Below are 56,783 nucleotides of genomic sequence, written 5' to 3' on the forward strand. Positions count from 1 at the left end.
CGCATCCCCAAGCGCAGAGGTGATATCCCGCGCCGTGGTGCCCGCCAGCAAGGCCCCGGCCTGCGCCAGCAATTCGATATCCTGCAAGCGCCCCGGCCCGTTCTTGGCATCCCAGATGCCGCCGGCCACCTTGGCCGTTGCCAGACGTGCGCGCATCGCCGCCACCTCGTGCAGGGTATCGGCACTGTCGCGCGACCGGGCGAGCACCTTGTCGCACAGGCGCGCAACATCCCGCATCAAATCATCGGGGCCGGTCACACAATCGGCGCGGGTCAGGGCCAGATGCTCCCATACCCAGGCCTGCCCCATCTGATAGCTTTCAAAACTCGCTAAACTCGTCGCCACCGGCCCCTGCGTCCCCGACGGGCGCAAGCGCATGTCCACTTCGTAGAGCTTGCCTTGGGCCATCGGCGCGGTCATCGCGGTGATCATCGCCTGCGTCAACCGCGCATAATAGAGCCGTGAGGCCAGCGGGCGCTTGCCGTCAGAGCTTTCGACGCCAGCGGAATCGTAGACCACAATCATATCCAGATCAGAGGCAGCGGTCAGGCGGCGCGCACCAAGTGACCCCATCCCGACCAGCACCGCACCGCGCCCGGGCGGCGGCCCGTGGCGGCGCGAAAATTCGTCGATCACCACCGGCCAGAGCCCGCGCAACACCGCCCGCGCCAGATCGGCATATTGCGCCCCCACCGTCGCGGCATCAATCAGCCCACGCAGGTGATGCACCCCGATCCGGAAATGCCATTCCTTGGCCCATCGACGACAGGTATCCAGCCGCGCCTCATAATCCTCTTCGGCCTCCAGCACCTCTGTCAGACTGTCGACCAAAGCGTCCTCTGCCGGCCATTCGCTGAAGAAATCCCCACCTATCACCGCGTCGAACACCTGCGCATTGCGCGACAGATAAGCGGCGAGCGCAGGTGACGCGCTGACGATATCAACAAGCAAATCAGAGAGTTGCGGGTTGATCTTCAACAAAGAGAATAACTGCACCCCCGCGGGCAGACCGCCAAGAAAGCCGTCAAAGGCCAGCAATGCCTCATCCGGTTTCGTGGCCCGTGCGAGACGCGCCAGCAATCCGGGTTTCAGCTCTGCAAAAAGCTCCGCCCCCCGGGCGCTGCGCAAGGCGGGGTAGTTCAGCCAACGGTCCACGATCGCAGCGTCAAAGACATGTTCCTCGGGCGCGGCAGCCGCTTCAGGGCGCGAGGTCGAGCCCGCAAAGAACCCTTCGGTCAGTTGGTGAACCTCTTCCAGCCGCCGTTCAAGGTCACTGCGCAGCGCGGGGACATCCATATCCATCATCGCGGCCAGCCGGTCGAACCCCTCTTCTGTTTGGGGCAACGTATGGGTCTGGGCATCACGGATCATCTGGACGCGGTGTTCCACGGTGCGATGCGCGCGGTAGTGATCGCACAGCGTCTCGGCCACTTCTGAGGGGATCCATTCCTTCTCCGCCAGCACGGCCATGCCTTCGCAGGTGCCGCGCACGCGCAGATCTGCGTCGCGCCCGCCGGCGATCAGCTGACGGGTCTGGGTGAAAAATTCGATCTCGCGGATACCGCCGCGCCCCAGCTTCATATTGTGCCCCGAAAGCGAGACACTGCCCCCCAACCCTTTGTGCTCACGGATCGCAAGGCGCATGTCATGGGCGTCCTGTATCGCGGCAAAATCCAGATGCTTGCGCCAGACGAAGGGGCGCAGCACCGAAAGAAACTGATCACCCGCCGCCAGATCGCCCGCCGCAGGGCGTGCCTTGATATAGGCGGCACGCTCCCATGTGCGGCCCAGACTTTCGTAATACCGTTCTGCCGCTTCCATCGCGATGCACACGGGCGTCACACCGGAATCAGGCCGCAACCGCAGGTCTGTGCGAAAGACATAGCCCTCGCCCGTCAAGTCGTTGAGCGTCCCGCTCATCGCGCGGGTGGCGCGGACAAAGGCGGTGCGGGCGTCGTGAAAATCGCTGGCGTCAAAGCGTGTTTCGTCGAACAGGCAGATCAGATCGATATCGGACGAATAATTCAGCTCGCGCGCGCCCATCTTGCCCATAGCCAGCACGACCATGCCTGCGCCGCTGTCGGCGTCCTCTTCCGTCATGCCGGGCAGCTTGCCGCGTTTGATCTGCGCTTTCAGCCCTGCGGTCAGCGCGGCTTGGGCGGCGGCGTCGGCGAAATCGGTCAGCGCGCCGGTCACCTCCTCCAGCGACCAAGCCCCCGCCAGATCAGCCAGCCCCGTCATCAGCGCCACGCGCCGCTTGCCCTGCCGTAGATGACTGGACAACTGGTCCGGGGGCACTGCGCCCGCGCTGTCGATCACCTGCTGCACCGCCCCTGCGGGATCATCGAAAGCCGCATGACACCAGTCGGTTTCCTTTTGCATCAACCCCAGAAGATAGGGCGACGTCGATCCCGCCCCCGCCACAAGCGCGGCAATTTCGGGCAGCGCATCGGGAAAGAGCGCGCGCGCATCCTGCGCCTGATCGGCCGTAAAGATGCGGGGACAGCGGGTGATCTGACTGGCAAGTGTTCTCATACGCCAAGCATTCGCTGGTTCTATGCCGGTCGTCAATGGCGCCGTGACACCTGCTAACCCCCACCAAACACGTGCAAATCCAAATAATGTAAAAAAGATTTACATTATCCCTTGCAAACCACAGGGCGCACCCCGATCTAATGTAATGTGAAAGGCATTTACATTGCCCGCCACCGCACCGGCCCGCAGCGTTCAGGGCCACCACACTCTGACCGAAAGGGAACTTGATGACACAGACCTATGCACCCACCTACACCGCACAACGCAGTTGGCTGGGCCGTACCGAGGACTTTCTTGACGACAAGGGCAAAGGGGCCTGGATCGCCGCCATGGTTGTCGGTTTCATTCTTTTCTGGCCGCTTGGCCTTGCCCTTCTTGCCTATATGATCTGGAGCAAACGCATGTTTAAATCTTCGTCTTGCAGCAAACGCGCCCGCCGTGGGTCTATCACCGGACGTTCAACCGGAAACGCCGCCTTTGATGCCTATAAGGCCGACACCCTGGCCCGTCTGGAGGAAGAGCAAACCAATTTTGAAGCCTTCCTGAGCCGTCTGCGCGAAGCCAAGGACAAGGCAGAGTTCGACCAGTTCATGGCCGAAGGCTCCAAAAACGACGATGATGCGCAAAAGGCCTAAAGCCTGCGCGTTCAATCAACATCCCCTCCGCCACGGCGGGGGGGCCGATTTTCTCAAGGGACAGGACATGATGACCCCCACCACCCCCGATCCATTCGACCAGCCTCAATTCTATAGCGGTATTCCGACCAAGCGGTTCATGGCTTGGGTTGTTGACGCCCTGCTGGTGTTGATCGCCAGCGTGTTGATCCTGCCGTTCACCGCCTTCACCGGCCTGTTCTTTTTCCCGCTGCTGATGCTGATGGTGGGCTTTACCTACCGTGTCGCGACGCTTGCCAGCGGGTCGGCCACCTGGGGCATGCGCCTGTTCGGCATGGAATTGCGCACGGCGCGCGATGAACCGCTGGATCTGGCCTCGGCGTTCTTGCATACTTCGGGCTATACGGTCAGCGTTGCCATGATGCCTTTGCAGGTGATTTCGATCATTCTGATCTGCGCCACCTCGCGCCATCAGAGCCTGAGCGACGTGATCCTCGGCACAGTCCCGCTGAACCGTCGTGTCGAAAGCGTGAACTGACCCAAACTTGTGCTTGGCGCGCTTTGGACCAGTTGTTAGAATTTCCTCCGAACAACAACGGATTTTCATGCGCCATACACTTCCCATCGCTCCGCAGTTCTATGTGACTGCGCCCCAGCCCTGCCCGTATCTGAACGGCCGGATGGAACGTAAACTGTTCACCGCGCTGCAGGGCGACTCCGCGACCAAGCTGAATAACAGCCTGTCGGGGCAAGGCTTCCGGCGGTCGCAGAATGTACTGTATCGCCCGTCTTGCACGGATTGCGCGGCCTGTCTGTCAGCGCGCATCAACGTCGCCGACTTCACCCCCAGCAAAAGCCAGAAGCGCACGATCAAGCGCAACGCGGGGCTGACGCGGCGGGCGACGTCGCCTTGGGCCACGGAAGAGCAATATGACCTCTTCCGCACCTATCTTGACAGCCGCCATGCAGACGGTGGCATGGCCGATATGGATGTCTTCGAATTCGCCGCGATGATCGAGGAAACCCCGATCCGCAGCCGTGTGATTGAATATACCGATACCCAAACCCGCGAGCTGATTGGCGTCTGCCTGACCGATGTGCTCGATGACGGGGTGAGCATGGTCTATTCGTTCTACAGCCCTGACCGCCCCCGTGACGGGTTGGGCAATTACATTATCCTTGACCACATCGAAATCGCCCGTGCGGCGGGTCTGCCTTATGTATATCTGGGTTATTGGGTGCCCGGCAGCCCCAAGATGGGCTATAAGGCCAAGTTCTCGGGGCTTGAGGTCTATATGGGCGGCGCGTGGCAGAAGATGCGCAACCCCGATGATTTCGAACCCGAACAGCATCCGCTGAACACCGACCCGATTGCCGAACAGGTGGCCAATATCGCCCTCCCCGATCTGAGCCCGACCAAAGGCTAAATCGTACCGCTGCGGCACATTCGACCGCTGTCACCCGCTGAAACGAAAAAGGCACCCCGCAGGGTGCCTTTTGTTTTTGTGGCGGCCTGACCCCAGATCAGTTGGGGATCAGGTCAGGCACGATGGTCACGATGACCGGGAACATCCACAACAGCGCCAGTGCCCCGACCTGGATCAAGACGAAAGGAATGATCCCGCGATAGATATGCGAGGTGGTAACGCTCGCCGGGGCCACGCCGCGCAGGTAGAAGAGCGCGAAGCCGAAGGGCGGTGTCAGGAACGAGGTTTGCAGGTTCACCGCAATCATGATCGTCACCCACTTCGGGTCGAAGGTGCCGCCGTAGATCACCGGCCCGACAATCGGGATCACGATGTAGATGATCTCGAGGAAGTCGAGCACGAAGCCCAGCACAAAGAGCACCAGCATCACGATCAGGAAGACCGTCAGCTCGTTGTCGAAGCTTTTCAGCCACTGCTGGATGTAGTGTTCGCCACCAAAGGAGATCACCACAAGGTTCAGCAACTGCGACCCGATCAGGATGGTAAACACCATCGAGGTCACCTTGGCCGTCTCGCGGACCACGGGGCTTAGTACGCCCGAGGTATAGAGGATCCAGCACGAGAACAGCAGACCGAACACCGCGTATAGATACGCGCCATAGGCGACAAAGAAGGCAAACCAGCTTTCGACGCTCACGCCCTCTTGGTTGATGCGCAGGTCAAAGTTCACGCCGACAAGGATCGCGATCAGGATGGCCAGAGTGGACCAGATGATCACCTTGGGCGACCGGTCCATATCCTTGAGCTTGCGATAAGCGGCCAGCATGATCGCGCCACCTGCCCCCAAGGCCGCAGCGGGCGTCGGGTTGGTGATCCCGCCAAGGATCGACCCCAGTACCGCAACGATCAGGACCAGCGGCGGGAAGACCACGCGGATCAGCTCGTTACCCGCGCAAAGCTTCAGCGCATAGACCACGCCATACATGACAGCCACGAAAGGCAGCGCCATCAGCAGCACCATCGTGCCCGAGGACGTGGCCGGACCGACCAGCAGGATATCGACCAGCAGTGTCAGCACCAGACCGATGCCACCGATGATCAGCGGCCGTTTGTCCGCCGATGGGGCGACACCGCGACCGGTGGTCATCACCAGCGCCAGCAGGATCAGGATGATCGCAACACCGGTCCCGATGGGGGCGGCATTGGCGATCTTTTCAGCCTGCTTGGCGGCCAGCGCTTCTTCGGTCAGCTTTTCGCTGGCCTGTTGACCGCCCGCCGCCTCGATCGCGGCTTGCTCGGTTACCGCTTGATCCCATGCGCTTTGCCCGTGCAGTTCGATCATCGCGGCCTGACAGGCCTCGCCGACGTTGGTGCGCAGGCTGGCACCCTGCCCGATGTCGCTAAAGCTGGACACGACAGTCGACTGGCTGCCCACGATGCCAAGGTTGCCCAGAACAATCGTGCCCACGATCAGCAGGGCTGGCATGCCAAGGAACCAGGTAAAGCCTTCGCCCCGCGTGATGGGTTCGGCATTGGTCGCCCCCATCGGCACGGCGGGCGCCTTTTCAGGGTTCAGCAGCGCATAGACAAAGGCGTAAAGCGCATAAAGCAGCGCCAGCATGATCCCCGGCAGCAACGCGGCCTGAAACAGCGTCCCCACAGACACAACCGCGGGCTGGCCCAAGTAGGTCAGCGCATCGGTACAGCCTACGGCGGTTGCGCGCGCTTCCTGGGCGGCGGAGTATAGATCGCCCGCCAATGTGCCCAGAAGGACGATAACGATAGACGGCGGAATGATCTGGCCCAAAGTACCGGAGGCTGCGATGACACCTGTCGCGATTTCAGGCGAATAGTTGTTGCGCAACATGGTCGGCAGCGCCAGCAGCCCCATGGTGACAACCGTCGCGCCCACGATCCCGGTGGAGGCCGCAAGAAACGCGCCCACAACCACAATCGATACTGCCAAACCGCCGGGCAGCGGGCCAAAGACCCGCGCCATCGTGGTCAACAGGTCGTTCGCGATCTTCGACCGTTCCAGCGTGATGCCCATCAGAACGAACATCAGAACCGCCAGCAAGGTCTCGATCGACTGCCCCGCCAGAACGCGTTCGTTCATACGGTTCACGATAAAGCTGACGTTCCGGTCCAGCGCGACTTCCCAGCCTTGGGGGAAGACCGATTCACCGATCAGCGGCAAATCCGGATAGCGGAATTTCGATACCGCGTCATTGGGAACGCCCGAGTTCACCAGATCGCGATAGGCTTGCGACGATTGGTCAATCGCCTGATGCACCATCAGACCCGCACTATCGAGTGCGGCGATGATACCGAAAGAGATGATGCCAGCACCGCCGATGGCAAAGGCCACCGGGAAACCGGACAGGATGCCGCCAAAGAGGCAGGCAAAAACAATGATCAGGCCAATTTCGACCCCGTCGAGACCAAATAGCATGGGACGCCCCTTGAATTAATGTGTGCCCTCATAGGCTTCTTCGCCCTCGCCCAACGTATCGCGGTCGAGATATTTATCTTCGCTTTCAGGCCCTTCACGGAACTCTAACAAAGCGCGATAAAACACTGATATTGCTTGCAAGATCACCATTGCGCAGAAGGCACACAGCAGGATCTTGAACAAGAAGTAGCCGTTGAACCCGTTGGGCGAAAAGCCGATGGTTTCCACGTTCCACTTGAGCAAGCGCGCCTTGCGCAGCAGCAGCTCCAACCGGTCAGAGGCCGATGGGTTCGGTGTCACCAGATGGCGCCACAGGAAGAACCAGCCATAAAGCCATGTGACAATCGCAAAGGGGATCATGAAGAACAGCGCGCCGAACATGTCGATCACGCGCTTGGTACGGAATTTTGCGCCGGCATAGAAGAGGTCAACGCGCACATGCCCGCCTTGTACAAAGGTGTAGGACACACAAAGACATACGACCAACGCATTGAAAAGCTTCAACTCTTCCGCGAACCAGCTGATGTCGAACTGCAGCGGAATACCAAAGCCGATAGAGATATCAGGCCGGGTGAAAATACGTTGCATGAAGACGATGATGATCTGTTGCAACACCATCAAAAGCCCGGCCCAGGCAAAGAAACGCCCGGTGACATTGGCGAAGCCTTCAAGCCCGCGCACACAGCCCCACATAAAGCTGCGTTTCCAGATGCCGACAGCCGTGACAATCAGCAGTCCGACGAGCAAAACAAAGAACAGCTCTACCGAGGCACCGTAATAGATGAACCGCATCAAGGCTTCGCTGTTGGACCAGTCCAGCCACATGGACGGGTTCAGCACCGCTGCAAAGAAATTGTAGAACGCTTCAAGTATGTTGCCCAGAATGAAGCTGATCAGGTTGCCGTCTTGGAATTGGTCCAAGCAGCTGATCTTGGCCCCTTCCGCCGCGCGGAAAAATCCAGCGCATACTGCATCTTCTGCCATTGATATCCCCCCTTCGCCCGCCCGGTTTCAGTGTGGGCTTGGTGCGAAAATTATCCTCGCTTTGCGCGCCCGTGTTCCGGATCGCAAAGTCGCGTGTGGGGCCGCCCTAAGGCAGCCCCCCTGTCATCCCGTGGGGATGGCTTACATTTTGCCCAGAACGCGCTGGCGCTGTTCGACATAATAGGCGTCGGATTTGGACAGCCATTCAGCCGATGCGGACAGCGAGGATTCAAAGCTGTTGCGGATGTCGGCGAACAGGGAGTCGTCCATGTTCTCGTCCATAACCTCTTTGGAGGCCGCACCGAATGCATCCCAGACATCATCGGGGAACTGCATGGTTTTCACGCCCTGCTGCTGCAGACGTGCCAATGCGGCACCGTTGTTGGCCAGTGTTTCGGCCAGACCGGTGTGCGTGGTCGCCATCGATGCATATTCGATGATCTTCTGCTGCGCCGGTGTCAGGTCGTTGAAGACATCAAGGTTGACCGATGCAGTAAGGCCCGATCCTGGCTCGTGGAAACCAGCGGTATAGTAGATCTTGGCGACTTCCTGGAAGCCGGCGCGCTCATCCGCGAAGGGGCCAACCCACTCGAGCCCGTCAAGCGCGCCCGAGGACAGCGCCTGATACAGTTCGCCACCGGGGATGTTCTGAACAGACGCGCCCAGTTTACCCAGCACCTTGCCACCCAGACCGGGCATACGGAATTTCAGGCCGTTGAAGTCCGCGGCAGAGTTGATTTCCTTGCGGAACCAGCCACCGGACTGCGAACCGGAGTTACCGGCGAGGAACATCTTCATGTTGAAGATTTCACCGATCTGGTTGTGCAGGTCATGGCCGCCACCGTGCAGATACCAGTTGGTGAGCTCTTGTGCTGTTGCACCGAAAGGCACGGCGGTGAAATACGCCAGACCGGGGTGCTGGCCGATGAAGTAGTAGTCAGCCGCGTGATACATATCCGCCTGACCGGAGGAAACGGCGTCAAAGACCTCGAACGCGCCGACCAGCTCGCCCGGGGCTTTCTTTTCGATGGTCAACGTGCCGTCAGACATCTCGTTAACCATGTTGTTGAGGTAGGTCGCGGCGTCATCAAGCACGGCAAAGCCACGGGGCCATGCGGTGACCATGGTCAGTGTGCGTTTGCCTTGGGCGTACAGCGGTGCGGCCAGTGTCGATGCAGCGGCGGCAGACCCGCCAAGCGCGGATGTCTTCAGAAATGAACGACGGTCCATATTGGATACTCCTCCCGAGTTATATGAGGGTGCCCGCGCTTCATTATATGCGCGCGGGTCATTTCAAGTGTCGTTCACTCTACGCAAAAGCGAATGGTTGAAAATACCAACTACTGCGTAGAGGGCGCATATTTACCGCCCAAATATGCGGCAAATGTCCCGCCGCACCTGCCATATGTTGTGCATACACGCGTATAGCGGGTGATTTGTGACTGCATCTAGCACTTTGATTCGCGTGGATTTCCCAGTATCAGCGCTGCATGCGCCGCCCGTCTTTCATGATCGCCCCCACCTACGCCCAAAAGCTGACGCTCATCGCCTCTGTGCCGCTGGTGCTGGCGGTGACGGCGATTGCCTTTGTCGTGGCACTGCAGGCGCGCGCGGTGGCCGACCGCGAGATTTCAACGCTCGAGCAGCAGTTGCTGGACGCCAAGAAAGTCGAGCTGCGCAATTATGTGACACAGGCGCGCAACGGCTTTTACTTTGTCTACGGGTCCGCCTCTCCTGATGACGGGGCGGCGAAATCGCAGGTGGCGCAGATCCTCGCAGCGATGATCTATGGCGAGGAAGGTCAGTTCTTTGTCTATGACTACGACGGCACCGCCCTTGTCAGCCCGCGCCAGACCGACCGGATCAACCGCAACTTTGCCGGCGAAACGGACAGCGACGGCACGCCCGTGGTGGACGAGCTGATCCGCATCGCACGCAGTGGCGGCGGGTATCACACCTATATGTGGCCCAAACCCTCTAGCGGAGAGGATGCGCAGATGATCACCTATGTCACCTCTTTCCCGAGCTGGCAGTGGGCCGTGGGGACGGGTGTGTTCATCGACGATGTGCTTGCCAGCGGGGCCGCGGCGCGATCCGATGTGCAGGCGCGGGTGCAGCGTACGTTCTTCTATATCGGCGTTATTACGGTGACCGCCCTGCTGTTGGTTTTTGGCACGGGCATGCTGGTCAACCTGCGTGAACGGCGGCTTGCGGATGCGAAGCTCAAAAAGCTGACGCAGCGGGTATTTGACGCCCAAGAGGAAGAGCGCGGCCGCGTGGCGCGCGAACTGCATGACGGCATCAGCCAGATTCTGGTGGGGGTGCGCTATGCGCTCGACAACGCGCGACGCCGGCTGGAAAGGGGCGACGCCCGCGCGGCAGAGCCTTTGGCAAAGGGGATCGACAGCCTTGCACAGTCCATCGCCGAAGTGCGCCGCATCAGCCGCGACCTGCGCCCCAGTATTCTGGATGATCTGGGCCTTGGTCCCGCGCTGAAAACGCTGGTCGAACAATTCGCCCTGCGCACCGGAATTCAGTGCCGCTTCGATACCGTGGTCTTCCGCAACCGCTTGGACGACGAGGCCAAGATCGCGCTTTACCGGATCGCGCAAGAGGCGCTGACCAATATCGAACGTCACGCCCGCGCTACCGAAGTCATCGTCGATCTGCGCGGTCACCGACAGGGCGCGACGCTGTCGATCTCTGACAACGGGCTGGGGCTGGCCAAGACACGCTCCACCGCCGGAGGGTTGGGCCTGCGCAATATGCAAGAGCGGATCGAGCAGCTAGACGGCACGCTGACCATGCAAACCTCTGCCCAAGGCGGCACCGAGATTACCGCCACCGTCCCGCTAACCCATATGCTGCGCCCGCCGCCAACCGCCCTGCCCTAAGCCCTGATATGCCCCTTCCCGAAAGCTGCCCCATGACCCTTTCAGACACCCAGCCGCCCGAGTTGATCAAAGTGATGATCGTGGACGATCACCCGATGGTCGCCGAAGGCATCCAGTCCATTCTTGAAAGCTATGACGATATCAATGTGGTCGGCTGTCTGCCCAATGGCCGCGCCGCGATTGAGAGCGTCGCGGAACTGGACCCCGATGTGATCCTCATGGACCTCAACATGCCAGAGATCGGCGGGCTGTCCGCGACCGAGATCTTGCTCGAACGCCAGCCCGACACCCGCATCGTGATCCTGTCGATGCATGATAACCCCGAATATATCTCTTCGGCGCTGAGCCACGGCGCCATGGGGTATATCCTCAAGGATGTGCCGACGGACGAGATCAAGCTGGCGATCGATACGGTGATGCGCGGCGAACGGTATCTATGCACCGGCGCGCAAGGGTCGCTTGAACCCAAGGATGCCGCGCGTGAATCCCTGACCGAACGCGAACAGACGATCCTGTTGCAGCTGGCACAGGGGAAATCCAACAAAGAGGTCGCGCTGACCTTGGATATCTCTGTCCGCACCGTCGAAACCCACCGCAAGAATATCAAGCGCAAGCTTGGCATCTCTTCCACCGCAGGGCTGACGCGCTATGCGATGGAACACGGCGTGCTGCAAGGGACCGGAGTGCGACTCTAGCTGAAATCGGCCCGAGAAATGCCCCCAATTTTGCAAAAATTAGAAAATTCAGGATTTCGCGCAATAAATGAAAAGATTTTTTGCACCCAGCGACACTTTTATCGACAATAGAGCATTGACGCCCCTTTGTGGCGCTCATAATGTCCATGCACGCAATGAGGGGCCTTTGGCTATGACAGATCTAGCTTTGACAGATATCGTCGTCATTCTAAGACACACGCGCATGGGCCGGTAACGGCAGACCATAATAGTCACCATGCGCCCCCGTCAAAATCGGGGGCTTTTTTTTGCGCAACGTATTTTTTGATAAACCACCGCCTGACGGAGCACCAAGATGACACGTAAAATGACCGGAGCGAAAATGATCGTTCAAGCCCTGATTGATCAGGGTGTCGATACCGTATTTGGCTATCCCGGCGGCGCTGTCCTACCGATCTATGACGAGGTGTTCCAACAAAACAGCATCAAACACGTGTTGGTGCGTCACGAACAAGGGGCGGTCCATGCTGCCGAAGGCTATGCGCGCTCGACCGGAAAACCGGGCGTTGTTCTTGTAACCTCGGGCCCGGGTGCCACCAATGCGGTGACCGGCCTGACGGATGCCTTGCTCGATTCCATTCCGCTGGTGGTCCTGACAGGTCAGGTGCCGACCTTCATGATCGGCTCTGACGCGTTTCAAGAGGCCGATACCGTGGGCATCACCCGCCCCTGCACCAAGCACAACTGGCTGGTGAAAGAGACCGACAAGCTGGGCGGCGTCCTGCACGAGGCGTTCCACGTGGCCACCAGCGGGCGCCCCGGCCCCGTTCTGGTCGACATCCCGAAAGACGTGCAATTCGCCACGGGGGAATACACGCCCAAGAAGCCGTCCACCTCGCATTACCAGCCGCCCGTCAAAGGCGACATGACCGAGATCACCGAACTGGTGGCCGCAATCGAAACCGCCAAGCGCCCGATATTCTATACCGGCGGCGGCGTCATCAACTCCGGCCCTGCGGCGTCGCAATTGCTGCGCGAATTGGTCGAGGCGACAGGCTTTCCCATCACCTCTACCTTGATGGGGCTTGGCAGCTATCCGGCGTCGGGTGACAAATGGTTGGGGATGCTCGGCATGCATGGTCTTTACGAGGCCAATATGGCGATGCACGACTGCGATCTGATGATCAACATCGGCGCGCGCTTCGACGACCGGATCACCGGCGTCGTCGACATGTTCAGCCCGAAATCCAAGAAAGCGCATATCGACATCGACCCCTCGTCGATCAACAAGATCATCCGCGTGGACATCCCTATCGTCGGCGACGTGGGCCATGTGCTGGAAGACCTGCTGAAGGTCTGGAAATCGCGCGGCCGCAAGACAAACACCGAAGCCGTTGGCAAATGGTGGAAGAAGATCGAGGAATGGCGCAACGTTGACTGCCTCAAATTCGAGCAAAAAGGCAAGATCATCAAACCGCAATACGCGCTCTCGCGACTTGAGGCGCTGACCAAGGGGCGTGACCGCTATGTCACCACCGAAGTGGGTCAGCACCAGATGTGGGCCGCTCAATACCTTGGTTTCGAGGATCCGAACCGCTGGATGACCTCTGGCGGGTTGGGGACGATGGGCTATGGTTTCCCTGCCTCCATCGGCGTGCAGATGGCGCATCCTGACGCGTTGGTCATCAACGTCGCCGGCGAAGCGTCTTGGCTGATGAACATGCAGGAAATGGGCACCGCGATGCAATACGGTCTGCCGGTGAAACAGTTCATCCTGAACAACGAACGCTTAGGGATGGTCCGCCAGTGGCAAGAGCTGCTGCACGGCGAGCGCTATTCCCAAAGCTGGTCTGAATCCCTGCCCGATTTCGTCAAGCTGGCCGAAGCTTTCGGGGCCAAGGGGATCATCTGTTCGGACCCCGACGATCTGGACGACGCGATCATGGAGATGCTCGATTATGACGGCCCGGTGATCTTTGACTGTCTGGTGGAAAAACACGAAAACTGTTTCCCGATGATCCCGTCGGGCAAAGCGCATAACGACATGATGCTGGCCGGTGTCGATACGCAAGGTGTGATCGACGCCAAAGGATCGGTCTTGGTCTAAGCCGCCAACGGCACAAGGAAACACATCGGCGCGGGGTCGCGCGCCGAGATTGAACAAATCTTAGAAGGACAGTGTCATGTCAGCCCTAAAGATCAAAAAAGGCTCCAACAGCCATTCCGCCTATAACCTACGTCCCAATTTCTCGGATGTGATCGAACGCCACACGCTCGCCGTACTGGTCGAGAACGAACCCGGTGTGCTGGCGCGCGTGATCGGTCTGTTTTCGGGCCGTGGCTATAATATCGATAGCCTCACCGTGGCAGAGGTCGACCACACAGGCCACCTTAGCCGCATCACAATCGTCACCTCGGGCACGCCGCAGGTGATCGAGCAGATCAAGGCGCAGCTGGGGCGGATTGTGCCGGTACACGAGGTGCATGACCTGACCGTCGAAGGCCCCGTGGTCGAGCGTGAGCTTGCAATGTTCAAGGTGAATGGCACCGGCGACAAACGTGTCGAAGCCCTGCGTCTGGCGGATATCTTCCGCGCCAACGTTGTCGATAGCACCTTGGAAACATTCGTGTTCGAGATCACCGGCGCGCCCGAGAAGATTGACGCATTTGCCGAATTGATGCGCCCCTTGGGGCTGGTGTCCGTGGCACGGACGGGTGTGGCAGCCCTGTCGCGCGGCGACTGATACGCTAAGGTGGCAGGTTGACGTCTGGCCGGCTTCGGCCGGACTAGGCCTGACCGCGGTGGCGGAACTCTACCGGCGGGGCGGCTTTTGGGCGGAATGGAAGCACCTCGCCGCCTGTTTGCTTTCGGGTAATGCCCGCGGAATGGCGCAGCAGTTTGTTCGGCAAATCAGCGTCCGCCTTGGATCGCACGACCTTGGGGTTAAGCGCCTTGCGCAACTTGGCCTCGTGGTAGACCTCGAACTGGACCAGATCACCGGCATCGAAACAGCTTGTCGTCTGGTTCACTGTCGCTGGGTCACCCTGGAAATATGCAAGGTCGCCGTGATCCTCGCACCAGAACACAGCTTTGTTGGCTCGGGCATCGCTCCAAAGTACCACACCGTACATTTAACTGTTCCTTCCAGATGCTTGCAGACATGAGAGATAATCATGTCATTTTTACAAATTGTCGATTTTTTTACGAAATCATTTTGTGTCGCGCGCACCGAAATTTGACGCTGATTAGCGTCATTACACAGCCCTATATTGCAAATCTCCTTGCAAATTCGTTCAAAGGTTGTGAGATTTAGTTCAATTAATTTTAGTGGACTGATTTCATGACGAACCCCGCCGATATCAGGACAATTTTCGGGTCAAATTTAAAAAAACTTTCAGTAGGTTACCCCTCCATCACCTACCTCGCGCAGGAACTGGGGATCAATCGCACGCAGTTCAATCGCTATCTATCGGGGGAAAGCTTTCCGCGCCCCGATATTCTGGACCGGATGTGCAAGTTTTTCGACGTTGATGCGCGTGTCCTTCTGGAGCCCTTGGAAGAGATCAAGAAGATCGACCCCTCCCCCCCGGATTTCATGGGCGACTTCATCGTTTCGGGCGCGCTGGACCTGCCCGAAGCCACATTTCCCAGTGGTTTCTACCGCTTCTCGCGCCGTAGTTTTCTTTACCCCGAGAAATTCGCCTTGGGATTGGTTATGGTGTTTCGCAGTGGCCGGCATACCTATCTGCGCGGCTACGAGGCCCCTCACGCCATGCGCATCCAAAGCCTGCCCACCCATTCGGAATTGCGCGAATATCGCGGCGTGGTGCTGCAGCAGGAAGAAGGCATCGCCATTATCGCCTCGCGGCGCGGCGCGATGACCTCTTCGTTCAACTATCTGGGGCGGATCGCGTCGTTCAACAATAATTTCTGGGTCGGATATATCACCCGGACCGTGCCGGAAAATTCGATCGGGTTGCGGGCGACGCGGCTGGTCTATGAATACCTGCCGCAAACCCCGGCGGCCGTGTTGCAGGCCGCCCGCTTGAAGGGGCTGTGCGAGGCAAACGATCTTGAACCCTTTCACCGCCACCTTCTGCGCACCGAATTCGCCTTTGAATGACCGCTACGCCAATTGCGGCGGGCGCATCTGGGGCCACTGCGTTGCCGCGTGCCACTGTTGCGCCAGTTGAAGCAGCGCCGTATCGCTGCCCCGCGGTCCGATCATCTGTAGCCCCGTAGGCAGCCCCTCTGCCCCGAAACCGGCGGGGATGTTGACAACCGGCAGCCCCACCAGACCGGCGGGCACCACGACCTGCATCCAGCGGTGATAGGTATCCATGTCCCGTCCGGCGATCTGTGTCGGATGCACCTGATCCACGTCAAAGGGCCAAAGCTGCGCCGAAGGCAGCACCAGCACGTCAACCTCGTCAAACAGCGCGGTGACACGGCGATACCAGTCCGACCGCGTCAGGCTGGCGCGCTGCACCTCCTGCCCCGTGAAGCCGAGCCCGCGCTCGATCTCCCATTGGGCGGCGGGCTTGAGCTTGTCGCGGGTTTCCGGATCGCGGTAGAGCGTGCCCAAACCAGCAGCAACGGCAAAAGACCGCAGCGTGGTCCAGCTGTCCCACATCGCGTCTGCGTCAAAGGGGGCTGGCACATGGGTCACCCGATGCCCCAAGGCGACCAGTTGATCCAGGGCCGCTTTGCTCACGTCCTCGATCCCGTCTGCATAGGCAAAGGCCCCGCCCCAGTCGCCCAGCCACCCGATGCGGCGCGTGGGCGACGGGGTGTCCATCTCCGGCAAGCTTGGGCCGGGTGACAGGCCGAGGGGTTGTTTGGGGTCCTCTCCGGTCATTGTGTCCAGCAAGGCCGCCAGATCGCGGGGGCAGCGCGCCATCGGGCCGGCCATGCTCAGCTGATGCAGGAACATATCGCCCTCTGGCTCTGCCGGTACTGTGCCCCAGCTGGGGCGCATGCCGTAGACGTTGTTCCAGCCCGCGGGGTTGCGCAGGCTGCCCATCATGTCGGACCCGTCCGCGATGCTCACCATCCCCGTCGCCAAAGCAGCCGCCGCCCCGCCCGAAGACCCGCCAGCCGAACGTGTGTGGTCATAAGGGTTCCGCGTCGGGCCATAGACGGGGTTGAACGTGTGGCTGCCCAACCCGAATTCAGGCGTGTTCGTCTTGCCAATGATGATCGCCCCCGCCGCGCGGATGCGGGCGACAAAGACGCTGTCCTTCTGGGCAATCGCACCGGCGAACAGCGGTGATCCCTTGGCGGTTGGCAAGCCTTCGGCATCGGATAAATCCTTGATCGCAATGGGAATACCGTGCAGCCATCCGACCCGAGGCGTGGCATCGGCCCGATCGGCTTCGGCCAGAAGCTCGGCCCGCGGGCGCAGCGCGACGATGGCGTTGACCGCGCCGTTCACGGCGTCGATCCGCTCTAGCGTGGCCTCCATCAAAGCACGCGCCGTCAGGCTGCCGTTCGCCAAAGCCTCCGATTGGGCCAAGGCCCCGATGTCTAGTATGTTCATGGCCGAGCCCTCCGTTCGGGATCATAGAACGGAAGGCCTCAGCGGGATGCAAGGGGCGCCGGCAAAACTGCTGCACGAGACAAGGCCGCCCGCGCGCAGTTGCCTGATATTTGGCCTTAGCCTTCTTGCGCCTCGGCGCGGGTCTTGCCCGACACGGCAAGCGCCAGCGCGGCCCCCATCAACCCGTCAAGGTCACCATCCAGCACCCCTTTGGTATCCGAGGTTTCAAAGTTGGTGCGCAGGTCTTTGACCATCTGGTACGGCTGCAAGACGTACGACCGGATCTGGTTGCCCCAGCCCGCATCGCCCTTGTTTTCATGGGCTTCGTTGATGGCCGCGTTGCGGCGGTCCAGCTCCATCTGATACAGCCGCGATTTCAGCGCCTTCATCGCGATGTCGCGGTTCTGGTGCTGCGATTTCTCAGAGCTGGTCACGACGATGCCGGTGGGGTGGTGCGTGATCCGCACGGCCGAGTCGGTGGTGTTTACGTGCTGACCACCGGCCCCCGAGGACCGATAGGTGTCGATGCGGATGTCGCTGGGGTTGATATCGATTTCGATGTTGTCGTCCACCACCGGATACACCCAGATAGAGGTAAAGGACGTGTGCCGTTTGGCGGCGCTGTCAAAGGGGCTGATCCGCACCAGACGGTGCACACCGGATTCCGACTTGAGCCAGCCATAGGCATTCGGACCGCTGATCTTGTAGGTCGCCGATTTGATCCCCGCCTCTTCGCCGGGGCTTTCGGATTGCAGCTCGACCTTATAGCCCTTTTTCTCGGCCCAACGGACATACATGCGCGACAGGATATTGGCCCAGTCACAGCTTTCGGTGCCGCCTGCCCCCGCGTTGATTTCAAGGAAGGTGTCATTCCCGTCGGCCTCGCCGTTCAACAGCGCTTCCAGCTCTTTCTGGGCGGCTGTCTCGGCCAGCTTTTTCAACGCGGTCTCGGCCTCTGCGATAACCTCGTCGTCGCCTTCCATCTCGCCCAATTCGATCAGCTCGATGTTATCGGCCAGCTCTTGTTTGATGCCCTCGTAGGTGGCGATGGAATCGACCAGCGCCTGACGGTCGCGCATCAGTTTTTGCGCCGCATCGGGATCATCCCACAGATTGGGGTCTTCGACACGGGCGTTGAATTCTTCCAGACGGTATGGCGCGGTTTCGACGTCCAGACGCTGTGCCAACAGCTCCAGCGATTTGCTGATCTTATCCGCTGTGTTTTGTGCATCTGCGCGCATGGTATCCTGCCTTTAAATAGATCGCGGCCCCGAATAGCCGGGGCCGCGTTTCAAATAGACCAGCGCCGCAACTTGGGCAAGCGCTGTAGAATGGGGCCGGGTCTAGTACAACCCGCCGGAGCTGATGCTGCCAAAGCTTGCCTTGGGCCCGACACGCGCCTTCTTACCGGTAGAGGTCGTGACCTCGCGCGCGCCGCCGCCGGCTTCTTCGACCAGCGGCAGATCCGCACCCATCGCAAAGCCACCATCAAAGGTGATCCCGAACAGCGGCTCTTCGCCGTCACGGAAGTATTCGGCCACAACGTTATTACCTGCGGCGCTGTCAGACAGACGTGCACCGGTGAAGCGGTCGATCTTGATGAAGTGACCGCCGGGGGGCACTTCGAAGGGGCCGCCGCCGTATTTCTTGATCGCTTCGCTCATGAACCGCTGGAATACAGGGCCACACATCCCCGCCCCATAGGCACGACGCCCCAGCGAGCGCGGATTGTCGAAACCGATATAGCAGCCCGCCACGATATTGCTTGAGAAGCCGACGAACCAGACGTCTTTGGCGTCGTTGGTGGTGCCGGTCTTGCCCGCGATTGGCACGGGCAGGTTCACCGCCCCACGCGCCGTGCCGCGATCCACGACGCCCTTCATCATCGATGTCAGCTGATAGGCCGTGATCGGGTCCATCACCCGTTCGCGGTTCGAGATGATGCGCGGCCCCACACCGGGGGCCAGCGTTTCAAGCTGGCAATCGTTACAGATGCGTTGGTCGTGTTTGTAGACAGTGCGGCCATAGCGGTCTTGCACCCGGTCCACCAGCGTCGGCTGCACCCGTTCGCCACCATTGGCGAACATCGCATAGGCCGACACCATCTGGTAGAGCGTCGTTTCCTGCGAACCAAGCGCGTTGGCCAGTACCGGCGACAGGTTGTCATAGACCCCGAACCGTTCGGCATAGTCGCCAACGGTGTTCATTCCGACCTCTTGCGCCAGACGGATGGTCATGAGGTTCCGCGACTGTTCGATACCCGTCCGCAGGGGCGTCGGCCCGTAGAACTTGTTCGACGAGTTTCGCGGCCGCCACATGCCTTGGGGTGTGTTAATCTCGATCGGGGCATCCACAACGATGGTCGCAGGGGTATAGCCGCTGTCCAATGCCGCAGCATAGACAAAAGGCTTGAAGCTCGACCCCGGCTGGCGTTTCGCCTGCGTCGCACGGTTGAACACCGACGCCTGATAGGAGAAACCGCCCTGCATCGCGATCACGCGCCCTGTGTTCACGTCCATCGCGACAAAGCCGCCCTGCACTTCCGGGATCTGACGCAAAGTCCAGCGGATGAACGACCCGTCACTATCCGCGGTCATGCGGCGCACCAGCACCACGTCGCCGACCTCAAGTAGGTCAGCAGGCACTTGGGCGCGGTTGCCGAGCTTGCCGTTCTCAAGACGTTTGCGCGCCCATTGGACATCCTTGGCGGGGATAAAATGACCGTCTGCGTCTTCGTCCACGCCTTCGATCCCGATGCGGGCGGCGTCATTGGTCAGGCTCAGCACCACGGCAGGATACCACGGGTTTTCCAGATCAACGTCACGTGGCACACGGGTGTCCGACAGGGCTTCGCGCCAATCCGCCTCGGTGGTCAGCTTTTCGGGCGCGATCTTCTTGCCGGTGCCGCGGTAGATACCGATGCCGCGGTCATATTCCTCAAGCTGCTGCTGCAAGGATTGTGCGGCAATGGGCTGCATCTCGTTGTCGATGGTGGCACGCACGGTCAGACCGCCGGTAAAGAATTCACCCTCGCCAAAGTTCTCGGACAGTTGGCGGCGGATTTCATCGGTAAAGTAATCGCGCGGCGGCAGTTCGGCCTTGAAGCTTTCAAAGTCCCCGTTCTGCACCGAGCGCAAAGGCTGTGCGACCTCGGTCTCGTAGACGGCGGGGGTGATATAGCCGTTTTCCTTCATCTCGCGCAGCACGAAGTTCCGGCGTGCCAGCAACCGGTCCTTGCGGCGCACAGGATGATAATCAGACGGCGCTTTGGGCAGCGAGGCAAGGAACGCAGCCTCATGCGGGGCCAGCTCCCCCAATGTCTTGTTGAAATAGGTCTGCGACGCGGCGGCCACACCGTAGGAGTTCTGGCCCAAGAAGATCTCGTTCAGATAAAGTTCAAGGATCTTTTCCTTGGGCAGCGTTTCCTCAAGCCGTGCGGCGAGGATGATTTCCTTGATCTTGCGTTCGGCCCGACGGTCGCCGGACAGAAGAAAGTTCTTCATCACCTGCTGCGTGATGGTCGATGCCCCGCGCACGTCCTTGCCCCTTGTGCGCACCGCGTCTACAGCCGCCGCCCCGATGCCGCGCAGGTCATAGCCTTCGTGGGTATAAAAGTTCTTGTCTTCGGCCGAGATGAACGCCTGTTTGATCAGCGGCGGGATCGTGTTGGCCGGCGCGAACAGGCGGCGTTCCTTGGCGAATTCGTCGATCAGCCGCCCCTGCCCCGAATAAATCCGGCTGATCGTCGGGGGCGTGTATTGCGCAAGGGATTCGTGGCTGGGCAGATCGCGGCCATACATCCAGAACACCGCGCCGATGGTCAGCGCGACCATACCGATGCTCATGGTGAGGGTGGTAAAAATACCCCCGAAGAAAGACAGGATCAAACGAAACACGGCTGGCAGTTCCTTGCAAGGAGGGTTGGTGACCCGTCTATACGCAACCCTGCGGGAATCGTCAAAACACGATGCGGTGGCCCTGTGCGGTAACCCGCGCAACACCTAGAGGGGCGTTCGGGTGCGGTTTACTGGCGAATCAAGGGCTTGAGCGCGGCATCCGCGTCGCGCCACTTGGCGATGGAATCCGCAATCGCCGACACCATGACCGCCCGCCAGATCGGGTCTCGCAGATTGGCAAGATCACGCTTCGAGCTGAGGAACCCGATTTCGATCAGGACCGAGGGGATGTCAGCCGATTTCAACACCGAAAAGCCCGCGTTGCGCAGCGGGTGGCGGTTCATCGGACCGCCGGCGGCTTTCATGCCTTCAACCAGCACTTTAGCGGCGGCAACCGACCGCGGCTCTGTCTCTTGGCGGGCAAGATCAAGCAGCACGCTGGCAACCTCGTCATCCGATCCGGTCAGATCGGCCCCCGCGATAATATCGGCGCGGTTGTGGCGTGCGGCCAGATGGTCGGTGGCAGTATCGCTGGCGTCGTCCGACAGCGTGTAGACCGTCGCCCCCTTTGCGCCGCCGTGCTGCAAACTGTCCGCATGGAGCGAGATAAACAGATCGCCTTCGGCCTGATGCGCAATGGCGACGCGGGTTTCAAGCGCGACGAAATGATCCGTATCTCGGGTCATCACCACATCGATCCCGTCGCGCACCAATGTATCGCGCAGCGCTTGGGCAAAGGACAGCATCAGGTCTTTCTCCAGGATACCATCTGTCTCTGCCCCCGGATCAACGCCCCCGTGACCGGGGTCCAGCACCACGCGAAACGGCACCTCTTTCAGGTCGGCAACCGCCTTGGGCGGTGCGGCCAGCGCCATGGTCCACGCCGGATCAACGGGCGCACCGGCGGCGGCGGCAAATTCCTCGGGGGTGACGGATGTCAACGCGATCTCAAGCGTGGCGTGACCGGAGCCCTTGTTGACCGGCATCCCGATCTCGCGCGGGATCATCGGTTCGGCCAGATCCGCGACAAGCCGCGACCAACCGGGTTGGAACGGGCCGAAGCGCAGACCGGTAATCCGTCCGGGTTCAGGCAGCAGGTCTGCGGTGTTCACACCGCTCCAGTCGGCCTCGCGGAAATCCACCACCAGCCGCGCAGGATCATCCAGCAAGAACACCCGAAACGGCACCCCTTGGCTCAGCCCAAGCGTCAGCGTCGTGCCCCCGAACCAGCCATCCGAGATGGCGCTTTTGGTAGGGTCCACGCGCGCCAGCGCGGTCAGATCCTGCGCGGACGCTGGCAAGGACAGCGCGCAAACCGTTGCGATAATGGGAAGAATACGCATGCCTGTCACCGTTCTGCTCGGGGTGGTTGCGGCAGGTATAGCACCCCGCCGCAACCCGAGCCAGCCTTTCAGAGGGCCGCCATATAGGTCTTGAGCCGTCCCAGCCCTTCGGCAATATCCTGGGTGCTGCGCGCATAGGAAAACCGCAACCAGTGATGCCCGCGCACCGGATCGAAATCGAGCCCCGGGGTCACGGCCACACCCGCCTTGTCCAGAATATCCCGCGCCAATGCGCGGCTGTCATCCGTCAGCTCGGACACATCGGCGTAGACATAGAAGGCCCCGTCGGGGGGCGCGAACCGAGTGAAGCCCGCCTCGCGCAGGCCGGTGATCATCATCGCGCGGTTGTCGCGGTAGACATCCATATTCGCCTCAAGCTCATCGGTGCAATCCATCGCGGCAAGCGCGGCGACCTGACTGGCGTGGGGGGCGCAGATGAACATGTTTTGCGCGATCCTTTCGACCACCCGCACGTGATCCTCTGGCACAACCATCCAGCCGACACGCCAACCGGTCATAGAGAAATACTTGGAAAACGAATTGATGACATAGACATCATCGGTAATCTCAAGCGCGGTCACGGCCTTTTTCTCGTATTCGATGCCGTGGTAAATCTCGTCCGAGATAAAAGATGCCCCCTGCGCTTGCGTCGCGTCGATCAGCGCGGACATGGCAGCGTGATCCAGCATCGTGCCCGTCGGGTTGCCCGGCGACGCCACCAGCAGCCCCTGAAGGTCCATGCCCGCGAAATCCGCAGGCACCGGCTGCAAGCGGTTGTCGAGCGAGGTGGGCAGATCGACGGGGGCAAGGTCCAGCGCCTTGAGGATCTGGCGGTAGCTGGGATACCCCGGTGCCCCGATGCCCACACGGTCCCCGGTATCAAAAAGCGACGTAAACGTCAGGATGAACCCGCCCGAAGACCCAGAGGTGATCACCACGCGGTTCGGGTCCAAATCGACATTGTACCACTCCCCGTACATCCGCGCGATCCGCTGGCGCAGCGCAGGCAGTCCCAATGCGACGGTATAGCCAAGCGCGCCCTGCTCCATCGCGGCGGTCAATGCGGTACTGGCCCCTTTGGGCGCGCCCGTGCCGGGTTGTCCGACCTCCATATGGATGATGTGGCGGCCCTCCGCCTCGGCGGCGGCGGCGGCCTGCATCACATCCATCACGATAAAGGGATCGACCTGAGATCGGGTTGAAATGCGCATGGGCTTGATCCTACTGTTGAGCCCGAACCTTTCACCGCACCCCGCCGGTGCCGTCAACCCTTGTGCGCGCTGGCAAAATCGCGCACCACCCTTGCAACCGGTGCCTGCACCCCGACGCAACAACAAGCGAGTGACCCTGATGAAAAAGCTGATCGCCCCCGCCCTAGTGGCCCTTTCCCTGACAGCCCCCGCCCATGCGATGGACCTGACCGAACTGACCGATGCCGAACGCGCGCAATTCCGCGCCGAGGTCCGCGCCTATCTGATGGAAAACCCCGAAGTGATCATGGAAGCGGTTAACCAGTTGCAGGCCCGTCAGGCCGAAGCACAGGCGCAGGCGGATTTCACGCTGGTGTCCGACAATGCGGCCGCGATCTTTGACGACGGCTATTCCTATGTCGGTGGCAATCCCGAAGGCGACATGACCATCGTAGAGTTCATGGACTACCGCTGCGGCTACTGCAAAAAAGCGTTCTCCGAGGTTGAAAAACTGGTCAATGGCGACGGCAATATCCGCTTTATTCTGAAAGAACTGCCGATTCTGGGCGAACAATCCATGGTCGCCTCGCGCTTTGCCATCGCAACCAAGATCGTTGCGGGGGACGAGGCCTATAAATCCGTGCATGACGCCTTGATGAGCTTTAACGGCGACATCACCCCGACGTCGCTGGGACGCTTGGCCAGCAGCTTTGATCTGGATGCCGAGGCCATTCAGGAAAAGATGGACAGTGCCGAAGTCACCGCAGAGATCGAAAAGACCCGCGCGCTGGCACAGACGCTGCAGATTTCCGGTACACCGACCTTTGTGATGCAGGACGAACTGCTGCGCGGCTATCTGCCTTACGACCAGATGAAAGCCATTCTGGAAGAAAAACGCGGCTAAGATGCGACTGGCATTGGCTTGTTGCGTGGCGGCCTTTCCGGTGGCCGCGCAAACCGACTTTGGCGCGCTGACCCATGCAGAACGGCGCGCCTTGGGGGAAGAAGTGCGGGCGTTGCTTCTGGCAGAGCCCGAGCTTGCAGCACCCGCTGTGGCCCCCCGCACCTATGCTGCCGAAGCCTATCAAGAGAAGGCGCAGGCGGATCTCGCGCTTATCTCTTCCCTGACAGATCAAGTATTAGCCGGAGCGCCGATTGCGTTGTTTACCGGCGACGACTGCGCAGACTGTGATCGCGCAGTGGCGGAATTAGAAGCAATAACAGATACATATAACATCACCTTCACGCACCACATGATGTCTGATCCTGCCAGCGCCGCCCTTGCTGCACAGCTTGGCATGACCGATCCTCCCTTCTACGTCATGGCGGACCGCATCTTGCGTGGCCATATGCCCGACATCGTGCTGCGGCGGTATCTGGCCCAGTAGCGCCTAGAGAAACCGCTGGTGATAGCGCACCATGCGTTTGAAATGCGCATCTAGCGACCGTTTGAGATGCGGGGCCTCTTTCACGTTGAGGATATAATCGACCAGCAAGTCATACTGCTTGATCTGGCGCGGCAGCCGGTTTGACGGGGTCAGGCGCGACTGTCGTTCCTCTTCGTCGATGACCTGCACCACCTGCTTTTCCGGCCAGTCGAACAGCGGCGCATCGGCCACCATCGCCTTGCCGTTCATCAGCGGCAATTCAGCGTCGTAATGAGCAAAGATCGCGCGTTCCAGCGGTTCGACCTCTGCCTTCGTCGCCACCGGCCAGGCCCAGACAAAGGCGATCTCCCACACGTCGATCTGACGGTTGGCAATCACATCGGACCGCGCCGATGTCAGATGCCGGCGCACCCGCGTGCGGATACCATCAACCGACTGGCCCACATAAATCGGGTTGCCGTCCAGATCGCACAGCGCATAGACGCCGATCTGATTGGTCAGCGCCGCCAGTGCCTTGCCCCGAAACGCCTGCGCCGCGTTCACGCGACGGCCCCCAGTGACTGACGCTCAAGCAGTGGCGCGAACAACACCTCGTCGAGATAGCGTACGACGGGCACAGCGACCCCATCCCCCGCCACGCGGTAGGCGTTGTTGTAGGTGTCGGGCATCTTGTAGCTGTCCGGCAACCCCATCAGCCGCGCCACCTCGCGCGAGGAGACAAGCCGGGCCTTGGTCTGGTTGCCCTTGATAAACATCAGGATCTGCCGCGAGGACCCGCCCGCAGGGGTCCGCAAGCAGCCCGCAATCCCGTCGGTGCGCAGCTCTGCCCGTTGGCGGACATTCCCATCCGCATCGGGGCGCCCGCGTTTATAAATCGTGCCCACCACCGTGCGCCCCGCCTTGCGCGCCACGCGCAGCCGTTCAAGGCTGGGGGGCGACATCAGCGTCAGCAGACGGTCGGTATCCGCGGCACTGAACCACGGCATGGTGGCACGCCGTTCAAGCACGCGCTCAAGCACCTGTTCGTCGGCGGGGGCGTCCCCCAGCTTCCACCAGACCCAGTTGGATCGGACCGGCCGCGCGGCGGAGGCGAGAAATTTTTGCAGCTTCTTGCCGTGAAAGACATGGGACGGTTTTGGCACCGTCAGCCCCGAGATATCGATATCCTCGCGCACGCACACAACGAACAGACGCGGCCGGCTTTGCGGCAGGAAACGCCGCGCGTCGATCTCGAGCGCGCCGACCTTATAGCCAAGCCGCACAAAGGTCGCGAGTACGGTGTTCATATCCGCGCCACCATTGCGCGACACCAACCCGACGACGTTTTCAAAGGCGATAATACGCGGCGCAAATCCTGCTTTTATGGCCGTGGCGATCTTGTCGGCCCAATGGGCAAAGACACCGCTGCGCGCGCCGCCCAATCCCCGCCCCTTGCCCGCAAGGCTGAAATCCTGACAAGGGCTCGACGCCCAATACATATCGATCTGACGCGTCAGAAGGTCATCGGGCATGGTCGAGATATCGCCCTGATGCAATGCCGCCTGCCCCCAATTCTGGGCATAGACCTTGCATTTCATCGCGTCGATATCGTTGGCCAGCACGCAATCCCAGCGGTCCTGCAAGGCCGCGCGCACCATGCCACCGCCGCAGAAAAACTCGGCGTACGTCGGGGTCTTGGCGGCGTGATCAGGCATATCTATTGATATGGAATACGCAAATATCTGTCGATGGCAAATGCGCCGCTTGGGGCAAAGTCACTCGGCTGCTTGCTCTGCCGCTTGGGTCTCTGCTTCGATGACGGCGGCGCGGGCTTCGACCTGTTCGACAATGTGATCGATCATCGCGTCATTGCCCAGCTTGTGGCTTTGTTTGCCCGCAAGATAGACCATGCCCGACCCGTTGCCCCCGCCGGTAAAGCCCACATCCGTCATCAGCGCCTCACCGGGGCCATTGACGACGCAGCCGATGATGCTCAGGCTCATCGGGGTTTTGATATGCTCCAGCCGTTGTTCCAGCGCCTCGACGGTCTTGATCACGTCAAAGCCCTGACGCGCGCAGCTGGGGCAGCTGATGATGTTCACACCACGGTGACGCAGACCAAGGGATTTCAGGATCTCGTAGCCGACCTTGACCTCTTCCACAGGGTCCGCAGACAGGGACACACGGATCGTGTCACCGATACCCATCCACAATAGATTGCCCAGGCCAATGGCCGATTTGATCGTGCCCGAGGTCAGCCCCCCCGCCTCGGTGATGCCAAGGTGGATCGGCGCATCCGTCGCCTCGGCCAACTGCTGGTAGGCAGCGGCGGCCATAAAGACGTCAGAAGCTTTGCAGCTGATCTTGAATTCGTGGAAATCGTTGTCTTGCAGGATCTTGATGTGATCCATCCCGCTTTCGACCATCGCATCGGGGCATGGCTCGCCGTATTTCTCAAGCAGGTGACGTTCCAGCGATCCAGCATTCACGCCGATCCGGATCGAACAATTGTTGTCCCGCGCGGCCTTGATCACCTCTTTAACACGCTTTTCATCGCCGATATTGCCCGGATTGATCCGCAGACAGGCGGCCCCCGCCTCGGCGGCTTCGATTCCGCGTTTGTAGTGGAAATGGATATCCGCCACGATCGGCACCGATACCTCGCGCACGATCTCTTTCAGCGCCTTGGAGCTTTCGACATCCGGCACCGACACACGCACGATATCCGCCCCTACATCGGCGGCAGCCTGAATCTGCGCAATGGTCGCTTTGACATCCGTCGTCAGCGTGTTCGTCATCGTCTGCACCGTGATCGGCGCATCGCCCCCGACCGGCACATTCCCCACCATGATCTGACGGGACTTCCGGCGGTAAATGTTGCGCCACGGGCGAATGTGATTGAGGGACATGCAAAGCTACCTTTGGCAATGAAACAGTCGATGGGTCTGTCAGGTTCGGTTCGCCCTACACCTATTCAGCCCGTCGCGTTGTTGCAATGGTATCCGGCTTATTCCGTCGGCGAAGTCGCCGCATTCTTCAGCTCGGCCACCATTGTCGCGAGCGCGGAATTCTCTTCCAGTACGGCTGGCTCGTAAAGCTCCGCCAGCGCCTGACGGTGCAGCGGCAGGTTCGACGTCACAGCCCCACGATCGCCAACAGGCCCGAAGTACTGCCCGTCCATCGCGAAATACAGCGCGCCGGATTCGCCGGTGCGCAGCGTCGGGGGCTCTTCGGTGGCGGGGATATCCCAGCTGTCGCCCTTGTTCATGATGCCTTCAAAGATAACCTTGCCGTCTGCCGCGCGTACACGCACCCAGGATGGATAAGCAGCAACCATACGCAGCTGCGGCGCGGGCCCTTCGACCACCTGCGGCACGGCACCCGGCAGTACCTCGGGCGTATCCCGTTGGACCACGGTATTCTCTGCGGTGCGCAACGCATCCCCTACGGATGGCGAAGGAGAGGTCGAGGCAAAGCTGCCGATACTGCGCGGATCAATCGAGGAAATCGGCGCATCCCGGGCGACCAGAACAGGCACATCCAGTGCGGCAGGGCGATAAAGCCGGTCCAGCGCGTCGGAACGTGGCACAGCCATCGCGGTCGGCGCATCGGGGTCTTCTGTCGTTTCGGGGGCAGAGGCAAGCGCGCCTTGCAGCGGATCGAGGTCAGACAGCACAACAGGGGTTTCATCCACCGGAGAGACCTGTACGCGCTGCACTTCTTTCAGAACGCTCCACCCGCCATAGCCAATCCCGCCGATCAAAGCGACGAGCACCAGCAGCGAGCCCAATGCACCGGGCTCTATGCGCGCCAGAAGGGAATCACCGACGGGTGTGAAAGGAGTCGCAGGGCGGGCAAAAATATCGCTCTCGCCATTGCGGGTCATACGCTCTTCGCGGGTCGGCTTTTTGACGACGGACGCTTTGGAGGACATGCCATGCGCCACGGCAAAACCGGATTCAGCACAGAAGGCTGCGAACGCCTTGTCCGGGTCCATGTTCAGATAGCGCGCATAAGACCGCACGTAACCGGCAATAAATCCAGGTGTATCAAAGGCTTCCGGGTCGGCGTTTTCGATCGCGGCAATGTAGGAGGCCTTGATCCGAAGCTCGCGTTGGACATCCAGCAGGGATTTACCAAGCGTCGCGCGCTCACCACGCATCAGGTCACCAAGGCGCAAGTCGAACGCGTCGAAACCTCTGGCTTCAACTTGCTCGTTATCTGCCGACTTGGAAGACCACCGCCCAATCATAAAAATGTCCCGTAGCTATGCCCGCTGCCCTTAATCGAAACAACATGTTGATTCGAGATTAAGCTTTTCTTTCGATATCGGTAGCATAAATCAACGGACTATACGAAATATTCGGGGTCACCCCGCCATTTCGGCACGATTCAGCGCACAATGGGACCACAAAGCGTCCATCGCGTGGACCAGCCCTTCGATTTCCAGCGGGCCATGTACGGGCGACGGGGTAAAGCGCAAACGCTCTGTCCCGCGGGGCACGGTGGGGAAGTTGATCGGCTGCACATAGATGCCGTGATCCTCTAGCAGGCGATCCGACAGAATCTTGGTGTGTACGGGGTTTCCGACAATCACAGGGACGATATGGCTGCCGTGATCAATGATCGGCAGACCCAATCCCTTGAGCCGCAGTTTCAGCACTTTGGCCTGCTGCTGGTGCTTCTCGCGCAGTTCGGGCGCGGTCTTGAGGTAGGCGACCGAGGCCGCAGCACCGGCGGCAACCGCTGGCGGCAGGGACGTGGTAAAGATGAACCCCGGCGCGTAAGACCGGATGGCATCGCACATCTTGGCCGAGGCCGCGATATAGCCCCCCATCACGCCGTATGCCTTGGCAAGCGTTCCGTTGATGATATCCAGCCGATGCATCAGGCGATCACGCTCGGCGACCCCTGCCCCACGCGGGCCGTACATCCCCACGGCGTGGACCTCGTCGATATAGGTCAGCGCGCCGAATTCATCGGCAATGTCGCAAATCGCCTCGATCGGGCCGAAATCGCCATCCATCGAGTAAATCGATTCAAAGGCGATCAGCTTGGGTGCGGCGGGATCATCGGCGGCCATAAGCGCGCGCAGGTGGTCCACATCGTTATGGCGGAAGATACGCTTGGCCCCGCCATTGCGGCGGACCCCTTCGATCATCGACGCGTGGTTCAGCTCGTCGGAATAGATGATCAGACCGGGAAACAGCTTGGGCAGCGTGCTGAGCGTCGCGTCATTCGCGATATACGCGCTGGTGAACAGCAAGGCGGCTTCCTTGCCGTGCAGGTCCGACAGCTCTTCCTCAAGACGTTTGTGGTAAATCGTGGTGCCCGAGATATTGCGCGTCCCGCCCGACCCTGCACCCGTCGCGTCAAGCGCTTCGTGCATCGCGGCCAGAACGACAGGGTTTTGCCCCATCCCGAGGTAATCATTCCCGCACCAAACGGTGATATTCTTCTCTTGCCCGTCGGGTTGGGTCCAGACAGCGTGGGGGAATTGACCATTGCGGCGTTCAATGTCGATGAAGGTACGGTAGCGACCTTCCTCGTGCAGCCGGTCAATCGCCTGATCAAGCTGTTTGGTATAGTCCATTGCGCCTTGCTCCTTCGTCGGTGGCGGGACCAGCAAAGGCAACCGGATCATTCGCCATATTCGTGCTTTAGAATGAATATAGTTTAGAGCCATTCAATTCAATGCCTTAATAGGAACCGATTGTCGCAGGTGCCGCCGCGGGGCGCGTCGCATCGCGGTCGGATGTCGCGCATCGGAAACCTGCACGCTGTCCGACTTGCGTCAAAGGCCTGATTCTCAAGCAATTCTCACGCGGTATGGCGCGCAAGCTGCGGGCACGTCGGGCGCACCACTGGACACGGCCAAGCGCGCTGATACGGTCGCGGCAATCTTCACCCTGACAGAAAGGTTTACCCCCATGTCCCTACCCGACGTATTGGCACGGATCGATCATGATCTGGATGCGGCCACCGACCGGCTGCTCGATCTGCTGCGCATCCCCTCCATCTCGACTGACCCCGCGTTCAAGGAAGACTGCGACCGCGCCGCCGATTGGCTGGTCGAGGACCTGAACAGCATCGGTATCAAGACCACCAAACGCCCCACCCCCGGTCACCCGATGGTGGTGGGCCATGTGGACGGCCCCGCCGACAAGCCGCATATCCTGTTCTACGGTCACTATGACGTCCAGCCTGTTGATCCGCTGAACCTGTGGCACCGTGATCCCTTTGATCCCGCCGTCGAGGACACTACAAAAGGCCGCGTGATCCGCGGACGCGGTGCCGCAGATGACAAGGGCCAGCTGATGACCTTTGTCGAGGCGCTGCGCGCGTGGAAAGCGGTCAATGGCGATTTCCCCTGCCGCATGACCTTCTTCTTCGAGGGCGAGGAAGAATCAGGCTCCCCGTCGCTGGTGCCCTTTATGGAAGAGAATGCCGACGAGCTGCGCGCCGATTATGCCATGATCTGCGACACGGGCATGTTCCAGTCCAAGGTGCCGTCGATCGTGACGATGCTGCGCGGCTTGATGGGCGAAGAGGTCACCATCACCGGCCCTGATCTTGATCTGCACTCTGGCATGTACGGCGGCGTGTCGATGAACCCCGCGCGCGTCCTGTCCAAGGTCATCGCCTCCCTGCACGATGACACGGGCCGCATCACGGTGCCAGGTTTCTATGACGGCGTGCCAGAACTGCCCGACGATATTCAGGCGCAGTGGCAAGGGCTTGCCTTTGATCACGACAGCTTCCTTGGCGATGTGGGCCTGTCGAAACCCGCCGGCGAACAGGACCGCATGCCGATCGAGATGATCTGGTCGCGCCCCACGTGCGAGGTCAACGGCATGTGGAGCGGATACACAGGTGCCGGCTTCAAGACCGTGCTGCCCTCGCAGGCTCACGCCAAGATCAGCTTCCGTCTGGTGGGCACCCAGGACCCTCACGTCATCCGCGAAAGCTTTCGCAAGATGGTAACCGACATGATGCCCGAGGACTGCGAAGCGACGTTCCACGCCCACGGGTCGAGCCAAGGATCGGTGTTCGAGACCACCGCCCCCGCATTCGAAGATGCCCGCAAAGCGCTCACCGATGAATGGAACGTTCCCGCTGCTTATGTCGGCTGTGGCGGATCGATTCCCATTGCGGGGCATTTCCAGAAAATTCTGGATACCACGCCGGTGCTGATCGGATTCGGCAAAGACGACGACGCCATCCACTCCCCGAACGAGAAATACGACCTCGAAAGCTTCCACAAGGGAATCCGAAGCTGGGCACGTATTCTGGATGCGATGACGTAAGCAAACGGGCGGGCCTAACGGCCCGCTTTTCCCTTTTTAGGACGAGGTAAATCAGAAATCTAAAAAGGGAGAAGTGGCGCGGTTGACGGGGCTCGAACCCGCGACCCCCGGCGTGACAGGCCGGTACTCTAACCAGCTGAGCTACAACCGCGCAGTAAGGGCGGAATAAGATAACCAGCGCAGAGCGTCAAGCGATTAACCGCAGAAAACTACAAAGAATTTTGGAAATTTTCATCGCCGCATTTTGCGCATGAATCAGCACCCGAAATCCCCTGCCCTAGGCGGAAATCAGGGGTCTGAACGCACAAGCAAACCACGCCCCGAAGGGCGTGTGCTTGTTATCAAAATATCTGATAAAATGCAGCGGTGGCGCGGTTGACGGGGCTCGAACCCGCGACCCCCGGCGTGACAGGCCGGTACTCTAACCAACTGAGCTACAACCGCCCACTGCGTACTTCGTCGTTGCCGTCGAAGCGTTTGGTGGTGATAGGGTTTGCTCGCGATGGCGTCAAGCGGGGTTTTGCATGGATCGGCAGGAAAATTGAAATTTTCTTTGATCCGCCGTCAGACGCCCTGCCCGACCTACCTCGCGCCCAAGAAAAAACCCGCGCTTTGGGGCGCGGGCTTGGCTTATTTGTCGGAGTATGTGCCCCAGACGTGATCACTGGGCGCTGGCGGCATATCCTTGGTCTGATGCAGCCGGTGCAAATTCACCTTGGCGATGAAATTGCCGGTAATGGGGGCTGTGACGAACAAGAACGCCATTACCAGAATCTCGTGCAGGGACCCCGTGCCGGAGACGAAAGAATAGATCATCGCCGCCATCAGCAGCGATCCCACGCCCAGTGTCGATGCTTTGGTCGGCGCGTGCAGACGGGACATGCAGTTGTCCAGCTTGATCAGGCCGATGGAACCGACAAGGGTAAAGAACCCGCCCACAATCAGCAGGGCCGAGATGATGATTTCGGGGATTAGGGGTAGATCACTCAATGATATCACCTCGCAGCACAAAGCGCGCGATGGCCACGGTCGACACAAAGCCAAGCATGGCAAAGATCATCGCACTTTCAAAATAGATGTCTGTGCCCAAACGCATCCCCAGCAGGATGATCAGGGCAATCGCATTCACCACCATCGTATCCAGCGACAGGATACGGTCGCCGGTATTGGGGCCTTTCAACAACCGCAGCATCGCCAGAAGCTGCGAGACCGCGACAGCGACAAAGGCGATATTCAAAGCAATCAGAATCATTCGAAAATCTCCTTTAGGCGACGCTCGTAGCGCTGTTTGATATCGTCACGCACCGCGTCAGGTTTTTCAGCATCCAGCGCATGGACCAGCAGGGCTTTCCCGTCTTCAGACACATCCGCCGACACCGTACCGGGCGTGAGGGTAATTGTCCCCGCCAGCATGGTGATCGCCTCGGGGGTGCGCAGTTCTAGCGGGATGACGACCCAGGCGGGGCGCATGTTCTTGTTGGACTTGAACAGGACAATCATCGCGACCACGACGTTGGCGACCAGAATATCCCACATGACCATGATCAGATAGCCCAGAAGCTTGACCGGTTTCGCGACCGGCGGGCGGTCAGGCCAATAGGCCGCGGTGGCAATCGGGATCAGCAGTCCCAGAATGACACCAAAGACCACGGTGCCAAGCTTGATTTCATTGACCAGCAGACACCAGGCAATCGCGAGGATCGCTGTCAGCATCGGGTGCGGAAGCAGTCGGGACAACATATCAGTGATCCTTTTCTGGTGCGGCGGCATCCTCTGCGCCGTGGTCCTTCGTCGCATCGGCTGATCCTTCGGCAGCGCCGTGGTCATCCTCTGCGTGATGGTCCGTGATCTCTTTACCCGGCGTGGTCAGGACCACCGCAAGATAGCGTTCGGGGTTGAACAGCTGGGCAGCGGTCGCATTCAACACGCGGGTCATGGGCCCCGCCGCAACGGTCAGCGCGACTAGCAGGGCCAGCAGCCCGCCAATGGCCACCATCGGCAAGACGCCCTGCCCCTCGGCAACAACCGGTGCCTCATCATCCTCGGCTGGCTCTGGGGCGGACTGGTGCGCTTTCCAGAAAATCTGGCTCCCCGCGCGGGAGAAACCGACAACCGCGATCAGCGACCCGACAAGGATCACACCCCAGACCCACCACATCAGGTCAGCGCTGCGGGCCGCGTCAAGGATCAGCAGTTTGCCCAGAAAGCCCGAGAGCGGCGGCAGACCGGTCATGGCAATCGCCGCGACAAAGAACATACCCGCGACAAGCGCCCCACCTGCCAGCGGCGGCGCATCGACAAAGGACACCTCGGCCGTGCCGCGACGGGTGCGGATCACGTCGATCAGCAAGAACAATGCTGCGGCGGCAAAAGTGGAATGGATCGCATAATAAAGGGCGGCGGAAATTCCGGCGGGGGTAAAGACCGACACGGCAGCCAGCAGCATGCCCATCGACCCGATCACCGAGAACGCGACCATGCGGTCGGCTCTTTTGGCCCCCAACACGCCCGCCATACCAAGGGCGACGGTCAGCAGCGCGGCGGGCATCAGCCAGACATCAAACAGCCCCTGCGTGATCTCAAGATCGGGGGGGAAAACCAGCGTGTAGAACCGGATGATACAATAGGCCCCGACTTTGGTCATGATCGCGAACAGCGCCGCCACGGGGGCCGGTGCCTCGCTATAGCTGGCGGGCAGCCAGAAATGCAGCGGCAGGATCGCGGCCTTGACCGCAAAGACCAGCAGCAACAGCACGGCAGCAACTCGGATACCCGCACCATCACCCGCATCAAGCGTCGCCACGCGCATCGCCAGATCGGCCATGTTCAGCGTGCCTGTCTCGGCATAGATCGTACCAAGGGCAAAGAGGAACAGGGTCGAGCCCAGCAGGTTATACAGCACATATTGCGTCCCCGCGCGCAGACGCCGTTGCCCGCCCGCGTGGATCATCAACCCGTAAGAGGCGATTAGCAACACTTCGAAGAAAACGAACAGGTTGAAGGCGTCGCCGGTCAGGAAGGCCCCCAATATCCCCATAAGCTGGAACTGGAACAGCGGATGGAAATGCCGCCCGCGGTTATCCCAGCCCGACCCGATCGCATAAAGCAGCACCGGCACGGCCAGCACACAGGTCAACAGCACCATGAGCGTCGACAGACGATCCGCGACCAGCACGATACCGAAAGGTGCCGCCCAGTTGCCAAGCTGGTACAGGCTGACCGTCCCGTCGGAGGCTTGCCAGAACAGCCCAAGCGCCAGTGCCAGCAGTCCCAGTGTGCCCGTAACGGACAGCACCCGTTGGATCAGCAGGTGATAGCGCGCGGCCAGCACCATGAACGCCGCCAGCATGGCTGGCAGAACGATCGGAAGAATAAGCCAATGGGTCATGCCGGGCCTCCTCCGCGTGGAGAGGGTTCTGCGGTATCGGCTCCGGCCAGCGTGTCGGGTTCGTTGACCAGATCATCGCCCGCGCTGAGGTAGGACCCGACCGCGATCATCACGACCACGGCTGTCATCCCAAAGGAGATCACGATCGCCGTCAGCACCAGCGCTTGGGGCAGCGGATCGGTATAGACCTCGACCCCGTCGCGCAGGATCGGCGGGGCGTTCAACGCCAGCCGCCCAGAGGCGAACAGGAATACATTGACCGCATAGCTGATCAGCGATGTGCCGATGATCACGGGAAAGGTACGCAGACGCAGGATAAGATAGATCCCGGCAGCGGTGAGAACGCCAATGGCGGACGCGACTAAAAGCTCCATATCAGGTCTCCGTCTCGGTTTTCGGTTCATCCCGTGACGGGTCGATATCCATGGCATGTTCGCTTTCCTCGATGCCGGCGCGACGGCCCAAGCGCGAGAAACTTTCCAGCGACAGCATCACCGCGCCGACAACAGCGAGGAAGACCCCAAGGTCAAAGCCCATAGCGGTGGCGAGCTCGAATTTCTCCATCGGGGGGATGCGGAAGTAGCCAAAGGCAGAGGACAGGAACGGCGCACCGGCAAACCACGCACCGATACCGGTCAGACCAGCGCAAAGCACCCCTGCCCCGATGATCCCGTGGTAATGATAGCGCTGGCGCTTGTCCGCCCAGGCAAAGCCGCTGGCCATATATTGCATCACGACCGCGATCGCGACCACCAGACCGGCGACAAAACCACCGCCCGGTTCGTTGTGACCGCGCAGGAAGATATAGACACCGACCAGCAGAACGATGGGCATCAACACGCGTGTCAGCACCACCATCATCAGCGGATGCGCATCGCCTGCGCGCTCTTCCTCATAGCCACGGTTCAGCAGACGCGCGCGCACAGGGCCGGACATCAGCGCCTCTGTCAGGGCATAGATGACCAGCGCGGCGATCCCCAGAACGATGATCTCGCCAAAGGTGTCGAAGCCACGGAAATCCACGAGGATCACGTTGACCACGTTGGTGCCGCCGCCGCCTTTGTAGGAATTGGCAAGGTGGTAGTCCGCGATAGAGGCAATCGGGAAATCCGACATCAGGATCGAATAGATCAAGCCGGCTGCCGCCAGACCTGCCACGACCGATACCACGATATCGCGGCTGCGGTGCAGAATGGTGCTTTCCTTAGGTGTGCTGTTGGGCATGAAGTTGAGCGCCAGCAACAACAGGACAATCGTCACCACCTCGACCGAGATCTGCGTGAGCGCCAGATCGGGGGCCGAGAAATAGTTGAACCCGACCGATACCATCAAGCCGATGATCCCCATCAGGATCAGAACCGCCAGACGGTTGCGATGTACCGTCACGAGGAAACCCGTCGCGATCATCAGCATCAGCCAACCTGCAAAGCCGACGGGCGTGATGGGCAGCATCGCGCGCGCGGGGGCACCATCGGTGCCGGTAAACCACGCATGCGCCCCGATGGCGACGACGGCGGTCACGAAAACGGCGGCGTAGCGGGTAAAGGACCCGTTATGCAGACGCTCCGATACCAGACCCGCAAGACCCACGGCCGCGGCGATGATACGGTCAAAAATGTCCTTGGCCTCGGGGCGCGGTGTGGCGGCCCAAAGACGCGCCAGCGGGCCGAAGGCGGCGAGCAGCAGCAAACCACCCACCACAGCAATCGCCGACATGCCGAGGGCGGGCACGAAGCCGTGCCACAGCTTGATATGCGCGCTTGGCATCTCGGCGGCAGAGCCGATGACAGCTTGGGTCACGGTGCGCACAAAGGGTTCCGCCAGAAACGGTGCCACACCGATGACGATCACGGGAATAATCAGCAAGGCGGGGGAAATCCACAGGCCAAACTCGGGGTCGTGGGGTTTGGCGGGGTAATCGTTCCGCTCTTTGCCCAAGAAGGTATGCGCAATAAACCGGAAGCTATAAGCGGCCGAGAAAAGCGCGCCGAGCGTTGCCACTGCCGCCACCAGATAGGGCGAGCCGAACAGCGTAGTGTGCAGCGCCTCTTCCAGCATCATCTCTTTGGACAGGAACCCGTTCAGCAACGGGATACCCGCCATCGACAATGCGGCCAACGTGGCAATCGCAAAGGTGATCGGCATCAGACGGCGCAAGCCGCCCAGTCGGGTCATATCGCGTGTATGGACCGCGTGATCGACAATACCCGCGCTCATGAACAAGGCGGCCTTAAAGCTCGCGTGGTTCAGAATGTGGAACACCGCCGCCATCGCCCCAAAGGAGGTGCCCGTGCCCAGCAGGAAAGTGATCAGCCCCAGATGCGACACGGTCGAAAACGCCAGCAGCGCCTTGAGGTCGTTTTTGAAAATCGCGATCAGCGCGCCAAGCACCATCGTGATCAACCCGGCAGAGCAGACCAGCACGATCCAGATTTCAGTGCCCGACAGCACCGGCCACATGCGCGCCATCAGGAACAGCCCCGCCTTCACCATCGTGGCAGAGTGCAGATACGCCGACACAGGCGTCGGGGCCGCCATCGCGTGCGGCAGCCAGAAGTGGAAAGGGAACTGCGCGGATTTGGTGAAACAGCCCAGCAGGATCAGGATCAGCGCAGGCAGATACAGCGGCGACGCTTGGATAAGCTCGCGGTTCTCAAGGATCACGGTCAGATCATAGCTGCCCACGATCTGCCCCAGCAGCAGCATGCCACCGATCATCGCCAGACCGCCCATCCCCGTCACGGTCAACGCCATCCGCGCGCCCTGACGCCCTTCGGGCAGATGCTTCCAGAACCCGATCAGCAGGAAGGACGACAGCGATGTCAGCTCCCAGAAAATGAGCAACATCAAGATGTTATCCGACAGGACGATCCCGACCATCGCGCCTTGGAACAGCAGCAGATAGGTAAAGAACGCGCCCATATTGTCGTCACGCGACAGATAGAACCGCGCATAAAGGATGATCAGCATCCCGATGCCAAGGATCAGACCCGCGAACATCAGCCCCAGCGGGTCGAGGAACAGGTTCACGTTCAACCCCAGCTGCGGCAGCCACGAGAGGCTGGCGGTCACGACCTCGCCTGCAAGAACGGCCGGTGCATGTGTCGCAAGGCCGATCGCGGCGCAGGCCGTCACCAGAAAGGTCACCAAAAAGCAGCTTTGACGGCCTGCCTGATACATCAGGCCGGGCAGCAAGGCGCCAAGAAACGGGAGGGCTATAATCAGGAACAAAGACATGGCCGCAACTATGTCATGAGCCACGCCAAAACGACCAGCCCTCTTTTCGCAAATTGCGATGGAAAAATACGGATTTATGAGCGCTTCTTGTCGCAGCAATTGAACTTTGCCGCGGCGCGATGATCCAATTTAGGTCCATTTCACGAATATGTAAGAGAGCAACCACATCCGCCGCACAAAAAAATGCGGCAGTCGTCTAACTGCCGCATCACATTTGATAATTCCGCGCGCCTTATGGCGGTGCGGGGCCTACAGATTCTCTTGGTCTTCGGGTAGCGCCCCTTTGAAACCGGTGGCGACCACGAATTTCTCGGAACTGTCGGACCGGCTGGCCGGAGGTTTGATATTGGCGACCTTGGTAAACCGACGTTTGAGGAGCTGTTGCAAGTCGCCCTCCGCCCCGCCGGCCAGCACTTTCGCAACAAACGTGCCGCCATCCTCAAGCACGTCAAAAGCAAAATACGCCGCAGCTTCGCACAGTGCGATGATCCGGTTGTGGTCGGTCTGTTTGTGGCCCGAGCTTGACGCCGCCATGTCGGACATCACCACATCGGCCTTGCCCCCCAGCCAGCCTTTGACGATCTCGTCCGCGTCGTCTTCCATGAAATCAAGCTGGTGCAATTCGCAGCCTGCAATCGGCTCCATCTCTTGCAGGTCGATCCCCAGAATGGTGCCGACATTCTTGCCCTTTTTCTCGCCCAGAACGTTACAGCGTTTGACCGCGACCTGACACCAGCCACCGGGGGCCGCGCCAAGATCGACCACCCGCGCACCGGGCACCAGAAAGCGGTATTTGTCGTCCAGTTCCATGATCTTGTAAGCCGCCCGCCCGCGATACCCTTCGGCATTGGCGCGTTTGACATAAGGATCGTTCAACTGGCGCTGCAACCAACGGGTCGAGCTTAGCTTGCGCCCGCGGGCCGACTTGACCTTGACCTTGAGGTCACGCTGGCCGCGCCCTGATGTATTCTTGCCAGTGGGGGTCTTCCCGCCCGACGCACCGCCCGTGGGCGTCTTGCCTGTCGGAGTTTTCGCCATCAGCCTAATCCTTCTTCCAAAACGCCATCCGCGCTCATCTGGGCATATAGCAGCCCCTCGCGCAGACCACGGTCTGCAACACTTAATCTATCCGTCGGCCAGCACCGCATCAACGCCTGCAAGATCGCGGCCCCTGACATGATCAACGCCTGACGGTCCAGCCCGATACGCGGATCGGCACGCCGCCCGCCCGGCCCCATCGCAAGATAGGAATGGATCACCTTGTCGATCTGCGCCGAGGTCATGCGAAGCCCGTCCACCTTTGTCCGGTCGTAGCGCTTTAGCCCCAAATGGCTGGCAGCAACAGTGGTGACCGTGCCCGAGGTGCCGACAATCTGGAAATGGTCCTGCGACTGGATCGACTGATAAGGGGTGAAGTCGGTCAGGTTCTCCTCGAAGAACCAGCTCATCAAGGCAAAGCGTGCGGCGTCGTCTTCCACGTCAGAGAATTGATCGCGCAGGGTCGCCACGCCCAAAGGCACGCTGATCCAGTCGACCACACGCGCGGCGGGCACGTCTGTCTTCGCCTGATGGAAGCCCCCATGCAGCCGCATGATGGATTGCGCACGATCCGCCTTTGGTACCTTCGAGATGTCGATCCAGACCAATTCGGTCGAACCGCCGCCGATATCCACCACCAGCAGGTTGTGGGTCTTGCGGTTTACCAGCGGCGCGCAGGAAATCACGGCAAGCTGCGCTTCTTCCTCGGGCTTGATGATATCAAGCTTTAGCCCCGTCTCGCGCTGGATACGCTGCATGAATTCCGCACCGTTGGCGGCACGGCGGCACGCCTCGGTCGCGACAAGCCGCATCCGCCGCACCTTGTTACGGCGCAGCTTTTGCTGGCAGATGCGCAATGCCTGAATGGTACGCGTCATCGATCCGCGCGACAATCGCCCGGTTTTCTCAAGCCCTGCCCCAAGCTGGACAGACTTCGAGAAGCTATCGACGACATGGAAACCGCTGCCTTTTGGCTGTGCGATCAGCATGCGACAACTATTTGTGCCCAGATCAAGGGCCGCATAAAGTTCGGTCGATCTGGGCGGAACTGGCGCGGGGCTCAGAGCCGGCGGTACATCGAGCGCGCCCGCACCTTTGGGACGCTGTGGCGCCATGATTGCGCCTTTCATATTGAGTTGCCCCCAAGGTAATGTTTCTGCGGGCAAGGGGCAAGCGGGAAACCAGAGATCCGGCAGCGTAAGCTTATAGTCGCCCTCACAACCATCTTGAGAATTATGACGCCCCGCCCCCCTCGCCTGTCGCGGTTGCGCGCTGTAGTGTGACCACGTCGCAGACGCCGTTCTGAATGTCGAAAAACGGCGACGGGGACAGATCAACAGCCGCTAAGAAAAACAAGCACAGCAGAGGAATCAATCATGCCCGAAGTTACCATCGTCTATTGGCGTGATATTCCTGCGCAGGTCATCGTCGGCAAAGGCCGTCGCGGGTCCAAGCGTCCGCTGCCCGAACGGTTCGAACAGGCCATCGACCGTGCCGCGATGAAAATCGGCGCGGATGACAGCGATGCCTATCTGGCCGAATGGCGCAAGGCCGATCCCTATACGGTCGACGGCGAACCCGACGCCGTGGCCGATGCAGAGGTCGCGCGCATCGACGCAGAGTTCGACCGTGACCGCATCAAGACGCTGATTGCCAATGACGGCTGGGCCTGAACGCCTGTTGCCGGTGCAAAAGTTGATCCCTTCATGAAAGAAATGCTCATGTCCCTTTTGAACTTCCGGCGCAAAGAAGCCCCCGTGTCCGATCTGCCTACCCCCGAGGTCGCGGATTTTTTGCGCGACTACTCGATCGAGGTGATGCCCCGCACGGCGGAAAAGGTCGAAGACTTCCGCGATCTGCTGCCCGAGGGGACACGGGTCTATATCGCGCATATCGATGGCACCCCGATCGAAGACATGGTCGCCACAGCCGCGCGGCTTAATGCAGACGGCTATAAGGTCATGCCGCACTTTCCCGCCCGCATCATCAAGGATCGTGCCACGCTGGAAAACTGGATCGCCATGTATCAGGGCGAGGCTGACGTACGCCAAGCCTTGCTGCTGGCCGGTGGCGTCACGACGCCCCACGGCGATTTCAGCGACTCCATGCAGTTGATGGACACCGGATTGTTTGACAAACACGGGTTTGAACGGCTGCACATCGCAGGACACCCCGAGGGTAACCGCGACATCGACACCGATGGATCACGTCTGCGGGTGGACGATGCGCTGCGCTGGAAGCAGGGGTTTTCCGAACGGACGGACGCGAAGATGGCCATCGCCACACAATTCGCCTTCGAGGCCCAGCCGATCATCGAATGGGCCGATAGCCTGAAACACGCGGGCATCGACCTGCCGATCCACATCGGCATTGCAGGCCCCGCCAAGCTGCAAACCCTGATCAAATTCGCCATCGCCTGCGGGGTCGGCCCTTCGCTGAAGGTGCTGCAAAAGCGCGCGATGGATGTCACCAAACTGCTGTTGCCCTACGAGCCGACAGATGTGATCACCGAACTGGCCGCCCACAAAGCCGCCAACCCAGATTTCAACATTACCCATGTGCATTTCTTCCCGCTGGGTGGGATCAAGACGAATGCCAATTGGGCCATTGAAAATGGCGGACCCGCTGCTCAACCAGCCAACTCCGTCTAAGGAAAGACTGAACACCATGACCAGAACTGTCGTCGAATCCAAAACAAAAACAGCGATCATCGGCTTTGACGAGCCCTTCTGCGTGATCGGGGAGCGGATCAACCCCACCGGCCGCAAGATCCTCGCCGAAGAGCTGGAGCGTGGCGATTTCAGCCGCGTCGAGGCGGACGCCATTGCACAAGCCGCGGCGGGCGCGAATATTCTGGACGTGAACTCGGGTGCTGTTTTCTCGAACAAGATGGCCGAAGACCCCCGCTATGCGGATAATAACTTTGTCGAACCGATGCTGATGCCCGAACTGATCCGCGTCGTGCAAAACGTCGTCGACATCCCGCTGTGCATCGACAGCTCGGTCCCCGGTGCGCTGGAAGCGGGTCTCGAGGCCTGCGAGGGCCGCCCGCTGCTGAACTCGGTCACCGGCGAGGAAGAGCGGCTGGAGCTCGTGCTGCCACTGGTCAAGAAATACAATGTGCCGGTGGTTGCGATCTCGAACGACGACACGGGCATTTCCGAAGATCCCGACGTGCGTTTCGACGTTGCCAAGAAGATCGTAGAACGCGCTGCCGACTTCGGTATTCCAGCCCATGATATCGTGGTCGACCCGCTGGTCATGCCCATCGGCGCAATGGCGACGGCGGGGCATCAGGTCTTTACCCTTGTGCGCCGTCTGCGCGAGGAACTGGGCGTGAACACGACCTGTGGTGCCTCCAACATCAGTTTTGGCCTGCCCAACCGTCACGGCATCAACAATGCTTTCCTGCCGATGGCAATGGGCGCTGGCATGACCTCGGCGATCATGAACCCGATCACCCTGCCCGTGAACCAGACCAAGATTGCCGAGAAGAAGGCCGAACTGGTGACGGCGGGCATCATCCTGCCGGACGAGATCGACGACGAAACCTTTGTGACGCTCTTCGGGATGGGATCGACCAAACCCACCCCCGGGAAAGAGATGGAGGCGATCCGCGCCGCCAACTTCCTGTTCGACCGCGACCCTCACGGCACCGAATGGATCAAGTTCAACAAGGTCGCGCCCAAGGCCGGTCAAGAGGGGCGTGGTCGCGCCGGCCGCAAGGGTGGCCGCCGCCGGTAATGGGGATTCTCCCTACCGCCAAGGTCAAAATCCCCGCAAACCACGGTTTTGCGGGGATTTCTTTTGTGTTCAGGCCAGTGTTTAATCCGTCCAGCGCTTGACCCCACATCCCACACACGCATGATCACAGCGCAAAGCTTTACTATGCCTTGTATTGTCTTTGACACAGAACGACGGCCCCGAACGCACGGGCCTGCTGTCTAACTTCTGTCAAAGTTTCAACACATCCGTATGCCTAGATCGCTTTGCAAAGACGCAGTCCGTGGGTGAATTGATGACAACGTGCTTTGAAGGTGTAGCTATGCAGCCCGTGTTCTGGGCTGCCGCAAGCGTGAGCGCTGTCGCCGCGGTCGTTATGGTCTGCATGCTGAAATATCAGCACTTCCACGGCAAGCGGTTCTACGCCCTGACCTTCATCGCCATGATCTGGACCCTGATCACCGTCGGGGCCGAAGCTTCCACCCCCTCCTTTGCCTGTCAGTTTGACATGGCCATCGTCGCATGGCTGGGCAATGCGCTGGTACCTGTGGCGTGGTGCTTCTTTGTCTTCGCCTATGTGCATCAGGCCGAATGGCTGTCGAAAAAGCGTGTGGTGGCCGCGCTGGTGCTGGTGCCCGTGGGCTGCTTTGTCTTTGCTGCAACCAATAGCATGCACCAGCTGGTCTATACCGCCGAGACTGCCATCCTGCCCGGTGACCGGCAGATCACCTATATCCACGGGCCGGGGTTCTTTGCGATCACGGCCGTGCTGTATACTTTCGTCGCCGCGACCTTCTATGCGCTGATCAAGGCCTTTGCCCGCGCCCGCCGCTCTGCCTGGCCGCTGCTGACGATGCTGGCGGTGGTCACGATCACACCGCTGTCTGCTAATGCGTCTTACGTTATTTTCGGCTTCACCGTCTTCGGGCTGGACCCCACGGCGTTTATGTTCACCGTCGGTATCCTGGCCTTTACCTTCATGCTGCTGACGAACAAGACAATGGATATGGCGTCGATCGGGCAGTCGATCCTGTTTAATACGACCAGCGAACCGGTGATCCTGATCGACAACAACCGCCGTGTCACGTTGATGAACTCTGCCGCGAAACGCAGCGGCTTGTGCAACCTGTCCAAAGCCGAAGCCGACGCCCTTTTGGCCAAGATCGACACCCGCAGCCCCCGCACGACGGACGCATCCCTGACCATCGAACAGCGCATCTATGACCCGCGTATTCAGGAAATCGAAAGCCCGCTGGACCCGAACGGTGCCATTCTGGGGTGGAGCATTACCCTGGTCGATATCACCGACCGTATCGTCATCACCCGCGCCCTTGAAGACGCGCTGCTGCGCGCCGACGAAGCCAACCGCGCCAAGGATGAATTCATCTCTGTCGTCAGCCACGAGCTGCGCACGCCGCTTACCTCGCTCAAGGGCGGGCTGGCACTGGCGCTTAGCGGGCGTTTGGGCGAGATCGACGCGCGCATCCGCTCCCCCCTCGAAATCGCGCAGCGCAACGGGATGCGCCTGTCCCGTCTGGTCGATAACATCCTGCTGGCGCAAAAGATCGACGTAGACGCGCTGTCGCTGGACGCGCTGCCGGTCGATTTGGGGGCGCTACTGAAAGAAAGCCTGGAAGAGAACAAGATGTTCGCCGCCGAGCAGAAGATCGACCTCGTGCTGCCGAAAGGCGATCAGACTGCAACGATCACCGGTGACGCCTTTGCCATCCGCCAGATCATCGACAACCTCGTGTCCAACGCCATCAAATTCTCCGAACAAGGCAGCACCGTTGAAGGCAGCCTGTCCATCCGCAACGGCCATGTGCGCCTGTCGATCAAGGACAGCGGCCGCGGCATCCCCGACGGGATGGAGGGGCAGGTCTTTGGCCGCTTTGAACAGGTCAAGAACGGCGGGCAATATGCAACACAGGGGTCCGGTCTGGGGCTCCATATCTCGCAACAGCTGGCCCGGCAGATGTCGGGAAAATTGTTCTACGACAGCGTTGTCGGCGAAGGCACGACCTTCCACATGGAATTTGCCACCGTCGCCGCACGGCAGCCCGCCGTGATCCTGTCAGCCGCTGACAATACGGACGACACCCCTACCTCCGCAACGACTGGCGACACGCCAGAAGCCGTGCAGGCCTGAGGGCGAAGCCCCACACAAACATAGCTCATTCAAGGGAGGATGGCGGACCCTAGAGGATTCGAACCTCTGGCCTCTGCCTTCGGAGGGCAGCGCTCTATCCAGCTGAGCTAAGGGTCCATCTAGGGGCGGTATAGCCAGACTACCCGCCCCCTGCAATTACAAAATCAGCCTTGGGTCACGCAAACAAATCATGCGCCAGTTCAAGCGCCTCGATCAGCGTGTCGATCTCGGCATTGGTGTTGTACATCCCGAAGGACGCGCGGCAGGTGGCGGTCTGGCCCAGATGCTGCATCAGCGGCCCGCAACAATGCTGACCCGCACGTACCGCCACGCCCTTTTTATCCAGAATGGTAGAGATATCATGTGCATGCGCCGCCCCGTCCAGCGTAAAGCTGAAGATCGCGGCCTTGTCCGGCGTGGTGCCCTGCACCTGCACCCAATTCAGCCCCGACAGACGCGACACGGCATAATCGCGCAAGGATGCCTCATGGGCGGCAATATTCTGCATCCCGATGTTCATCATGTAATCCAGCGCCACGCCCATGCCGATGGTCTGCACAATGCCGGGGGTGCCCGCCTCGAACTTCATCGGGGCATCGTTATAGGTGATGCCGTCTTTGGTGACCTCGCGGATCATATCGCCGCCGCCCAGAAACGGGCGCATCTCGGCCATGCGATCGGGGTTGATATAGATCGCGCCGGACCCCGAAGGACCATAAAGCTTGTGACCCGTGATCGCGTAGAAATCGCAGCCGATATCCTGCACGTCCACAGGCATGTGTACCGCCGCCTGCGACCCGTCAACCAAGACGGGCACGCCTTTGGCATGGGCCCCTGCGGTGATCGCCTTGACGTCCACCACCGTGCCCAGAACATTCGACACCTGCGTCACGGCAATGAGCTTGGTCTTGGGGGTGATGGCGTCGATCACGGCTTGCGGATCAAGCGCGCCAGAGGCGTCCACATCGACCCATTTGATCACGACGCCCTGACGCTCGCGCAGGAAATGCCACGGCACGATATTGGCGTGATGTTCCATCACCGACAGGATGATCTCGTCCCCTGCCTGCAGGTTCGGCATGGCCCAACCGTAAGCGACCAGATTGATCCCCTCTGTCGTGCCAGAGGTAAAGACGATGTGATCCTCGTTTCCGGCATTCAGGAACCGCGCCACAGTGCCACGCACGGATTCATACTGATCGGTTGCCAGATTAGAAAGATAGTGCAAGCCGCGGTGAACATTGGAATATTCATGGCTGTACGAGCGGCTGATCGCATCAATCACGACCTGCGGCTTTTGGGCCGAGGCCCCATTGTCGAGATAGACCAGCGGCTTGCCGTTCACCTCGCGCGACAGGATCGGAAAGTCGCTGCGGATGGCGTTTACGTCATACATCAAGAAGCACTCCTTGGGCGGCAACGCCCACGATAGAGAGAAGCAGGCTAAGCCCCAGAACGATGGCCGCCATAGAAATCAGCAAAACGCCGACAGCCTTGCCCAGTCCGGTAAAGTTAAAGGCAGCGGCGATGAAGTTGACCAATATCCAAAGCCCGATCAGGCCCGTCGCCAAAGATGCCAGCACCGACACCCCCGGAGAGATGAACATCAGCAGGAAAATCGCCACCTGCGCGATGATCCGCAGGACCTGCAAGAACACCACCAGTGCCAGCACATCGCCAAGGTCGCCTTCGCCCCCAAGCGCACGCCCGGCCCAGTAAAGCCCGTGGGTCGTGATCACCAGGACCCCCGAGAGCAGGACAAACATCGCCAGCGGGCTGGTAAAGAACGCAGGCATCGCGGGCGTCGGTTGCAGCACCAGACTGACCGAGAAGATCAACGTGTTGATCGCCGCTGCCAGCGCCAGAGCGGTCCACAGCACGTCCCGCCCGAGCTGCCATCCCATGATCTGGTTCGCGGCAGCACGCGGGTCGCGCAGGCTAAGCACGACCAGCTCGGTCAGTACCGATCTTGTATCAGGGGCATTCATGAGCGTGTCCGATATGCGACCAGCAACCCGCTGATCCAAAACCATAAAAACACGCAAAGCCAGACCAGACCGACGATGCGCAATTCGATCCCTTCGCCGACGAACCCTGCCGTCAGCCCGTGCAACAGCACAAGCGGGCTGGACGCCAGCAAGGCCCAGAAAAGCGCCAGACGCGTGCTATAGCCGCTGGGGCGACCGCGCATCACCCTAAGGATGATCTGCGTCCCCGCCGCCAGCATGTAGAAAATCAGCGGCGCGATGAATAGCCATGCCAACAGGGTCGCCCCCAGCAGCATGTCAAGCTCGGTGCCGTTGACATGGGCTTCGCGGGCCAGACGCGGGGTCTGGGCCACGAAAAAGATCAGACACGCGACCATCAGATAGACCAGGTTGCGATCCTCCCGCGGGCCCTGTCCCAACAACCGCCGCACGACGGCGGCGGGGTTGCGGTAGCTGGCCACGATATCGCGTGTCGCCGCCATCAGGCTGCGTGCCGCTCAAGCCACGCGGCAAGCCGTGCGGTGATCTCTTCGCGCAGGGTCTCGTCCTCGATCTCTTCGACGGCCTCGGCCAGGAAGGACAAGGTCAGCAGATCCGTCGCGACGTTATGCGGCACACCGCGCGAGCGTAGATAGAACAGCGCGTCCTCGTCAATCGCCCCCGAAGTGGAGCCGTGCGAACAGGCCACGTCATCGGCGTAGATCTCAAGCTCTGGCTTGGCAAGGAACTGGCTGTCGTCATCCAGCAGCAACGACTGGCTGATCTGGTAGCCATCGGTCTTTTGCGCGTCGGCCTTGACCAGGATCTTCCCTTGGAACACACCGGTCGCCCCGTTGCGCAGTACCTTCTTGAACACCTGACGGCTTTCGCAGTTCACCGCGTCATGGGTGATGAACACTGTGTCGTCATGGTGGAAATCACCCCCGTCGCCCACACAGGCCCCCGCCACATGGGCGGCAGCATCGTCACCCGTCAGCTCGATCACACAATCGTTGCGTGTCATCACGCCATTGGCGGTCAGGGTAAAGGATTTGAACGCGGACTCAGTCCCCAAATGGGTAAAGATATGGGTCGCGGCACGTTGTTCGTGATCGCGGCCTTGGGCGCGCACGTGGTGGAAAGACGCGTTATCCGCGACTTCAACCTCAAGCACACCGTTAAAGCGCGCGGCGACGGGGCCGTTCTCCAGCAGCGTGAATTCAGCGCCGGCGTCCAGCTTGACGACGTGGTGCAGCATGACATCCGCTGTCTCGGAGGTCCGGCGATAAACGATATTCACCGGCTTGGAGACTTTGTCCGTCACATGGATCAACACACCATCGGCGGCAAAAGCCGTGTTCAGCGCCGCCAAGGGGCGTGCCACAGGTGTCTGGCCGTTCTTTTCCAGCGTCCCGTAAAGATCACGCGCCCAATGCAGATCAGCGTCCGCTTGGGCCAGCCGTTCGATGGTGATGCCCTCAAGCGCCAGATCATCCGACGCATCGGCATCAAACACACCGTCAACGAAGACCAGCTTCAGCCGGTCGATCTGATCAAACAGGGCCACGTCTTCGGACGCGCGCACCGCGGCAGAGATCGCCTGCGGCTGGGTCAGCGTATCAGGGCGGGTGTATTTCCAGTATTCGTCACGACGCTCGGGCAGACCTGCCTGTTGCAGACGGGACAACGCATCCTTGCGCGCCGCATCGGACCAGCCCCCTTGGGGCAGGTCCAACGTGGCGATCAACGCCTCGGTCGGGGTTTGTTGTGTCGCTGCTTCGGCCATTACGCCACCTCGGACAGGATGTCGGCATACCCGTTGTTCTCGACTTCCAGCGCCAGCTCGGGGCCGCCGGTCTTGATGATGCGGCCATCAGCCATGATGTGCACCACATCGGGTTTGATGTGGTCCAGCAGACGTTGGTAGTGGGTGATCACAAGGAAACCACGGCCTTCGGTGCGCAGCGCGTTCACGCCGTCAGCAACCAGTTTCATCGCATCGACGTCCAGACCGGAGTCCGTTTCGTCGAGGATGCACATTTTCGGCTCAAGCATCGCCATCTGCAAGATCTCGTTACGCTTCTTCTCACCACCCGAGAAGCCCATGTTCACGGGGCGCTTCAGCATGTCAGCGTCGATCTTCAGCTCTTTGGCGCGGGCGCGCACAACCTTGAGGAATTCCGCGGCAGACATCTCTTCTTCGCCACGGGCCTTGCGCTGCGCATTCACAGCGGTGCGCAGGAAAGTCATGTTGCCAACGCCGGGGATTTCAACGGGATACTGAAAGGCAAGGAACAGGCCAGCGGCGGCGCGCTCTTCTGGCTCAAGGTCCAGCAGGTCGATGTCACCCAGATGGGCGGAGCCTTCGGTGACCTCGTAGCCGTCTTTGCCCGACAGCACATAGGACAGCGTGGATTTACCGGACCCGTTCGGCCCCATGATCGCGTGAACCTTACCGGCTTCGACTTCCAGATCGACACCCTTCAGGATTTGCTTGTCTTCTTCTTCCAGTTTGACCTTCAGGCCTTTGATGCTCAGCATGATGGGTTCCTTTTCTTGCGCTTTGGCGCTGCAATGACAGTGAATTGAGTGAATGAAAACCCCGTCGAGGGGCCGTCATCGGTGTAAGATTTCATGCCGCTCTCCCTGCCTGTAAGGCTTTGGGAAAACGTGCATAAAGAGCGGTGCGGCAGGCATCTATGCCCGCCTGATAGGAAAGCGGTGACAGCGGGTCGGGCAGAACCGCCGTCGGGATGTCCTCGACGTTGATCGGGGCCCGCAGGGGCCGGCCGACCGAGGCCGCGTAATCCAGATATTTCAAGCGCGACTGCCCGATCGGGGCCAGCCAGCTGTTGGGCACGCCGTAGGCATCGGCCACGATCAACCCGTGCAGGGAAGACGCAAACATATGATCACACGCGGCAATCGCCGCGCAGACATCCTGCGCTTGCCCGCGCGGGTCAATCAGCTGATACCGCGCGTCACTGGCGATCAGAGCCTGCAACACAGGGTCATCCACCAGCGAATGATGCGGCACGATGCCGATCTTGCCATTGGGCGCGCGGTCTTGCGGCCACACGGCGTTGATCAACAGACCGGGATCACCGAACTCCGACAGTTCCAACCCCAGCAGCGCGGCAGTGATCGGCCCACGGACCAAGGCGATATCGACATGATCGACAAACCCTGTCCCCTGCACCGGATGCAACAAGCCCGCCCCCCAGATCACCGGGCGGTGATCCTGCGGCTCGCTAAAGTTGCGCTTGACCACCTGCAAAAGCGACCCGATGGCCCAGACTTCCGCCTTGCGCACACCGGCATGCGCCACCGGTCGGCCCGCGACATGGGCGAGCACCACAGGGCTGAGGGCGTCCCCGAAATTCGGGACCGCCTTCCACCAGTGCAGGCGCAAGGGAGTGGTGTCCGCCGATGCCTGCATCAGAGCGCTGCGCCTTTGGTCCCTACGGTGATCATTCGCCATCCCCCTTGCGCAGCACCAACAGGGCCACACGGATTGCAGCGTAAATCATCGCAAAGATCAGCATCTGGAAGAACGTGTTCTCGAAGGCGACGAGCGTCAGCCCGCCCCCGCGAAACAGCGCCATCAGCACCCAGAAAACGAGCGCGGCAATGGTCACGTCCCATGTCAGCTTGCGCATCATCGTGATTACCCCACGGACCCTTCAAGCGAGATCGCAACCAGCGCCTGCGCTTCCATCGCGAACTCCATCGGCAGCGCCTGAAGCACGTCCTTACAGAACCCGTTCACGACCAGGGCAACCGCCTCTTCCTCATCCATGCCGCGCGAACGGCAGTAGAACAGCTGATCGTCGTCTACCTTTGATGTGGTCGCCTCATGCTCCACCCGGCTGCTGTTATTCTTGACCTCGATGTAAGGCACCGTGTGGGCCCCGCATTTGTCGCCGATCAACAAGCTGTCGCACTGGGTATAATTGCGCGATTCCTTGGCTTTGGGGTGCATGGTCACCAAGCCGCGATAGGTGTTCTGCGCCTTGCCCGCCGAAATCCCCTTGGACACGATGCGCGATTTGGTGCGCTTGCCCAGATGGATCATCTTGGTGCCGGTGTCGGCCTGCTGCATGTTGTTTGCGATGGCGATGGAATAGAACTCGCCCTGGCTGTCGTCGCCGCGCAGGATGCAGGACGGGTATTTCCACGTCACGGCAGAGCCGGTTTCGACCTGCGTCCACATCACCTTGGCACGGTCGCCACGGCAGTCTGCACGCTTGGTCACAAAGTTGTAGATCCCGCCCTTGCCGTCTTCATCACCGGGGTACCAGTTCTGAACGGTCGAATATTTCACCTCGGCGTCTTCCTCGATGATGATCTCGACCACCGCGGCGTGCAGCTGGCTCTCGTCGCGCTGCGGCGCGGTACAGCCTTCAAGGTAGGAGACATAGGACCCCTTGTCGGCAATGATCAGCGTGCGTTCAAACTGGCCGGTGTTTTCCGCGTTGATACGGAAATAGGTCGACAGCTCCATCGGACAGCGCACGCCCGGCGGCACATACACGAACGACCCGTCAGAGAAGACGGCCGAGTTCAGCGTCGCATAGAAGTTGTCATTCACCGGCACGACCGAACCAAGGTATTTCTTGACCAACTCGGGGTGCTCGCGGATCGCCTCGGAGATAGAGCAGAAGATCACGCCCGCTTTTTTCAGCTCGTCCTGGAAGGTGGTCCCGACAGAAACAGAGTCAAAAACCGCATCCACAGCCACCTTGCGGGGCTCGTCGCCAATCTTCTCTGCGCCTTCGACGCCTGCCAGAATCGCCTGCTCTTTCAAAGGGATACCCAGCTTCTTGTAGGTCTCCAGCAGCTTGGGATCGACATCATCCAGGCTCTTGGGCTTTTCCGCCATCGATTTCGGACGCGCATAGTAATACTGCTGCTGAAAGTCGATTTCCGGATAGTCGACCATCGCCCAGTTCGGCTCTTTCTTGGTCAGCCAGCGTTCATAGGCCGCCAGACGCCATTCCAGCATCCACTCGGGCTCTTCGTTCTTCTCCGAGATCAGCTTGACGATATCGGCGTTCAGACCCAATGGGGCATAGTCCATCTCGATATCTGTGGACCACCCGTATTTATAGGCACCGCCGACTTCGCGCACGGCATCCACGGTTTCCTGATCAACGCCCTCTTTAACGCCGGTGTTCGGGTCGTCCTTGACCAAAGTGCTATCCATGCTTTTCATCCTTCAACTGGCGGCGCGCATCAAGCGGCCCGCGCCTCGTGTTTCTTCAATTTCGCGGTCCAGGCGTCTGCTAAACGCAAGACCTGTTCTTCTGTGGTGTCCGGCCCAAGCGATACGCGCACGGCACAGGATGCCTCAGCGTCGTCAAACCCCATCGCCGTCAACACCCGGCTTGTCGCCACCTTACCGCTAGAGCACGCAGACCCCGCGCTGATCGCAAAGCCCGCAAGGTCCATCTGCATCACCTGCGTCTCACCGCGCCACCCGGGCGTGATAAAGCAAGAGGTGTTCGGCAAACGCGCCACGTCTTTCCCAACAAAAATAGTCTTCTTTGACGCAGCCTCAAGAGCCTTCTCTAGAACATTTCTAAGTTCTGCAACCCGTTCCCATACGCCATCCGCCAAATCCTGCGCTGCGGCAGCGCACGCAGCCCCGAAACCGGCGATGCCGATGACGTTCTCTGTCCCCGCACGACGGCCCAATTCCTGCCCGCCTCCGCGCAACATCGGCTGCATCAATCCGGGCGTATATTCCGGCCCCGCGATCAGCGCACCGATGCCCTTGGGGCCGCCCAACTTATGCGCCGAGACAGCCAATGACGCATGACGACCCACATCCGAACGCCAGCGCCCCAGATCCGACAACTTGCCCGCCGCTTGCACCGCGTCACGGAACACGCTTGAGGGCGACGCGCCCAAACGCGCCAGCTCGTCCAGCAGGCTTTCCGGCTGCAATACCCCTGTCTCGCTATTGGCACGTTGCAAAAACAGTGTTTTGCCCGCCAAGGCTCCGTCCGGCAGCGCGTTCAAATCCACGTGACCATTGCGACCCACAGGCAATTGTTCGGCCTCCGGGCACCAGATGCGCACGGCTTCATGCTCCACGGCTGCGCCGGCCACATTGCCCGCGTCCTGCACCACCCCCGCAATCGCCTCGGTGGCACCGCTCGTGAAAATCACCTCCGACACATCGCAGCCGACCAAAGCCGCCACCTGCCCGCGTGCCTTCTCGACCATCATCTTGGCCGCACGCCCTTCGGCATGGACGCTGGACGGGTTGCCCGCCACATCCATCGCCGCCAGCATGGCCGCGCGCGCCTCTGCCCGCAGGGGCGTGGTCGCGTTATGATCAAGATATACTCTCACATCAGCTTCCAAATGGTCCTAAATCCCAGGGAGTGTGAGGGACAGCGTCCCTCATTCCGCATCCGCCTCGTCCACGATGGCAAAGAGGTTCGGCACCGCCGGACAGGGGGCAAGCTCGTTCGCGACAACATCCGACAGCCGCGTCTGGTGCAGAAAGACATAGACCTGTGCGCTCAGCCCCTCCCACAGGCGGTTGGTCAGCGACTGCGCCCGGCTGCCCGATGACCCGCCAGAGGCACCGGCCCCCACATGCATCGCATCGACCTTCTCGTCGACCGCCGCCAGAATATCGACAACGCGAATGTCCGACGCGGGCCGCCCCAAGCGGTAGCCGCCGCCCGGACCACGCACCGATGATACCAGTTCGGCCCGGCGCAGCTTGACGAAAAGCTGCTCTAGGTACGGCAGGGAAATCGACTGACGCGTCGCGATATCGCCCAGATTGACCAGACGATCCGCAGGCTGAAGCGCTATATCGGCCAAAGCGACCATCGCATACCGCCCCTTGGTTGACAGCTTCATCGCAGTGTTCCCTTCCCCATAAGCGCCTGTTTGATTGACGACGACGCCTGAAATGCCTAAACGCAAAGTCTGACCCCCAGAAACGGGGATCACACAAGTTAGAACCGTTCTAAACTGCCCTAGCGAATTCGTCAACTATTCCGCTGCACTTAGAACCCCAAGCAGGGACGCTCATGCCCGAGGTTATTTTTCCCGGACCCGAAGGCCGCCTCGAAGGCCGCTACCATCCACAAAAAGAACGCGACGCACCCATCGCCATTCTGCTCCACCCGCATCCACAATTCGGCGGGACGATGAACCATAAGGTCGTGTATAATATGCACTATGCCTTCTACAATATGGGTTTCACCGTTCTGCGCTTCAATTTCCGCGGCGTGGGCCGGAGCCAGGGTGAATACGATCAGGGCGTCGGTGAACTCTCCGATGCGGCCTCGGCGCTGGATTACCTGCAATCGATGAACAACAACTCCAAGCATTGCTGGGTTGCCGGTTTCTCGTTTGGCGCATGGATCGGGATGCAGCTGCTGATGCGCCGCCCCGAGATCACGGGCTTCATCTCTGTCGCGCCACCGGCGAATATGTATGACTTCAGCTTCCTCGCACCCTGCCCGGCCTCCGGTCTGGTGATCAACGGGACCGCTGACCGTGTAGCACCACCCGCAGATACCGTGAACCTCGTGAACAAGTTGCACGAGCAGAAAGGCATCACCATCACCCACCAAGAGATCGAGGGGGCCGGCCACTTCTTTGAAGAGCCGCATATGGAGACGTTGATCACCTCTACCACAGACTACGTGAAGCGCCGCCTGACGGAGACAACCCGCTAATGGCGGATCCGACAGTCGTCGAACTGGCCAACCAAATGGCCGAAGAATGTCTGGCGGTCCAACGCGAAACCGGACAGGAGCGGCTTTTTATGGAAGTTGCTGCTGTTCTGGGCGCGTCGTCGCAGACGATGGAAGAAGCCTTTGTCACGGCGATCCGCACGCGGCTTGCCGCCGCACAGGGGCGTGACTTTATGGCCAAGGCGCTTGCCGCGCACCGTGCAAAGGAAAACTGACGTATGACCACCAGACTTGAGCAGCAGATCGCCTTTCTGAACGAAGCGGACAAGCTCAAGTCGGTCACACGCGGGACCTTGCTTTGCGATGCGTCGCGGGCCGAAAACTCGGCTGAACATAGCTGGCACCTGACGCTTTATGCGCTGGTGCTGGCGGATCAGGCGGGCCCCGATGTCGACATTACCCGCGTGATCAAGATGCTGATCCTGCATGATCTGGTAGAGATTGACGCAGGCGACAACCCGATTTTCGGCAGCTACGACACTGCCGATATGGAAGCGCAGGAACAGCTTGCCGCAGACCGTATTTTTGGCCTCCTTCCCAACGACTTGCGCGACGATCTTCGCGCGACCTGGGAAGAGTTCGAAGCCAATGAGACCCCCACAGCCCGCTTTGCGAAATCGCTCGACCGCTTCCAGCCTCCGATGCAGAACCTCGCGGCGGGCGGCGGCAGCTGGGTTGAATACAACGTAACCGAAGCGCAATTCGTGGAAAAAGTGGGCCGCAAAATCCAGACCGGCGCGCCAGGGCTTTGGGAGTTTGCCCGCGCCCGTGTCTCTGCATGGTTTGCCGCGCGGAGCTAACTGCCCGCCCCCTCTACCCATCATCCCCCACCACGCGTGTCACACGCCTGTCGCAGCGCGATGATATGGGCTAAGCTGCGCAACTCTTTTCAGTATACCATTGCATACCGACTAGGCATTCATGCCTGAATAGGCTATGCGGGTATCAGTATCATTTCAAAGGACCGCAGATGATGACCAAGATCAAAGTGGAAAACCCGATCGTTGAGCTCGACGGTGATGAGATGACCCGCATCATGTGGGATTTCATTAAGAAAAAGCTGATCCTTCCCTATCTCGATGTGGATCTGAAATATTACGATCTGGGGATGGAGGTCCGCGACGAGACCAACGACCAGATCACCATAGACGCGGCCCATGCGATCAAGGAATATGGCGTTGGCGTCAAATGCGCGACCATCACTCCTGACGAGGCTCGGGTCGAGGAATTCGGCCTGAAAGAGATGTGGCGCTCCCCCAACGGGACGATCCGTAACATTCTGGGCGGCGTGATTTTCCGCCAGCCGATCATTTGCAAGAACGTCCCCCGCC

The 56,783-nt window shown here is 60.2% G+C and carries 52 protein-coding genes and 3 tRNA genes (2 of these 55 running past the window's edge); 19 read left to right on the forward strand and 36 right to left on the reverse strand.

Features of this window, described 5'->3' with window-relative positions:
* Positions 1–2,535, reverse strand: the 5' portion of a protein-coding gene (locus tag ACNQ62_RS05035) for a bifunctional [glutamine synthetase] adenylyltransferase/[glutamine synthetase]-adenylyl-L-tyrosine phosphorylase (RefSeq protein WP_418094340.1). 279 nt of this gene lie to the left of the window's left edge; only the first 2,535 of its 2,814 coding nucleotides appear in the window; the start codon lies at positions 2,533–2,535; its stop codon lies off the left edge, out of view.
* Between the two features lie 227 nt (positions 2,536–2,762).
* Here ACNQ62_RS05035 and ACNQ62_RS05040 point away from each other — a divergent pair, with 227 nt between their 5' ends.
* The 3 genes from ACNQ62_RS05040 to ACNQ62_RS05050 all read left to right on the forward strand — a co-directional run bounded on the left by ACNQ62_RS05040 (position 2,763) and on the right by ACNQ62_RS05050 (position 4,576).
* Entirely contained in the window at positions 2,763–3,170 is a 408-nt protein-coding gene (locus ACNQ62_RS05040) for a DUF2852 domain-containing protein (RefSeq protein WP_009826953.1), read from the forward strand.
* Between the two features lie 70 nt (positions 3,171–3,240).
* Entirely contained in the window at positions 3,241–3,687 is a 447-nt protein-coding gene (locus ACNQ62_RS05045; protein ID WP_418094693.1) for an RDD family protein, read from the forward strand.
* A gap of 67 nt (positions 3,688–3,754) precedes the next feature.
* Complete coding sequence (locus tag ACNQ62_RS05050) at positions 3,755–4,576, forward strand: arginyltransferase (RefSeq protein WP_340269962.1); 822 nt, start codon at positions 3,755–3,757, stop codon at positions 4,574–4,576.
* 97 nt (positions 4,577–4,673) lie between these two features.
* On the opposite strand, the gene ACNQ62_RS05055 is transcribed toward ACNQ62_RS05050, so the two are convergent.
* The 3 genes from ACNQ62_RS05055 to ACNQ62_RS05065 all read right to left on the reverse strand — a co-directional run bounded on the left by ACNQ62_RS05055 (position 4,674) and on the right by ACNQ62_RS05065 (position 9,242).
* On the reverse strand, positions 4,674–7,028 hold the full coding sequence (locus ACNQ62_RS05055) for a TRAP transporter large permease (protein WP_037944179.1): 2,355 nt from the start codon (positions 7,026–7,028) through the stop codon (positions 4,674–4,676).
* A 15-nt stretch (positions 7,029–7,043) separates the two neighbouring features.
* The gene (locus ACNQ62_RS05060; RefSeq protein WP_278376039.1) at positions 7,044–8,012 is read right to left on the reverse strand and encodes a TRAP transporter small permease subunit; all 969 of its coding nucleotides are present in this window, start codon (positions 8,010–8,012) and stop codon (positions 7,044–7,046) included.
* 141 nt (positions 8,013–8,153) lie between these two features.
* Positions 8,154–9,242 carry a TRAP transporter substrate-binding protein gene (locus ACNQ62_RS05065; protein WP_005853304.1) on the reverse strand — a complete coding sequence of 363 codons (1,089 nt, stop codon included), beginning with the start codon at positions 9,240–9,242 and terminating at the stop codon, positions 8,154–8,156.
* Between the two features lie 260 nt (positions 9,243–9,502).
* Here ACNQ62_RS05065 and ACNQ62_RS05070 point away from each other — a divergent pair, with 260 nt between their 5' ends.
* From ACNQ62_RS05070 to ilvN, 4 genes are all read left to right on the forward strand, one after another.
* On the forward strand, positions 9,503–10,906 hold the full coding sequence (locus tag ACNQ62_RS05070) for a cache domain-containing protein (RefSeq protein WP_340241103.1): 1,404 nt from the start codon (positions 9,503–9,505) through the stop codon (positions 10,904–10,906).
* 32 nt (positions 10,907–10,938) lie between these two features.
* Positions 10,939–11,601, forward strand: a complete 663-nt coding sequence (locus ACNQ62_RS05075) for a response regulator transcription factor (protein ID WP_132996665.1) — start codon at positions 10,939–10,941, stop codon at positions 11,599–11,601.
* Positions 11,602–11,935: 334 nt separating this feature from the next.
* Positions 11,936–13,687, forward strand: a complete 1,752-nt coding sequence (locus ACNQ62_RS05080; protein WP_037944177.1) for an acetolactate synthase 3 large subunit — start codon at positions 11,936–11,938, stop codon at positions 13,685–13,687.
* Between the two features lie 76 nt (positions 13,688–13,763).
* On the forward strand, positions 13,764–14,324 hold the full coding sequence (gene ilvN, locus ACNQ62_RS05085; protein WP_009826946.1) for an acetolactate synthase small subunit: 561 nt from the start codon (positions 13,764–13,766) through the stop codon (positions 14,322–14,324).
* Positions 14,325–14,367: 43 nt separating this feature from the next.
* On the opposite strand, the gene ACNQ62_RS05090 is transcribed toward ilvN, so the two are convergent.
* Positions 14,368–14,712, reverse strand: a complete 345-nt coding sequence (locus tag ACNQ62_RS05090; protein ID WP_064215740.1) for a hypothetical protein — start codon at positions 14,710–14,712, stop codon at positions 14,368–14,370.
* Positions 14,713–14,921: 209 nt separating this feature from the next.
* On the opposite strand from ACNQ62_RS05090, the gene ACNQ62_RS05095 reads away from it, so the two are divergent.
* On the forward strand, positions 14,922–15,704 hold the full coding sequence (locus ACNQ62_RS05095; RefSeq protein ID WP_418094341.1) for a helix-turn-helix domain-containing protein: 783 nt from the start codon (positions 14,922–14,924) through the stop codon (positions 15,702–15,704).
* 3 nt (positions 15,705–15,707) lie between these two features.
* On the opposite strand, the gene ACNQ62_RS05100 is transcribed toward ACNQ62_RS05095, so the two are convergent.
* The 5 genes from ACNQ62_RS05100 to ACNQ62_RS05120 all read right to left on the reverse strand — a co-directional run bounded on the left by ACNQ62_RS05100 (position 15,708) and on the right by ACNQ62_RS05120 (position 23,570).
* Positions 15,708–17,120, reverse strand: coding sequence for an amidase (locus tag ACNQ62_RS05100; protein ID WP_418094342.1), 1,413 nt, complete (start codon positions 17,118–17,120; stop codon positions 15,708–15,710).
* A gap of 116 nt (positions 17,121–17,236) precedes the next feature.
* Complete coding sequence (gene prfB / locus ACNQ62_RS05105) at positions 17,237–18,361, reverse strand: peptide chain release factor 2 (protein WP_009826942.1); 1,125 nt, start codon at positions 18,359–18,361, stop codon at positions 17,237–17,239.
* 102 nt (positions 18,362–18,463) lie between these two features.
* Positions 18,464–21,016, reverse strand: coding sequence for a penicillin-binding protein 1A (locus tag ACNQ62_RS05110; protein ID WP_005853282.1), 2,553 nt, complete (start codon positions 21,014–21,016; stop codon positions 18,464–18,466).
* 128 nt (positions 21,017–21,144) lie between these two features.
* On the reverse strand, positions 21,145–22,359 hold the full coding sequence (locus ACNQ62_RS05115) for an N-acetylmuramoyl-L-alanine amidase (protein WP_418094343.1): 1,215 nt from the start codon (positions 22,357–22,359) through the stop codon (positions 21,145–21,147).
* Between the two features lie 68 nt (positions 22,360–22,427).
* Positions 22,428–23,570 (reverse strand): pyridoxal phosphate-dependent aminotransferase, encoded by a 1,143-nt coding sequence (locus tag ACNQ62_RS05120; RefSeq protein ID WP_418094344.1) that lies wholly within the window; start codon positions 23,568–23,570, stop codon positions 22,428–22,430.
* Between the two features lie 139 nt (positions 23,571–23,709).
* Between ACNQ62_RS05120 and ACNQ62_RS05125 the strand changes: the two genes are divergently transcribed.
* Complete coding sequence (locus ACNQ62_RS05125) at positions 23,710–24,453, forward strand: DsbA family protein (protein ID WP_418094345.1); 744 nt, start codon at positions 23,710–23,712, stop codon at positions 24,451–24,453.
* Position 24,454: 1 nt separating this feature from the next.
* The gene (locus ACNQ62_RS05130) at positions 24,455–24,937 is read left to right on the forward strand and encodes a disulfide bond formation protein DsbA (protein ID WP_418094346.1); all 483 of its coding nucleotides are present in this window, start codon (positions 24,455–24,457) and stop codon (positions 24,935–24,937) included.
* A 3-nt stretch (positions 24,938–24,940) separates the two neighbouring features.
* Here the strand turns inward: ACNQ62_RS05130 and ACNQ62_RS05135 are convergent, their stop codons facing one another.
* The 5 genes from ACNQ62_RS05135 to hemA all read right to left on the reverse strand — a co-directional run bounded on the left by ACNQ62_RS05135 (position 24,941) and on the right by hemA (position 30,509).
* Positions 24,941–25,480: a GIY-YIG nuclease family protein gene (locus tag ACNQ62_RS05135; RefSeq protein WP_005853274.1), complete on the reverse strand. Its 540-nt coding sequence runs from the start codon at positions 25,478–25,480 to the stop codon at positions 24,941–24,943.
* Positions 25,477–26,631, reverse strand: a complete 1,155-nt coding sequence (locus ACNQ62_RS05140; RefSeq protein ID WP_418094347.1) for a DNA cytosine methyltransferase — start codon at positions 26,629–26,631, stop codon at positions 25,477–25,479. Before ACNQ62_RS05140 ends, ACNQ62_RS05135 begins: the two co-directional genes overlap by 4 nt.
* A 60-nt stretch (positions 26,632–26,691) precedes the next feature.
* Positions 26,692–27,825, reverse strand: coding sequence for a flavodoxin-dependent (E)-4-hydroxy-3-methylbut-2-enyl-diphosphate synthase (ispG, locus tag ACNQ62_RS05145; RefSeq protein WP_289081153.1), 1,134 nt, complete (start codon positions 27,823–27,825; stop codon positions 26,692–26,694).
* 98 nt (positions 27,826–27,923) lie between these two features.
* Entirely contained in the window at positions 27,924–29,168 is a 1,245-nt protein-coding gene (locus ACNQ62_RS05150; protein WP_418094348.1) for a helix-turn-helix domain-containing protein, read from the reverse strand.
* 117 nt (positions 29,169–29,285) lie between these two features.
* Entirely contained in the window at positions 29,286–30,509 is a 1,224-nt protein-coding gene (hemA, locus tag ACNQ62_RS05155) for a 5-aminolevulinate synthase (RefSeq protein ID WP_037944163.1), read from the reverse strand.
* A 337-nt stretch (positions 30,510–30,846) separates the two neighbouring features.
* Here hemA and ACNQ62_RS05160 point away from each other — a divergent pair, with 337 nt between their 5' ends.
* Positions 30,847–32,223, forward strand: a complete 1,377-nt coding sequence (locus ACNQ62_RS05160) for a M20/M25/M40 family metallo-hydrolase (RefSeq protein WP_418094349.1) — start codon at positions 30,847–30,849, stop codon at positions 32,221–32,223.
* 74 nt (positions 32,224–32,297) lie between these two features.
* On the opposite strand, the gene ACNQ62_RS05165 is transcribed toward ACNQ62_RS05160, so the two are convergent.
* The 10 genes from ACNQ62_RS05165 to ACNQ62_RS05210 form a co-directional block, all read right to left on the reverse strand.
* Positions 32,298–32,374 (reverse strand) — tRNA-Asp (locus ACNQ62_RS05165).
* A 216-nt stretch (positions 32,375–32,590) separates the two neighbouring features.
* Positions 32,591–32,667, reverse strand: a tRNA-Asp gene (locus tag ACNQ62_RS05170).
* Positions 32,668–32,853: 186 nt separating this feature from the next.
* Entirely contained in the window at positions 32,854–33,213 is a 360-nt protein-coding gene (locus ACNQ62_RS05175) for a Na+/H+ antiporter subunit G (protein ID WP_005853264.1), read from the reverse strand.
* Complete coding sequence (locus tag ACNQ62_RS05180; protein ID WP_005853262.1) at positions 33,206–33,475, reverse strand: K+/H+ antiporter subunit F; 270 nt, start codon at positions 33,473–33,475, stop codon at positions 33,206–33,208. Before ACNQ62_RS05180 ends, ACNQ62_RS05175 begins: the two co-directional genes overlap by 8 nt.
* Positions 33,472–33,963, reverse strand: coding sequence for a Na+/H+ antiporter subunit E (locus ACNQ62_RS05185; RefSeq protein WP_418094350.1), 492 nt, complete (start codon positions 33,961–33,963; stop codon positions 33,472–33,474). The genes ACNQ62_RS05180 and ACNQ62_RS05185 overlap by 4 nt, the downstream gene beginning before the upstream one ends.
* 1 nt (position 33,964) lies before the next feature.
* On the reverse strand, positions 33,965–35,611 hold the full coding sequence (locus ACNQ62_RS05190) for a monovalent cation/H+ antiporter subunit D (RefSeq protein WP_418094351.1): 1,647 nt from the start codon (positions 35,609–35,611) through the stop codon (positions 33,965–33,967).
* Positions 35,608–35,985, reverse strand: a complete 378-nt coding sequence (locus ACNQ62_RS05195) for a Na+/H+ antiporter subunit C (RefSeq protein WP_005853256.1) — start codon at positions 35,983–35,985, stop codon at positions 35,608–35,610. Before ACNQ62_RS05195 ends, ACNQ62_RS05190 begins: the two co-directional genes overlap by 4 nt.
* Before the next feature lies 1 nt (position 35,986).
* Complete coding sequence (locus ACNQ62_RS05200) at positions 35,987–38,848, reverse strand: monovalent cation/H+ antiporter subunit A (protein WP_418094352.1); 2,862 nt, start codon at positions 38,846–38,848, stop codon at positions 35,987–35,989.
* A 249-nt stretch (positions 38,849–39,097) separates the two neighbouring features.
* Positions 39,098–39,886, reverse strand: coding sequence for an RlmE family RNA methyltransferase (locus ACNQ62_RS05205; protein WP_005853253.1), 789 nt, complete (start codon positions 39,884–39,886; stop codon positions 39,098–39,100).
* Positions 39,886–41,001: a Ppx/GppA phosphatase family protein gene (locus ACNQ62_RS05210; RefSeq protein WP_005853251.1), complete on the reverse strand. Its 1,116-nt coding sequence runs from the start codon at positions 40,999–41,001 to the stop codon at positions 39,886–39,888. The genes ACNQ62_RS05205 and ACNQ62_RS05210 overlap by 1 nt, the downstream gene beginning before the upstream one ends.
* A gap of 261 nt (positions 41,002–41,262) precedes the next feature.
* Here ACNQ62_RS05210 and ACNQ62_RS05215 point away from each other — a divergent pair, with 261 nt between their 5' ends.
* The 4 genes from ACNQ62_RS05215 to ACNQ62_RS05230 all read left to right on the forward strand — a co-directional run bounded on the left by ACNQ62_RS05215 (position 41,263) and on the right by ACNQ62_RS05230 (position 45,758).
* Complete coding sequence (locus ACNQ62_RS05215) at positions 41,263–41,559, forward strand: virulence factor (protein WP_005853250.1); 297 nt, start codon at positions 41,263–41,265, stop codon at positions 41,557–41,559.
* A 48-nt stretch (positions 41,560–41,607) separates the two neighbouring features.
* Complete coding sequence (locus ACNQ62_RS05220; RefSeq protein ID WP_074635201.1) at positions 41,608–42,537, forward strand: 5,10-methylenetetrahydrofolate reductase; 930 nt, start codon at positions 41,608–41,610, stop codon at positions 42,535–42,537.
* Positions 42,538–42,553: 16 nt separating this feature from the next.
* Positions 42,554–43,630, forward strand: coding sequence for a methyltetrahydrofolate--corrinoid methyltransferase (locus ACNQ62_RS05225; protein WP_005853246.1), 1,077 nt, complete (start codon positions 42,554–42,556; stop codon positions 43,628–43,630).
* Positions 43,631–43,931: 301 nt separating this feature from the next.
* A complete protein-coding gene (locus tag ACNQ62_RS05230) occupies positions 43,932–45,758 on the forward strand; it encodes a histidine kinase N-terminal 7TM domain-containing protein (RefSeq protein WP_418094353.1) in 1,827 nt (608 codons plus the stop codon).
* Positions 45,759–45,798: 40 nt separating this feature from the next.
* Here the strand turns inward: ACNQ62_RS05230 and ACNQ62_RS05235 are convergent.
* The 11 genes from ACNQ62_RS05235 to ACNQ62_RS05285 all read right to left on the reverse strand — a co-directional run bounded on the left by ACNQ62_RS05235 (position 45,799) and on the right by ACNQ62_RS05285 (position 54,607).
* Positions 45,799–45,875: transfer RNA gene (locus ACNQ62_RS05235), tRNA-Arg, on the reverse strand.
* A 58-nt stretch (positions 45,876–45,933) separates the two neighbouring features.
* Complete coding sequence (locus ACNQ62_RS05240; protein ID WP_341204978.1) at positions 45,934–47,154, reverse strand: cysteine desulfurase; 1,221 nt, start codon at positions 47,152–47,154, stop codon at positions 45,934–45,936.
* Positions 47,147–47,746 carry a Yip1 family protein gene (locus ACNQ62_RS05245; RefSeq protein ID WP_064215756.1) on the reverse strand — a complete coding sequence of 200 codons (600 nt, stop codon included), beginning with the start codon at positions 47,744–47,746 and terminating at the stop codon, positions 47,147–47,149. The genes ACNQ62_RS05240 and ACNQ62_RS05245 overlap by 8 nt, the downstream gene beginning before the upstream one ends.
* The gene (locus ACNQ62_RS05250; protein ID WP_005853239.1) at positions 47,743–48,228 is read right to left on the reverse strand and encodes a hypothetical protein; all 486 of its coding nucleotides are present in this window, start codon (positions 48,226–48,228) and stop codon (positions 47,743–47,745) included. Before ACNQ62_RS05250 ends, ACNQ62_RS05245 begins: the two co-directional genes overlap by 4 nt.
* Complete coding sequence (gene sufD / locus ACNQ62_RS05255; RefSeq protein WP_418094354.1) at positions 48,228–49,511, reverse strand: Fe-S cluster assembly protein SufD; 1,284 nt, start codon at positions 49,509–49,511, stop codon at positions 48,228–48,230. The genes ACNQ62_RS05250 and sufD overlap by 1 nt, the downstream gene beginning before the upstream one ends.
* On the reverse strand, positions 49,511–50,266 hold the full coding sequence (sufC, locus tag ACNQ62_RS05260; protein ID WP_005853235.1) for a Fe-S cluster assembly ATPase SufC: 756 nt from the start codon (positions 50,264–50,266) through the stop codon (positions 49,511–49,513). The genes sufD and sufC overlap by 1 nt, the downstream gene beginning before the upstream one ends.
* Before the next feature lie 91 nt (positions 50,267–50,357).
* Positions 50,358–51,164, reverse strand: coding sequence for a polysaccharide pyruvyl transferase family protein (locus tag ACNQ62_RS05265; RefSeq protein ID WP_418094355.1), 807 nt, complete (start codon positions 51,162–51,164; stop codon positions 50,358–50,360).
* 31 nt (positions 51,165–51,195) lie between these two features.
* A complete protein-coding gene (locus ACNQ62_RS05270; RefSeq protein ID WP_005853232.1) occupies positions 51,196–51,387 on the reverse strand; it encodes a hypothetical protein in 192 nt (63 codons plus the stop codon).
* 5 nt (positions 51,388–51,392) lie between these two features.
* A complete protein-coding gene (gene sufB, locus ACNQ62_RS05275) occupies positions 51,393–52,931 on the reverse strand; it encodes a Fe-S cluster assembly protein SufB (RefSeq protein ID WP_005853229.1) in 1,539 nt (512 codons plus the stop codon).
* Between the two features lie 29 nt (positions 52,932–52,960).
* Positions 52,961–54,085: a cysteine desulfurase family protein gene (locus ACNQ62_RS05280; protein ID WP_418094356.1), complete on the reverse strand. Its 1,125-nt coding sequence runs from the start codon at positions 54,083–54,085 to the stop codon at positions 52,961–52,963.
* Positions 54,086–54,136: 51 nt separating this feature from the next.
* On the reverse strand, positions 54,137–54,607 hold the full coding sequence (locus tag ACNQ62_RS05285) for an Rrf2 family transcriptional regulator (RefSeq protein ID WP_132996685.1): 471 nt from the start codon (positions 54,605–54,607) through the stop codon (positions 54,137–54,139).
* Positions 54,608–54,780: 173 nt separating this feature from the next.
* Here ACNQ62_RS05285 and ACNQ62_RS05290 point away from each other — a divergent pair, with 173 nt between their 5' ends.
* The 4 genes from ACNQ62_RS05290 to ACNQ62_RS05305 form a co-directional block, all read left to right on the forward strand.
* On the forward strand, positions 54,781–55,434 hold the full coding sequence (locus tag ACNQ62_RS05290; RefSeq protein WP_005853224.1) for an alpha/beta hydrolase: 654 nt from the start codon (positions 54,781–54,783) through the stop codon (positions 55,432–55,434).
* Positions 55,434–55,667: a hypothetical protein gene (locus tag ACNQ62_RS05295; RefSeq protein ID WP_260002278.1), complete on the forward strand. Its 234-nt coding sequence runs from the start codon at positions 55,434–55,436 to the stop codon at positions 55,665–55,667. The genes ACNQ62_RS05290 and ACNQ62_RS05295 overlap by 1 nt, the downstream gene beginning before the upstream one ends.
* 3 nt (positions 55,668–55,670) lie before the next feature.
* Complete coding sequence (locus ACNQ62_RS05300) at positions 55,671–56,252, forward strand: HD domain-containing protein (RefSeq protein ID WP_132996686.1); 582 nt, start codon at positions 55,671–55,673, stop codon at positions 56,250–56,252.
* Positions 56,253–56,425: 173 nt separating this feature from the next.
* On the forward strand, positions 56,426–56,783 hold the start of the coding sequence (locus ACNQ62_RS05305; RefSeq protein WP_009826912.1) for an NADP-dependent isocitrate dehydrogenase. The gene runs 860 nt beyond the window's last position; only the first 358 of its 1,218 coding nucleotides appear in the window; it begins with the start codon at positions 56,426–56,428; the stop codon falls past the right edge of the window.

The sequence above is a fragment of the Sulfitobacter sp. SBS6 genome (genome assembly GCF_048285585.1).
Lineage (GTDB): Bacteria > Pseudomonadota > Alphaproteobacteria > Rhodobacterales > Rhodobacteraceae > Sulfitobacter > Sulfitobacter pontiacus.

Bases quoted from the DNA above. Each gene is read 5' to 3' on its own strand.
- ACNQ62_RS05095 (WP_418094341.1), top strand. From the start codon at position 14,922: ATGACGAACCCCGCCGATATCAGGACAATTTTCGGGTCAAATTTAAAA.
- sufD (WP_418094354.1), bottom strand. From the start codon at position 49,511: ATGGCCGAAGCAGCGACACAACAAACCCCGACCGAGGCGTTGATCGCC.
- ispG (WP_289081153.1), bottom strand. From the start codon at position 27,825: ATGTCCCTCAATCACATTCGCCCGTGGCGCAACATTTACCGCCGGAAG.
- ACNQ62_RS05040 (WP_009826953.1), top strand. From the start codon at position 2,763: ATGACACAGACCTATGCACCCACCTACACCGCACAACGCAGTTGGCTG.
- ACNQ62_RS05185 (WP_418094350.1), bottom strand. From the start codon at position 33,963: ATGTTGTCCCGACTGCTTCCGCACCCGATGCTGACAGCGATCCTCGCG.
- ACNQ62_RS05190 (WP_418094351.1), bottom strand. From the start codon at position 35,611: ATGACCCATTGGCTTATTCTTCCGATCGTTCTGCCAGCCATGCTGGCG.
- ACNQ62_RS05180 (WP_005853262.1), bottom strand. From the start codon at position 33,475: ATGATTCTGATTGCTTTGAATATCGCCTTTGTCGCTGTCGCGGTCTCG.
- ACNQ62_RS05210 (WP_005853251.1), bottom strand. From the start codon at position 41,001: ATGGCGCCACAGCGTCCCAAAGGTGCGGGCGCGCTCGATGTACCGCCG.
- ACNQ62_RS05055 (WP_037944179.1), bottom strand. From the start codon at position 7,028: ATGCTATTTGGTCTCGACGGGGTCGAAATTGGCCTGATCATTGTTTTT.
- ACNQ62_RS05195 (WP_005853256.1), bottom strand. From the start codon at position 35,985: ATGGAGCTTTTAGTCGCGTCCGCCATTGGCGTTCTCACCGCTGCCGGG.
- ACNQ62_RS05200 (WP_418094352.1), bottom strand. From the start codon at position 38,848: ATGTCTTTGTTCCTGATTATAGCCCTCCCGTTTCTTGGCGCCTTGCTG.
- prfB (WP_009826942.1), bottom strand. From the start codon at position 18,361: ATGCGCGCAGATGCACAAAACACAGCGGATAAGATCAGCAAATCGCTG.
- ACNQ62_RS05225 (WP_005853246.1), top strand. From the start codon at position 42,554: ATGACCAGAACTGTCGTCGAATCCAAAACAAAAACAGCGATCATCGGC.
- ACNQ62_RS05265 (WP_418094355.1), bottom strand. From the start codon at position 51,164: ATGCAGGCATCGGCGGACACCACTCCCTTGCGCCTGCACTGGTGGAAG.
- ACNQ62_RS05290 (WP_005853224.1), top strand. From the start codon at position 54,781: ATGCCCGAGGTTATTTTTCCCGGACCCGAAGGCCGCCTCGAAGGCCGC.
- ACNQ62_RS05115 (WP_418094343.1), bottom strand. From the start codon at position 22,359: ATGCGTATTCTTCCCATTATCGCAACGGTTTGCGCGCTGTCCTTGCCA.
- hemA (WP_037944163.1), bottom strand. From the start codon at position 30,509: ATGGACTATACCAAACAGCTTGATCAGGCGATTGACCGGCTGCACGAG.
- ACNQ62_RS05045 (WP_418094693.1), top strand. From the start codon at position 3,241: ATGACCCCCACCACCCCCGATCCATTCGACCAGCCTCAATTCTATAGC.
- ACNQ62_RS05245 (WP_064215756.1), bottom strand. From the start codon at position 47,746: ATGAATGCCCCTGATACAAGATCGGTACTGACCGAGCTGGTCGTGCTT.
- ACNQ62_RS05250 (WP_005853239.1), bottom strand. From the start codon at position 48,228: ATGGCGGCGACACGCGATATCGTGGCCAGCTACCGCAACCCCGCCGCC.
- ACNQ62_RS05220 (WP_074635201.1), top strand. From the start codon at position 41,608: ATGTCCCTTTTGAACTTCCGGCGCAAAGAAGCCCCCGTGTCCGATCTG.
- ACNQ62_RS05080 (WP_037944177.1), top strand. From the start codon at position 11,936: ATGACACGTAAAATGACCGGAGCGAAAATGATCGTTCAAGCCCTGATT.
- sufC (WP_005853235.1), bottom strand. From the start codon at position 50,266: ATGCTGAGCATCAAAGGCCTGAAGGTCAAACTGGAAGAAGAAGACAAG.
- ACNQ62_RS05130 (WP_418094346.1), top strand. From the start codon at position 24,455: ATGCGACTGGCATTGGCTTGTTGCGTGGCGGCCTTTCCGGTGGCCGCG.
- ACNQ62_RS05150 (WP_418094348.1), bottom strand. From the start codon at position 29,168: ATGATTGGGCGGTGGTCTTCCAAGTCGGCAGATAACGAGCAAGTTGAA.
- ACNQ62_RS05050 (WP_340269962.1), top strand. From the start codon at position 3,755: ATGCGCCATACACTTCCCATCGCTCCGCAGTTCTATGTGACTGCGCCC.
- ACNQ62_RS05125 (WP_418094345.1), top strand. From the start codon at position 23,710: ATGAAAAAGCTGATCGCCCCCGCCCTAGTGGCCCTTTCCCTGACAGCC.
- ACNQ62_RS05230 (WP_418094353.1), top strand. From the start codon at position 43,932: ATGCAGCCCGTGTTCTGGGCTGCCGCAAGCGTGAGCGCTGTCGCCGCG.
- ACNQ62_RS05060 (WP_278376039.1), bottom strand. From the start codon at position 8,012: ATGGCAGAAGATGCAGTATGCGCTGGATTTTTCCGCGCGGCGGAAGGG.
- sufB (WP_005853229.1), bottom strand. From the start codon at position 52,931: ATGGATAGCACTTTGGTCAAGGACGACCCGAACACCGGCGTTAAAGAG.
- ACNQ62_RS05070 (WP_340241103.1), top strand. From the start codon at position 9,503: ATGCGCCGCCCGTCTTTCATGATCGCCCCCACCTACGCCCAAAAGCTG.
- ACNQ62_RS05120 (WP_418094344.1), bottom strand. From the start codon at position 23,570: ATGCGCATTTCAACCCGATCTCAGGTCGATCCCTTTATCGTGATGGAT.
- ilvN (WP_009826946.1), top strand. From the start codon at position 13,764: ATGTCAGCCCTAAAGATCAAAAAAGGCTCCAACAGCCATTCCGCCTAT.
- ACNQ62_RS05205 (WP_005853253.1), bottom strand. From the start codon at position 39,886: ATGGCGAAAACTCCGACAGGCAAGACGCCCACGGGCGGTGCGTCGGGC.
- ACNQ62_RS05215 (WP_005853250.1), top strand. From the start codon at position 41,263: ATGCCCGAAGTTACCATCGTCTATTGGCGTGATATTCCTGCGCAGGTC.
- ACNQ62_RS05075 (WP_132996665.1), top strand. From the start codon at position 10,939: ATGACCCTTTCAGACACCCAGCCGCCCGAGTTGATCAAAGTGATGATC.
- ACNQ62_RS05090 (WP_064215740.1), bottom strand. From the start codon at position 14,712: ATGTACGGTGTGGTACTTTGGAGCGATGCCCGAGCCAACAAAGCTGTG.
- ACNQ62_RS05270 (WP_005853232.1), bottom strand. From the start codon at position 51,387: ATGATGCGCAAGCTGACATGGGACGTGACCATTGCCGCGCTCGTTTTC.
- ACNQ62_RS05285 (WP_132996685.1), bottom strand. From the start codon at position 54,607: ATGAAGCTGTCAACCAAGGGGCGGTATGCGATGGTCGCTTTGGCCGAT.
- ACNQ62_RS05100 (WP_418094342.1), bottom strand. From the start codon at position 17,120: ATGAACATACTAGACATCGGGGCCTTGGCCCAATCGGAGGCTTTGGCG.
- ACNQ62_RS05295 (WP_260002278.1), top strand. From the start codon at position 55,434: ATGGCGGATCCGACAGTCGTCGAACTGGCCAACCAAATGGCCGAAGAA.
- ACNQ62_RS05065 (WP_005853304.1), bottom strand. From the start codon at position 9,242: ATGGACCGTCGTTCATTTCTGAAGACATCCGCGCTTGGCGGGTCTGCC.
- ACNQ62_RS05240 (WP_341204978.1), bottom strand. From the start codon at position 47,154: ATGTATGACGTAAACGCCATCCGCAGCGACTTTCCGATCCTGTCGCGC.
- ACNQ62_RS05160 (WP_418094349.1), top strand. From the start codon at position 30,847: ATGTCCCTACCCGACGTATTGGCACGGATCGATCATGATCTGGATGCG.
- ACNQ62_RS05140 (WP_418094347.1), bottom strand. From the start codon at position 26,631: ATGCCTGATCACGCCGCCAAGACCCCGACGTACGCCGAGTTTTTCTGC.
- ACNQ62_RS05300 (WP_132996686.1), top strand. From the start codon at position 55,671: ATGACCACCAGACTTGAGCAGCAGATCGCCTTTCTGAACGAAGCGGAC.